The organism is Geobacillus sp. G4 (assembly GCF_040327975.1).
GTDB lineage: Bacteria > Bacillota > Bacilli > Bacillales > Anoxybacillaceae > Geobacillus > Geobacillus thermoleovorans.
The window spans coordinates 170,420-226,582 of the sequence record NZ_JBEPJY010000006.1; the positions used below are offsets into that span (position 1 = coordinate 170,420).

Below are 56,163 nucleotides of genomic sequence, written 5' to 3' on the forward strand. Positions count from 1 at the left end.
TTAGCGACGCTCGTTTTGCTTCTTGCCATTTATATGGCCCTTGGCGCGGCGACGTTTTTGCAAAACTATTGGATGATCGATGTCGGCCAGCGGACGGTGCATGCGATCAGAGAGCGGTTGTTTCGCCATTTTCATGAGCTGCCGATTTCGTTTTTTGACCGCCGCCAGCAAGGGGAGCTGATGAGCCGGATTACAAACGACATCGACAATATGAGCCAGACATTTAACAGTACTGTTGTTCAGGTCGTCTCGAGCACGTTGACTTTGATGGGCGCTATCGTGGTCATGCTTTCACAGAGCGTTGTGTTGACGATCGTAACGCTTGTTGTCGTGCCGCTGATGTATGTGGGCATGCGCTGGATCACCAACCGGACGCGGGTGCGTTTCCGTGAGCAGCAACGGGCGCTCGGTGAGATGAACGGCTTTATCGAAGAGGTCATTTCCGGACAGAAAGTCGTGAAGCTGTTTTCCCAAGAAGAGCGGATGGAGTCTGAATTGGCGCGCAAAAACGCCGAGCTGAAACAAGCCGGGTTTTGGGCGCAAACGTATTCCGGCTTCATCCCGAAGCTGATGAACTTTTTAAACAACGTAAGCTTCGCCCTCATCGCTGGCGTCGGCGGATGGCTGGCGGCCAAAGGAGCGATATCGGTCGGGACGATCGTCGTGTTTGTCGAATACGCCCGCCAGTTTACCCGACCGCTCAACGATTTGGCCAACCAATGGAACACGTTGCTGTCGGCGTTGGCTGGCGCTGAACGGGTGTTGGAAATTTTGGATTTGCCGAAAGAAGAGGAAGACGAGCGGGAAGCGGCGGCCTTGGACCGGCTTGATGGACGCATTGAGTTTCGTCAAGTCGTCTTTTCTTACGACAAACAGCGCCCGGCGCTCGACGGCGTCACCTTTTCCATCGCCCCAGGAGAGACGGTCGCGCTTGTCGGCCCAACTGGAGCCGGCAAAACGACCGTATTGCAGCTGTTGACCCGCTTTTACGATCCAGATCGAGGAGTGATTTTGATCGACGGGCGCGACAGCCGAACGATCAAGCGGGCGAGCTTGCGCCGGCATATGGCATTTGTGCTTCAAGATACGTTTTTGTTCGCCGGAACGATCCGCGACAACATTCGTTACGGCCGGCTTGAGGCGACCGATGAAGAAGTCGAGGAGGCGGCGCGCCAGGCGAACGCCCACTCCTTTATTATGAAGCTGCCGGACGGCTATGACACCGTTTTGGCCCCAGGAGGCGGCGGAATCAGCCAAGGGCAGCGGCAGCTGTTGGCCATCGCTCGGGCGATGATCGCCGACCCGGCCATTTTGATTTTGGACGAAGCGACGAGCAACATCGATACGGTGACCGAAGTGCGCATTCAAGACGCGCTCGCGCGGCTCATGAACGGCCGGACGTGCTTGGTCATCGCCCATCGGTTGAACACGATTCAACATGCCGACCGCATCCTTGTGCTCAACGACGGCAAAGTGATCGAGCAAGGGACGCATGAAGAGCTGTTGGCTGCAAAAGGATTTTATTTCCAGTTGTATTGCCGCTATTGGAAACGCAGTGTGCATGCGGCCCGATGAGGAATGCGCCTGCCCGGCGACGCCGCTCTCCCGCTGAACCGAAAACGAGCGCCCCGATCGTTGAACAAAGCCATGTGTCGCGAGGGTCGACGATCAGGGCGCCTTTCTATCGCTATGTGAAACGCCGGCTTGTGTCGGGCGTGTCTTGCCAGCATAGGCTTAAGGACGCGTTCGCTCGGAGAGGCGCTTTTGAAACGCTTCGCGCCAGCTTGCGGATAAGGCTGGATGGCTGGCGATTTGCTTCATGGCAGCGGCATTGTCCCGCTCATGATAGTAAATGTGATTGATATACGCGATGGATAGCGCCCCCGCGCCCCGCTCGATGAGAACGAGCGGCGCGCCTGGAGCGACGACGCCCTCTTTGAGAACGCGAAAGTAAAACCCGCTTTTTCCTGTCTGGCAGACGGCTTTCGGCAAATCGGGCAGCTGATGTTTGAACGCCAATTTGGAGCACGGCTGGCGCGGCTGTGACACTTGTACGAGCGCCGTGCCGGCAGCATAAATGTCGCCAAGACACACATCGTCTTCCGTCAAACCGAGAAGCGTCCAGTTTTCTCCAAACGCCCCCGCCGTAAACGGGCGGCCGTATCGCTCTTCCCAATAGACGAAATGCTCGGACGGATAGGCGCAAATCGCTTTATCTTCTCCTCCGTGATGGACGAGGTCGGCTTGTCCATCTCCAGCCAAGTTTTGTTTGCCGACTGCAACGGGATGAGCGACCGGCGTTTTGTCAATGCCGGTTGTGATCCGCTGGCCGCCGATGTGGAGCGTTTTCGGCTTCCCGACATTAATGGAGAGAATCTGCATCGCATTCACCCCCATACAGCGTCGGCGATGAGCCGGAAACTCGCGAGTTTATCCTCGAAGTCGTATGTAATCGTCACGAGCATGATTTCCTCTGTTTCATACTTTTCGCTCAGCCGATACAGCTCGTCTTTGACGCGCGCCGGACTGCCGACGATCATCCGCTTCCGATTGTCTGCGATCCGTTTGCGTTCATACGGGCTGTATGGGTAGGCGGCTGCTTTTTCCGGACTCGGCGTGCCGTTGACGGCCATCCCTTGTTCGATCATGAGGAGCGTCAAGTCAAGGCTTCCCGCGATCCATTCCGCTTTTTCATCCGTTTCGGCGCAAATCGCAAATACAGCCACGAGTGTACGCGGCTCGTCCAAATGCGGCGATGGGGTAAACCGGTCGCGATACAGTTGCATGTACTCTTGGCCGCCTTCGCCGTTAATAAATTGCGCGAAGGCGTACGGCAGCCCTTTTTCCGCCGCCAGCTTCGCTGTTTCCGAACTGGATCCGAGCAGCCAAACGTCTGGAGGCGATTGCACAATCGGCGTCGCCTTGACGCCATAAAGCGGGTGGACGGGCGGAAGCGCATCGTGCAAATACCCAAGCAAGTCATCGATTTGCTCCCGATAGCGGTCCGCTGAACGCGGCCGGCCGTCTTGGAGCGCCATCGTCGCCCGCGGCATGCCGCCAGGCGCGCGGCCGATGCCGAGATCGACGCGGCCGGGGGCTAGACCCGCCAACACGCGGAAGTTTTCTGCCACTTTATAGGCGCTGTAGTGCGGCAGCATCACTCCGCCTGAGCCGATGCGAATGCGCGACGTTTTCGCCCCGATGTGTCCAAGCAGCACTTCTGGAGACGAGCCGGCGAGGCTGTTCGCGTCGTGGTGTTCGGACACCCAAAAACGCTTGTAGCCGAGCTCTTCGACAAACTGGGCGAGCCGGACCGTGTTTTCAAGCGCTTCTTCCGCGGTCATGCCTTCGGCGATGGGCGATTGATCAAGAACGCTGAGCTTTAGCGGCATGATCATTTCTCCTCCCTCTCGAAATGTTGATGTATCAAGGCTTTCTTTTCCTTGCGGTTGAACGCTCTCCCACCTACGCTAACGCGTAGAAGTGGGGGTCTTCTCGGCGCGAGATGATAAAAATGGTTAGTTCTTATTATGGGATGTTTCGTTTCTTGTTGTCCATTGATTTGCTTTTGCCATCCGACGGCAGCCAGCCAAAAAAACAGTCCGCCGTTTCAGCCGGCGGATGGCGGCAGACGCCGAAAGAGGATGACATTCTACAAGCGGATCGGGTTTTTTGGTTCAGCGGCTTGGCGGTCGATTTTTTGGCTGCGCCCCCTCCCGGAAAAGAACGAGGAAAACAGTTGTTTGACGCTGTCAACGATAAAGGAGCATCGTTCATACAGCGCTTCTTTTAAGCTGTCGAGCTGGCGGGTCACTTTGTATTGCGCCGCCTCTTGCGCTTCAAGCCGCTCGATGACGGTCTGGTGAAAGACGTGCTGCAACTCGAGCTGTTCCACTAATTTTTGGTACAGTTTGTCTTGTCCTTCCAGGCGGGCGGCCATTCTTTCGGTTGTTTGTTCCCGCTCAGTCGATTGCCGCTCAAGCCGGTGCATCGCTTCACTTTGCACCATCAACGCTTCGATGACCGCTTGGCGCGCTGTTTCTTCTTTTGTAAACTGCTCCTCCCATGCGCGCCGCTGTTCGTGCTCCATCTGCTCGTGAGCGTTGATCGATCGTTCAAGGCGGGCCAGCGTTTCGGCGAGCTCCGCTTGTTCTCGTTGTCCGGCAGCGAGCAATTGCTCAAGCCGGTCGAACGCTGCCGCCCATTGCTTGCTTTGCTCCGCCTGCAGGTTTTGCCCGGCATTAGAGGCATCAATGAAGCGCGAAACGGTTTCAGTTAGTTCGCGATACAGTTCCGTTTGCTCGGTTTGGCTTGCCGCCACCATCCCCTTGAGGCCGTCCAGCGCCTTGACGAGACGCCCGCTATGCTCGGCTTGTTCCGTTTGCCCGGCGGCAAGCGAACGCTCAAGCCGAGTCAAGGCATCGGCGATTTTCTCACGATCATCGGCTTGCTGCTTTCGTCCTTCCTCCACCGCCAGCTTGAGGCGAAGGAACGCCTCGGTCAATTGTTCAAGCAGCTGGGTTTGCTCTTCAATCATTTGTTCCGTTTTGGCGCGTCGGTAATAAAACACCGAATGCGAGGAGGGAGGCGGAGTTGCACCGTACACGCGCGGGGTCATCTGTTTGTTCATGTAAATCAATGGGAAAAGCCTCCTTTCCGTTCGTCTATGTGGCATCATATGCCGCTGCCGCTCGGTCGGTTTGGGCGGTTTATTTGTGGCGTTCCGCTCTCTTTTGGTATAATAGAAAGAGAAAAAATGGAAGAAAGGGTGTTAGGTATGCCAGCTGTCGAATCGAATATGTTTCCGCTTGGCAAACAAGCGCCCCCGTTTGCCCTCACGAATGTCATCGATGGCAACGTCGTTCGTCTTGAGGATGTGAAATCGGACGCAGCGACTGTCATTATGTTCATTTGCAATCATTGCCCGTTTGTAAAGCATGTACAGCACGAGCTTGTTCGCCTAGCAAACGATTATATGCCCAAAGGGGTGTCGTTTGTCGCCATCAACTCCAACGATGCTGAACAATATCCGGAAGATTCGCCCGAAAACATGAAAAAAGTGGCTAAAGAGCTTGGCTACCCGTTCCCATACTTGTATGACGAAACGCAAGAAGTGGCGAAGGCGTACGACGCCGCCTGCACCCCGGATTTTTATATTTTCGACCGTGAGCTGAAATGCGTTTACCGCGGCCAGCTTGATGATTCGCGGCCGAACAACGGCATCCCGGTGACCGGTGAATCGATCCGCGCCGCGCTGGACGCCTTGTTGGAGGGCCGTCCGGTGCCGGAAAAGCAAAAACCGAGCATCGGCTGCAGCATTAAATGGAAGCCATCTGCATAAACTTTTGCTTGACTTCCCGTTGTCGAACGGATATGATGGAGAAAGCGTCATTCGTTTGCTGCGGGATCATCGCAAGCCGTGCCGTTGCCGCTCATGAAGCTGGCGCGGCTTTTTCGTTGCCCGCTGTCCGCTTGACAAATTCACACTGGCGCCGCCGCGGAGCGGCAAGGATGGATGAGAGGCAGGGCTTCCATTGTTTTTGTTTTTTCTTCGAGTTTTCATAAATAAATGTTATGTAAATAAAAGGAGAAAAGCGAGATGGCGGAAAGACGATATCGAGTGTTTGTGTATGGCACGTTGCTGACTGGCGAGGACAACCATGATGTCGTAGCTCCCTATGTTTGCGCCGTATCCCCAGGGAAGGTGAACGGTCGTTTGTACAGTGTTGGCCCGTACCCTGCGCTTGTGCTCGGTGAAGAAGGAGAAGTGGAAGGGGAATGGCTGACGGTGATGGAGGAAGGGCTCAAAGCGATGGATGAGCTTGAAGACTACGCCGAAGGACGGGACGATAACGAATATGAGCGGATATGGGTCCACGACGCCCGCCAACCAATCGAAGGGTACGTCTACGTGTACTTGCCGGAAAAAGCCGCCGGCCTGCCGATCATTTCGTCCGGCTCGTGGCGTCGGCGTGAGGAGAAAACGTAACATCAATAGTGGATAGAAAAAGTCGGCCGAGGAGACGATTATCTCCTCGGCTGGCTTTTTTTGTATAAATATTCGTCTAATTTGAAACCGTTTGCAAAAAAATTCATTATAAAAATACAGAAAAATTGATAAAAAAGTGTTGCCAAACGGCTTCTCTTTTTCTATAATAAAAGCATGTTAGAAAAATAAACGCACGAATGTGAGGTAATGTAACATGTCAAAGCCGTTCGTTTCCTCTACACAAACGGAGTTGTTGGAACAAATCAAAGAGAAGATCAAAGAAAAAAACGTTGAGCTTCTTCATTTGCAGTTTGTCGACATTGAAGGGATCTTAAAGCACGTGACCGTGACGGCTGAACAGCTTGATGATGTCGTCGAAGGGAAAATCATGTTTGATGGTTCGTCGATCAAAGGATTTTCGCCGATCAACCGCTCCGACTTATACCTTCTGCCGGATTTGAATACGTTTGCCGTGCTGCCGTGGACGGTCGAGGAAGGGTATGCGGAAGCGCGCTTCCTCTGCTCGGTGGCCAACCCGGACGGCACGCTGTTTGAGGGCGATCCGCGCAACGTGTTGAAAAAAACGGTCGAGCGGGCGGCGGAAAAAGGGTATACGATCTCGGTCGGCCCGGAGCTGGAGTTTTTCTTGTTCAAAGCCGACGAAAACGGCAACCCGACGCTCGAGCTCCACGATAACGGCGGCTATTTCGAACCGTCTCCGAAAGACTTGGGCGAACGCGTTCGCCTTGAAATTTACCGCGCCTTAAAAGCGATGGGCTTTACGATTGAAGCGTCGCACCATGAAGTGGCGGAAGGCCAGCATGAGATCAACTTCAAATATGCCGATGCACTCGGTGCGGCGGACAATGCAACGACATACAAATGGGTTGTCAAAACGATCGCCAGCAAGTTCGGCCTCCATGCGACGTTTATGCCAAAACCGGTGTTTGGCATCAACGGTTCAGGGATGCATGTCAACATTTCCCTCTTCAAAGATGGGGAAAATGCGTTCTTTGATCCGAACGATGCGAACCAGTTGTCAGAAACAGCGTACCAATTCATCGCGGGCTTGCTGAAAAATGTGAAGCACTTTGCGGCGGTTACGAACCCGCTTGTCAACTCGTACAAACGGCTTGTGCCAGGGTATGAAGCGCCTTGCTACATCGCTTGGTCCGCTTCCAACCGTTCGGCGCTCATCCGCATTCCGGCCAAACGCGGCGTCGCGACGCGCGTTGAGCTCCGTTGCCCGGATCCGTCGGCCAATCCGTATTTGGCGTATGCCATCATCGCTGCCGCTGGCCTTGACGGTGTCGAAAAAGGTTTAACCGCTCCGGCGCCGATTGATGAAGACATCTTCCATATGTCGGAAGAACGACGTGCGGAGCTTGGCATTGACAACTTGCCGGAAAACTTGGGCGAGGCCATCGCTGCGTTCGAAAGCGGAGAAATCGGCCGCGCGACGCTTGGCGAGCACGTATTCAACGAATACGTCGCGATGAAAAAAGACGAATGGAACAGCTACCGCACGGCGGTCCACGCTTGGGAAGTCGAGCGGTATCAAGGGAAGTTCTGATCGAAAGCCAGCATTCAAAAGGTGTCCCGTCGCCATATTCGGGGCGCCTTTTTTCTGCAGGCGGCTGTTTGTCTTTATGGACGGCCGCGCGGCGCCTTCCGTCCGTCGGCCGCCAAGCCGTCGGTGTTCGCAACGTCATCTTGCGAGCAGGGACTAAAATAAATGATCGCATTTTTTATTTTTTAAAAATTCATAGTTGACATCTATGAATAATGAGATTTAAATTATAAGTAACGCGCTCAACCATTGCAAACGGAGGGAAACCAATGAAAAAACTGATCGTTTTTGTGTTTGTAGGATTTATCGCCCAGCTGATTGACGGCTCGCTTGGAATGGCGTATGGTGTCACGTCGTCGACGTTGTTATTGACGTTCGGCATTGCTCCGGCCGTCGCCTCGGCGTCCGTTCATTTGGCGGAAGTGGTGACGACGGCGGCATCTGGCGCTTCCCATTGGAAGTTCGGCAACGTCGACCGCCGCATGGCCTTTAGGCTCATCATTCCCGGGTCGGTCGGCGCGTTTGTCGGAGCATGCTTTTTAAGCAATTTGCCGGGAGATTTGATTAAACCATATGTATCCTTGTTTTTGTTGGCGCTTGGCTTTTACATTATTTATCGATTTTTAGTGTTGAACGGCCGCGCGCCGTCGACGCCCGGAAAACAGTGGTCCAATAAGCAGCTCGTCCCTCTCGGATTGGTGGCTGGCTTCCTTGATGCGACCGGCGGTGGAGGATGGGGGCCGATTGCGACGCCGGTGTTGTTGGCCAATAAAAGCATGGAAGCGCGCAAGGTGGTCGGCACAGTCGATACATCCGAATTTGCCGTCGCGCTGTCGGCGACGCTAGGATTCGTCATTTCGCTTGGTTGGGAGCAAGTGAACTGGCACTGGGTGCTGACGCTTATGGCCGGCGGCGTTGTCGCTGCGCCGATCGCCGCATGGCTTGTGCGCAAACTGCCGTCCCATTTGCTTGGAGTGTTGGTCGGCGGGTTGATTATTTTGACGAACGTCCGCACGCTCCTGCACGCTTGGGAGGCGCCTGCGCCGGTGTATCCGACCGTTTATGGCCTCATCGTCATCGGTTGGGCCGCGGCGGTATGGCTGGCGATCCGAAACGGGCGGAAAGGAAAGGCGACTGGCAGGGAGTTGGTGTCGTAAGCATTAGGGGGGTGCTTGGCAAACGACGGTGTCTTTCCGTTGGCGGCAGCGTTGGATGCGATCGGGTTGAGCATCAGGGAGCTTGTTCGTGCTGCGGAGGGCAACGGTCGACAGCGCCTGCCCTCAAAAATAGCGCGCGGAGCAGTTGTTGCCCCGTTGACGACAGTTGAAACGAGAAGGCGGCTCTTGCCCTCTGGGCAGGGGCTGCTTTTTTATCATCCCCTGTAGCGGGAAGCCGGTTTCTATGTTAAAATATTCTGCATCATCAACCAAAGGGGGAGAGGGAATATGGCACAGCCGCTTGATCTCGGCCGCCGCATTTCACTCATCGATTTGTATGATTTGCGCATGCCGCAGCGCACCGGTACATACGTGCTTCACGAAGAGAACTTGGCGATCGTGGAAACAGGGCCAAGCCCGTCGGTGCCGCATTTGCTTGCTGGGTTGAAAGCGCTTCATATTGATCCGTCTGATATTCGCTATATCATCGTCACCCATATTCATTTGGACCATGCGGGCGGCGTGGGGTTGCTTCTTCAGCATTGCCCGAATGCAACGGTCGTCGTCCATCCAAAAGGAAAGCGGCATTTGGCCGATCCGTCGCGGCTCATTGCCGGGGCGAAGGCGGTGTACGGCGCGCAGTTTGAGTCGCTCTTTGATCCGATTCTTCCGGTGCCAGAAGAGCGATTGATCGTGAAAGAGGACGGGGAAACGTTGGAGTTGAGTGCGGAGCGGACGCTTGTGTTTTATGATACGCCGGGGCATGCGAACCATCACGTTTCGATTTATGATTCGTACAGCCGCGGCGTGTTCACCGGCGATACGATCGGCGTTTTTTATCCGCAGCTGCAAGAAGCGGGGCTTACGTTTTGCCTGCCTTCAACATCTCCGAACCAATTTGATCCCGAGGCAATGGAGCAGTCGGCGGCAAGACTTGAGAAGCTGAGACCGGAACGCATTTATTTTGGCCATTTTGGCATGCTGGATGACCCGCAGGAGGCGTTCCGCCAGCTTCGCGTTTGGCTGCCGAAGTTCGTGGCGGCGGGAAAAGAAGCGGTCGACCGTCATCCGGAAGCGCCGGCTGCCGAGCAGGCGAAAATGGCAGCGCACCGGTTGCGCGGCGAAGTGATGGCGTTTCTTGATGATCATGGCGCTCCATCTTCGTCGTCGGCGCATGCGGCGATCGAGCTTGATTTGCAAGTGTGCGCGATGGGGTTGATCGATTATTGGCAGAAACAACGGTGATCATTCGATTGGCCTGGCCGATTCGGCTGGGTTTCTTTTTTTGACGGGAAAGCGAAAATTGGAAAAACGGGAAAAACTGTTTTTGTGTGTGTTCGGTTTTTTAGGCGGATCATTTCGTGAAATCGCGGTGTATATGTTAGAGTGGAAATAAGCGATCCTGATTCCTGTTGGAAAGAGCGTCCATGAGCAAGGGGGAACGGAAGAGTGAAACAGAGGCGGTCCGTCATGCATCACATTGGCGTCGGGTTCATCATCGCATCGTTCGTCGTTTGGGTCATTCCGCCCATCGCGCCATTTTTACCGTTTTCGACTGCGGCCAAAGCGTCGATCGTTGCGGTTGCCATTGTGGCGGCGGAAATCATGTTTTGGATCGGGGCGCTGTTGGTTGGAAAGGAAGCGGCGTCGAAGCTGAAGAAGTATTGGGATCTGAAACATTGGCGAATAAAACGGCGGTTGTCGGATCAAACCAATGATGGCGAACAATGCCAAGACGGATCGCGAGAGATGACAACGATGAAGAAATGAGGTGGTTGCATGCGACGGAGCACAGTTGCGCTTCTCATAGCCGTTGCCGCCCTGTCCGGAGTGCTTTGGCTTGGCGGCCTGGCATTGGCGGTGCAAGACCAGTTTTTTTCGGCCGCCAAGCCGCCGACGAAAGAACAACGGCCGCCGACGGCTGAAACAAGGCAACATGACGAGAAAATGGATATTGTTGCTCTTGGCGATTCGTTGACGAGAGGAACGGGCGATGAAAGCGGAAAAGGGTATGTCGGCTATATGGTCGATGAGCTTCGCCGGCAAACGGACAAACCGATCCGTGTGACGAACTTGGCCATCCGCGGCCTTCGCTCTGACGGACTGCTTCGCCAACTCGGCCAGCCTGAGATTCAGCGGCAAGTCGCCATGGCGGATCTTATTGTGATGACCATCGGCGGCAACGACTTGTTTCAAGGCGGGGAAGCGTTGAAACTGGATCGAAAGCAGCTGAATGAGGCGAAACGGCGATATGTAGCCAACCTAGACCGCATTTTCGCCGCGCTGCGCCGCTTCAACAGCGAAGCGGTCATTTTTGCGATCGGTTTGTACAACCCGTTTGGCGATTTAGACGATGCTAAATGGACGTCGGCGGTTGTGCGCGATTGGAATTTTGCATCAGCGGAAGTGGCGGCCCGCTATCCGAACATCGTCGCGGTGCCGACGTTTGATTTGTTTGCCCTCCATGTCAACGACTATTTGTACAGCGACCATTTTCATCCAAACGCGGCAGGCTACAAGCGGATTGGAGAGCGCGTCGCCTCGCTCATCACGTTGACGGAGGAGGGTGAGCAATGACCAAACAGGTGACGTTAGCGGTCAAAGAGCTGCGGAAAACGATTCGCGGCAAGGAAATTATTAAAGGCATTTCGTTTGAGTTGCATGAGGGGGAAGTATTCGGTTTTTTAGGGCCGAACGGCGCGGGAAAAACGACGACGATCCGCATGCTCGTCGGGCTCATTCGGCCGACGTCGGGGACGGTGGCGATTTGCGGGTATGATCTTCACCGCCAGTTTACCGACGCGATCCGCCAGATCGGCTGCATCGTCGAAAACCCAGAAATGTATCCGTATTTAACAGGCTGGGAAAACCTTGAACATTTCGCCCGCATGATGCCGGGAATTGGTGCAGATCGGATCATGGAAGTGGCGAAGCTCGTCGGCCTTGAACAGCGCATCCATGACCGAGTGGGCACGTATTCGCTCGGCATGCGGCAGCGGCTCGGCATCGCTCAGGCGCTGCTTGGAAAGCCGAAGGTGCTCATTTTGGACGAGCCGACCAACGGCCTTGACCCGGCCGGCATTCGCGAAATGCGCGCCTTCATCCGCTTTTTGGCGGAAATGGAAGGGTTGAGCGTCCTTGTTTCATCGCATTTGTTAAGTGAAATTCAATTAATGTGTGACCGCGTCGCCATTATGGCGAAAGGACGGCTCTTGGCCGTGGACACGGTTGAGCGGCTGTTAAACCAACAGGCGCGCGTCGTCTGGAAAGCCGCTCCAACGGATCGGGCGCGGGCGCTGTTAGCGGCGGAAACCGAGGTGTTGCGCGCCGATGAAGAGACGATCGTCACGCCATATGAGCCGTCGAGACTAGCCGCTTGGAACGCCAAGCTTGTCCAAGCCGGCGTCTCGGTTTCGGAAATTGAACCGCGGCTGCCGACGCTCGAGGACTTGTTTATCGAGCTGACAGGGGGCGAAACGATTGAGTAAGCTCGTGTATAATGAAATGTTGAAAATCGTCCGCAAAAAGCGGCTATGGGTGATCGCCGCCATCATTGCGGTGCTCGTCGCCTTGTTTACATACGCCCAATACCGCGAGACGGAAGAGTTGAGAAAACGGCTTGGCACGACCGACTGGCGGACGCAGCTGCAGCAGCAAATCGTCGATTTGCAAAACCGCTTGCAGTCGCCGAGCATGTCTGAGGAATGGCGGAAATACTTGCAAATCCGCCTCAAGCAGCAGCAGTACTACTTAGAGCACAACATTAATCCGTCCGCCCCTGGAGCGCCGACGTTTATGCGCACGTTTATCGAAAACGCCATCGACTTGTTTTTGCCGCTTTTAGTGATGGTGGTTGCGGCCGATTTAGTGTCGTCCGAGGCAAGCGCTGGAACGATCAAGCTGCTTCTCGTTCGGCCGGTGAAGCGGTGGAAAATTTTGTTGAGCAAATATATCGCGTTGCTCCTGTCGGTGTCGCTCATTATGCTGATGGCGGCGGTGCTGTCGTATGCCATCTCCGGGCTCGTGTTTGGATATGGCGGCTTCCGTCTGCCGCTATTGACCGGATTTGTCCAGCAAGGAGAGGATCTCAATACAGCGAATGTCCACATGATTCCGCAATGGAAATACATTTTGATCGAGCTCGGGCTGGCAGCGTTTGTGAGCGTTGTCGTCGGCACACTGACGTTTATGTTTTCCGTGCTGCTTAGGAGCACGGCGGCGGTGATGGGCATCATGCTGGCAGCATTGATTTCTGGCGCGATTTTGTCGAACATGGTGTCGTCGTGGCATTCGGCAAAATATTTGTTTATGGTCAATTTGCGGCTGACGGATTACATAAAAGGAGCGGCTCCGCCGATTGAGGGGATGACGCTTGGCTTTTCGATGGCCGTGCTGGCTGTCTGGGGGCTTGCAGGGCTTCTTGTCGCTTTTTTTGTCTTTATGCGGCGAGATGTCTATTGAAAACGGCAGAGCGGCGAAAACCCGAGGGGGTGTTCCCTCGGGTTTTTCAGTGAAAGGGGATGAAATGCCTATCTATTCGGCTGCTTGTCGTGAACGCCGGCGAGTCCAAGCGCGTGATGGCCCCGCAGCAACTGCTCCACGGCCGGCCATTGCTGTTCATCGCAACGGATGAGAAGCACGATATCAGCGCCTGTGCGGCTTTGACGGTGCGTGGATTTTCGGTTTACCCACCATTTGAGCAAAATGCCGATTCCGATGCCTGAAACCGCCCCGATAATCCCCCAAATGATCGGACCCCATGCCAACACATAGCCGTAAATCGCCCCTAGCAGCATCAAGCACGTTCCTAAAATCGCCGCCAAGTCAAGGAAGCTGAACCCGTTGGCGTGATGGAGCGTATCAAGCAGGCGCGGCGGTTCGGCAGAGCGGTTGAGCGGGACTGCAAAAATCTGATGTTCAGCAATCCCTTTTTCTTGAAGCGCTGAAATCGCCAGTTCAACGAATAGGTGGCTCTCGAAAGTGGCAATGACAATCATGAAACGCCTCCCATCAAATCGGCCATGCGAACCGTTTCGGCTGAAAGCGGCGCCGCAAATAGTGGGCTAGTTCTTTTTCAAACAACTTGTTGTATTCGACCGCTGATACGTAAGCATCGTAAAAGATGAACGAATAAATCGATGGCAGATAAAGCGCCCACTGCATATCGATGATCTTCGTTGCACAATCGAATCGGCCCGTCAGCGTGTACGTAATCGCTTCGGGCAAGTGGGCGAAATACGATACCAAAATGGTAAAGGTGAAGATAAACAGGCCGGTGATCACTTTATGGACATACAAATGGCCAAGGCCCGGGGCGAGCACCGACCAGACCAGCGCCAGCCAAGGCTCGCGCTTGTCCAAATAATTAATATCCCATATTCCCATTCGGATGGAAGAGATCGGCGCATCTTCGCGGTCGGCGAGCAAATACAGCTTGTTCATGTCGACTGAGCCGCGGTAGCTGTCCCAAATGCTGTACATGTAGATGGCCACATAAAACATGAGCCATCGTTCGTCAAGAACGGCTTTTGCCTTTTCAAAATCGCCAAGCAGCGAGTATAATATACCTGTATTGATATGGGCTTTTGTGTTGATAAACAGCTCCCAGAGGATTAACATAAAGGCCGTGGCGTAGCGTTGCTGCATCAAATTGCCGAAACCCGGAAACGAAAAGGAAAAAAAGGCGACGACAAGCGGATGACGCAAATGGAAATGGGTGGTTGTCAATTGCGACAAATGCGCCCGTTTGCGCCGCGCCGGCGGAATGAGTTTCACAAAGCGCCCCCTTTCCTTTACACGGTTGCTGTGTTTTTAGTATAGGAAAAAAGGAGCGGCAGCTATGCAGGTCGTTTCAGAAAAAAGATAAATTTTCATCCGTTATGGCGAAAAAAAGATAAAAAAACTATTGACTTTCCTTTGAGGTTCATATAAAATGTAAATTGTCGCAAGGTAAACCAGCCTATGTCGGGAAGTAGCTCAGCTTGGTAGAGCACACGGTTCGGGTCCGTGAGGTCGCAGGTTCAAATCCTGTCTTCCCGACCATTATAGACATGGGGCCTTAGCTCAGCTGGGAGAGCGCCTGCCCCGCACGCAGGAGGTCATCGGTTCGAATCCGATAGGCTCCATTTTCATACGGAGGAATACCCAAGTCTGGCTGAAGGGGGCGGTTTCGAAAACCGCTAGGGGTGTCACAGCCCGCGGGGGTTCGAATCCCTCTTCCTCCATTTCTAATATCCGATCCTGTCAAATTGTAAATCATGAAACCCTTGATACGACTGCGTTGGCAGTCGTTTTTCATTTTTTGGGAATCCTTTTGACTTTTCTTCAAATCTTTATGTTCAGCGTCTTATCATCAATCGTAATCGTTCGTTTCGAATCGAAAACACCGTCTCGATGGCATCTTTTTTTGAATTTATGTATATACTATGTATATACGAAATGAAAGGAGAGAGGTATAATGGAATTAAACAAACAGAAAGGAGTGTCAATCATGACAATAACAGTTCAAAAATGGGGAAACAGCCTTGCGGTTCGTATCCCAAGCGTGATTGCTGAACGTTTAGCGCTTCATCAAGGATCAGAAGTGGAGATGATCGTTGAGAACCAAGCGATCAAGTTGATCCCGAAAAAGAAAAAGCCGACATTGGAGGAACTTTTGGCTAAAATCACGCCGGAAAATCGCCATGCTGAAATTGATTTTGGAACAGAAGGGAATGAATTGTTCTGATGCAAGCGCCGGATTGTGGGGATCTTGTTTACGTCAATTTCAATCCACAAGCAGGGCATGAGCAGGCAGGAAAAAGGCCCGGCATCGTTCTATCACCAAAGCGGTTCAATCAATTGACAGGGTTTGCGGTGCTTTGCCCGATCACCCGGCAACAAAAAGGATATCCATTTGAAGTGGAATTGCCATCAGGCTTGGCCGTTGAAGGCGTGATTTTAACCGATCAGGTCAAAAGTTTAGATTGGCGCGCCCGACAGCTTCAAATAGTAGGACGGGCGCCCAATGAAGTTGTTTCGGATTGCTTGGATCTGATTCATACTTTTCTTTCGTGAAAGGCCATTTATATTGGCCTTTTGTTCACTTTTAGCATACTTTTTGCGTACATTTTTGCCCTTCACGCTCCTTGAGGCGGGAGACTTCCTTCGGATATTTTGTTAAAAAGGCAGAATCGAGCAACGAAAAGAAGGCGGATTGTCCCGCCTTTTTGCATGGATTGACACACTGGAGATTATTTTGCACAAATTTTGCACGTGATGAACGAGCATGTCCATTCATCCTTGTATCAATAGTTTTATGGTGGGATTGGAATCCCTCTTCCAACGTCCACCTGCCGAGTGCCGGCAGGTTTTTTGTTTTTTGCGAGCGGTATGGCCGCCATTTTTCAGGCAGATGACTTGCCTGTTTTTCGTTGAATCCGGTACGATGAAGGAGGAAACGGTTTGCCGATTGAGCTGCACTCCTTTCGGCAACGGCCGGGATTGCGCAACATAAGGGAGGAGAGGTTATGGCGATTCAACGCCGCATTCGTCGCGTGAAAACCGTGCAAATGACCACCAACAGTCCGATTCATCGCAGCGGTTCGGTGCTTGAGCCCGGGAACTGGCAAGAGTATGATCCGTTTTTGCTGCTGATGGAAGATATTTTTGAGCGAGGAACGTTTGACGTCCATCCGCACCGCGGCATTGAGACGGTCACGTATGTGATCAGCGGCGAGCTTGAACATTTCGACAGCAAAGCCGGCCACAGCACGCTCGGGCCTGGAGATGTGCAATGGATGACGGCCGGCCGCGGCGTCGTCCATAAGGAAGACCCGGCGTCCGGTTCAACCGTGCACAGCCTTCAGCTATGGGTCAACTTGCCGAGCGCGTACAAAATGACCGAGCCGCGCTACCAAAACTTGCGCTCCAAAGACATGCCCGTGCGCAAGGAAGAGGGAGCGACGATCCGGGTCTTTTCCGGGTCATCGAAAGGCGTCAAAGCGCCGACGAAAAACATCGTTCCCGTCACGATGGTGGAAATGATTGTCGAACCGGGAACAACGGTCGTGCAAGATTTGCCGGGGCATTACAATGGGTTTTTGTACATTCTTGAGGGGAGTGGCGTGTTCGGTGCCGACAACATCGAAGGAAAAGCCGGGCAAGCGCTGTTTTTCAGCCGCCACAACCGCGGCGAGGAAACGGAGCTAAACGTGACCGCCCGCGAAAAACTCCGCCTTCTTCTTTATGCCGGCGAGCCGGTGAACGAACCGGTCGTCGCCTACGGGCCGTTCGTCATGAACACGCCGGAACAAATCCGCGAGGCGATTCGCGATTACCAGGAAGGGCGGTTTGGGCGATAATGGAAGGGAAAGAGCCGATTCGTTGTATGGCTCTTTCTTTTTTGTTATCATGTTCACAAAAAGAAGCCGTTGGGCTGTTCAAGGAGGACATAGTCATGAACCAAGTCATCGAAACGATTCTCCAGCACCGTTCGATCCGCCGGTTTGAAGACAGGCCGCTCACGGATGAACAAATCCGCACGATCGTCGAATGCGCCCAGGCGGCATCGACTTCAAGCTATGTTCAAGCGTACTCGATCATCGGGGTGAAAGATCCGGAGAAAAAACGGAAGCTCGCCGAGCTGGCGGGAAATCAATCCTATGTCGAGCATAACGGCCATTTCTTTGTCTTTTGCGCTGATTTTCACCGCCATGAGCTCATTGGCGAGCTAGAAGGAAAAGACGTGCTTCCATCGCTTGAGAGTACGGAAAAGTTTATGGTTGCGCTGATTGACACGGCGCTTGCGGCGCAAAACGCCGCCATTGCCGCGGAGTCGATGGGGCTTGGCATCTGCTACATTGGCGGGCTGCGCAACAACCTGCCGGAAGTATGCCAACTGCTTAACATACCGAAACGGGTCATTCCGCTGTTCGGGCTTGCCGTCGGCTATCCTGCGCAAACGCCGGATCCAAAGCCGCGGCTGCCGTTTGAACACGTTTATCATGAGGACGAATACAACCAAGACCGCGCCCGATTCCTCGAACAATTGCAACGCTACAACGAAACGGTTTCGGCGTATTATGAGCAGCGGACAAATGGCCGCCGCCGCGACACATGGACCGGGCAGATGGCCGATACGCTCAGCCGCCAAGTCCGGATGTACATGAAGGAGTTTGTGGAAGGGAAAGGGTTCAATTTACGGTAGCCTCTCTTCGTTGGGAAGAGGGGTTTTTCTTGCAGGTGATTTCATTTGTAGGAAAATTATGACAGCCCGTTGGACATTCGTTTTGGTGATTGATTTTGTCTGGAGTTTCAGCTATACGTTATGGCCTCGAAAAGAACCGAAGGCGAGACTGGCAAAACCAAGAGGTTCGTAGGAAAGGAGAGAACGAGAATGGACCAAATCCGGCAACTGGCGCAATGGATCAAAGAGGCGAATACGATCGCCGTCCTGACCGGGGCGGGGATGAGCACGGAATCCGGCATTCCTGATTTTCGCAGCGAAAACGGCCTTTACGCCCAAGAGGACAATGTCGAATATTATTTGTCAGAGTATTATTACAAAAAAGATCCGGTTGATTTTTGGCGTCGATTCAAGCGGATGTTTTCATTAAAAATGATGGGCGGCTTTGCCCCGAATGACGGGCATCGGTTTCTCCGCTGGCTTGAGGAGATGGGCAAGACGGTGACGATTTTGACGCAAAATATTGACGGGCTGCATACGAAAGCAGGAAGCACGAATGTCATTGAGCTGCACGGCACGCTGCAGACGGCGACATGCCCGTCATGCGGCAACAAGTATGATCTGTCGTTTATCAACCGTCACGAGGTGCCGCGCTGTGAAAAGTGCCAGACGATTGTCAAACCGGATGTCGTTTTGTTTGGCGGGCTCGTGCCGCGCATGGAAGAAGCGTTTGCTGCGGCGGCCGCCAGCGACTTGCTTCTGGCGATGGGAACAAGTTTGGAAGTGGCGCCCGTGAATCAAATCCCGTTTTATGTCGCCGCCGAATCGCCGGCAACAAGGAAAGTATTGATCAACAAAACAGCGACAAGAATGGACGGGATGTTTGACCTTGTCATTTATGGCGGAATCGGGGAAACGGTCGCTAGCGTGCGCAAGCAAATGCAGGCGGAATAGATCGATAGATTCCATGCCAACGGGAGAACGCATATAGCGTTTTCCCGTTGGACGAAAATCAAAAAAGGTATTGTACTTTTCAGAACATTCGAATATAATAAAGATAACATACCAACCGGTTGGTATTTTGATGAGTGGAGTCGAGCATAAAGGCGTAACGGAAAAGGGAGGGGACCATCATGTATTTGCGCTTAACGGACGAGCAGCGCATGGTGCAAAAAGCGATCCGCAAGTTTGTCGAAAAAGAATTGATGCCGCTCGAAAATGAAGTATTGCGCAATGAGCGCGAAGGGAAGCCTGGGCTTTCGCCCGAAAAGTTAAAAGAGCTGCAGCTCAAAGCGAAAGAAGCGGGTTTTTGGGGGATCAACACGCCGGAAGAATATGGTGGAGCCAATTTAGGACATGTCATGCAGGCTATTGTGTTGATGGAAGTCTCGAAAACGCTCGTTCCGTTCCAGTTCGGCGGGTCGGCGGACAACATTTTGTATTACGCCAACGAGGAGCAAAAGAAAAAATATTTGATCCCGACGATCAACGGCGAGAAAAAATCGTGCTTTGCCATGACTGAGCCAGGCGCGGGGTCTGATACGCGCAACATTAAAATGACGGCGGTGAAAGATGGAAATGAGTGGGTGTTAAACGGGGAGAAAACGTTTATCACTGGAGGCAATGACGCTGATTTTGTCATGGTCATTGCCGTTACCGATAAAGAACGGCATCAGGCGACAAATGGACGCGAAGGAGTGACATGTTTTATTGTCGACCGCGAGATGGGCTGGCGTTCGGAGCCGATACATACGATGGGGCCATCAACACCGGCCAGCTTGATTTTCGAAAATGTGCGCGTGCCGGAAGAAAACATTTTAGGCGAGTTGCACCACGGCTATCAACTTGGGCTTGAGTGGATCGGCTATGCCCGTTGGGTTGTCGGCGCCCGGGCGGTCGGAGCGGCGGAACGGTTGCTGCAAATGGCGATCGACTACGCGAAAGAGCGCGTTACGTTCGGCAAGCCGATCGCCGAGCGGCAAGCGATCCAATGGATGATCGCCGATTCGGCGGTGGAAATTGAAGCGGCGAAATGGCTTGTTTTGAACGCGGCGTTTACGCTTGACCAAGGGGAAGACAACCGCCATTTGGCATCGATGGCGAAGCTGTTTGGCGCGAACATGGGCAACCGCGTCGTTGACCGCGTCATGCAAATCCACGGCGGCATGGGCTACACGAAAGAAATGCCGATCGAACGCTGGTACCGTGAAGCGAGATTGTGGCGCATTTACGACGGCACCGATGAAATTCAGCGCCTCATTATCGCCCGCAACTTAATTAAAGGACACGTCAAGCTTGGACAGTTTCTCTAAAAAATGAAAGCGTTATCGAAAGGGAGGAGAAAACCGATGAGTCAACGGTTTGCAGGAAGAGTGGCGTTTGTGACCGGAGGAAGCCGCGGCATCGGCAAGGCGATTGTCACCCGTTTTGCCGAAGAAGGAGCGAAAGTAGCGTTCATTGATGTAAACGAAGAAGCGCTTGAAGCGACGGCTGCCGAGCTGCGGGAAAAAGGGTATGACGTTTACGCCAAGGTGGCGAGCGTCACCGACCGCGAACAAGTGGAAACGACGATCCGAGAAGTGGTCGATCGGTTCGGCTCGCTCGATATTCTCGTCAACAACGCCGGCGTCATCCGCGACAACCTGCTGTTTAAAATGACGGACGACGACTGGCAAACGGTGATGGACATCCATTTGAAAGGGGCGTTTTACTGCGCCCGCGCCGCGCAAAAATATATGGTCGAAAGAGGATACGGCCGCATCATCAACATTTCGTCAACGTCCGCGCTCGGCAACCGCGGCCAGGCGAACTATTCGGCGGCGAAAGCCGGAATTCAAGGATTTACGAAAACACTGGCGATTGAGCTTGGCAAATTCGGCATCACGACGAATGCCGTCGCCCCTGGGTTTATTGAAACCGATATGACGAAAGCGACGGCCGAGCGGCTTGGCATTTCGTTTGAGCAGCTCATCCAAGCGAGCGTCGCCAACATCCCGGTCGGGCGCAGCGGCCGTCCGGAAGACATCGCTCATGCGGTCGCCTTTTTCGCCGATGAGCGGTCGTCGTTTGTCAACGGCCAAGTGCTGTATGTCGCCGGCGGTCCGAAATGCTGAAAACGAGGAGGACGGGGCATGTACCAACATGACATCGGGAAACGGTCAGCGAAAGTGAAAAATGTCGTTGAGCGCGGAGCGGTGAAAAAGTTTGCGGAGGCGATCGGCGATCCAAACCCGATTTATTGGGACGAAGAGACGGGGAAACGGTCGCGCTACGGGCGCAACATTGCGCCGCCGACGTTTCCGCGCGTGTTTGACTACGGCGTCATTGAAGGGCTGAAATTGCCGTCCAAAGGGCTCATCCATGGCGAACAGCACTTCCATTATGAGCGCCCGCTGTTTGTCGGCGAAGAGCTGTATTGCTATGCGGAAGTGAAAGATTATTACGAAAAACAAAGCAGCATGGGCCTGCTCGGCTTTTTGGTCATCGCCAACAACGGCGAGGACGCTGACGGAAATCTCATTTTCACTTCCACCTCGACGATCATGATCAACGAGGCGGTTAGAAAGGCGATGAGCGTATGACGAGCATCCGCAAATGGCAAGTCGGAGAGTCGCTTCCCGAAGTAACGCTCGCACCGGTGTCCCGGCTCGATTTAATCAAATACGCCGGCGCATCAGGCGACTACAACCCGATCCATACGATCGATGAAGAGGCGAAAAAAGCCGGCCTGCCGGGCATTATCGCCCACGGCATGTGGACGATGGGCAATCTCGCGAAGCTGTTTACGCCGTACTACGAAGAAGGGTTTGTCCAAGACTATTTCGTCCGCTTCCAGTCGATGGTGTTTTTAAACGATGTCATCACCTTAAAAGCAACGGTGAAGGAAAAAGACGAGAAAGCGATCCGTTTTGCCGTCGCTGCCGTCAACCAGCAAGGAAAAGAAGTCATTAAGGGCGAAGCCGTGTTTTCTCTGTATGAGTGAAACAAGGCAGCGAGCCCGGTAACATCGAGAACGCCCAGTTGCCGGGTTTCGTACTACAAAGGGGATGAGGAGGAGTCAGGATGAGACGAGATGCCGTCATTGTGTCTGCTGTACGAACGGCCATCGCCCGCCAAGGGGGCGCTTTGGCGACGATGCCGGCGCATATTTACGGCGCGGAAGTGATCAAAGAAGCGATGCGGCGGGCGAATATTGGTCCGGAGCATGTCGATGATGTCATTATGGGCAACGTCCTAAGCGGCGGCGGCAATATCGCCCGGCTGACCGCGCTGCAAACCGGATTGTCGCTTGAACTAACGGGGCTGACGGTCGACCGCCAGTGCGGTTCGGGCATTAACGCCGTCAATTTAGCGGCGCAAGCCATTTGGGCCGGCGACGGAGATGTGTATATTGCCGGCGGCGTGGAAAGCATGAGCCGCGCGCCGTATTTGATGGACCGCCCGGAAAAACCGTACAGCTCGACGCCGCCAAGCTTCCGCAAATCGCAGCTATCGCCGAAAGAAATCGGCGATCCGCCGATGGGGATTACGGCGGAAAACTTGGCCAAAAAGTACGGCATCAGCCGCGAAGAGCAAGACGCGTTCGCTTTGCGCAGCCAGCAGCGCATGGCGCGTGCTATGCAAGAAGGGCGGTTTGAGGAGCAAATCGTACCGATCACCGTTCCGGTGAAAAAAGGAGAGCCGTTCGTCTTCGATACGGACGAACATCCACGCCCGAACACGACGATGGAAGCACTTGCGAAGCTGCCGCCGGCGTTTTTGGAAGGAGGAACGGTGACAGCGGGGAACAGCTCGGGGCTGAACGATGCCGCTTCCGCGCTCGTCATCATGTCTCGTGAAAAAGCAGAGGAGCTTGGCGCAAAGCCGCTTGCCGTCATCCGCGCTCATGCCGTCGCCGGAGTGGATCCGAACATCATGGGCATCGGCCCGGTGCCGGCGACAAGAAAAGTGCTTGAAAAGGCGGGGCTGACGCTTGATGAGATGGACATCATTGAAATCAATGAAGCGTTTGCCGCGCAAGTGATCGCTTGTGACCGCGAGCTTGAGATGGATCCGGAAAAAGTGAACGTCAACGGCGGCGCCATTGCCCACGGCCATCCGCTCGGCGCGACGGGGGCGATTTTGATCACGAAAGCGGTGTATGAACTGAAGCGCCGCGGCGGAAAATATGCGCTCATTACCGCATGCATCGGCGGCGGCCAAGGGATCGCCACGATTATCGAACGGGAATAATGAACTGGAGCCAGTTGACGATGAAAGAAAAATTGAGGGAAGCGGCCATTGAACTGTTTGAGCGCAAAGGATTCAAAGAAACGTCGGTGCAGGAAATCGTCGAAGCGGTCGGGGCAACGAAAGGAGCATTCTATTACTATTACAAAAGCAAAGAAGAGCTGCTCTGCGATATTTGTGTTTCCTATTTGGATGATTTGTTGCGGCAGCAAGAGCACATTATCCAAGATGTAGGAGCAAGTTGCACGGATAAACTGCGCGCCATCGTCTATATGGTCATCAGCAACATTCGCACGCGGAAGAAAAGCGCCCGCATTTTCTTCCGCGAAATGCGGCATTTGGCTGATGATCATTTGGCGGAAATTCGCGCAAAGCGGCGGGTGTTCCGCAAACGGTATGAACAGCTCATTGAAGACGGCATCGCTCGCGGCGAGTTCAAGCCGTCCCTAAATGCGGAAATGATCACGTTCGGCCTGCTTGGCATCACGAACTGGAGCTATTACTGGTTTCAGCCGGATGGGGGCGTTTCTGAAGAAGAGCTGACCGATATTTATGTCGATTTCATTTTAAACGGTATTCGGGCGCAGAGCGAGAAAACGGGAGCGGGTGTAGGAGGATCGCCTATTTCACTGAAATGATGGATCGGCTGTTTAGCTTATATAAGGCTGAGCGGCAGACAAGGGGGGATCGGGATGGAGTTGTTCATTCAGCAACTGTTAAACGGGCTGACTGTTGGAAGCGTTTACAGCCTCGTCGCGTTAGGCTTGACGCTCGTTTACGGCATTTTGCACATTCCAAACTTTGCTCACGGCGCGCTGTATATGATGGGCGGTTATGTCACGCTTACGGCCATGACGAAGCTTGGGATGCCGTATGGGTTGGCCATTATTGTATCGATGGCGGCGGTCGGGCTGCTTGGCGTCTTGATGGAGCGGTTGGTGTTTTATCCCCTCCGCGACGCGCCGCCGCTTCATGACAAAATCGCGGCGATCGGCATTTTGCTGTTTTTGGAAGCGTTCGCCCAGTTCGTCTGGGGGGCGGACTATCAGACGATGCCGACACCATATGGAGACGTCGTCAATATTTTCGGTTTCACACTGACCATTCAACGCATCCTCATCATTGCATCCGCTGTGGTCATCATGGTGCTGTTGTACATCTTCTTGAAAAAGACGTTCATCGGCGCTTCGATCATCGCGATGGCGCAAAACCGCGAAGGAGCGAATTTAGTCGGCATCAACACGAATAAAGTCGCCATGTTGACGTTTCTTCTTTCCGGCAGTTTGGCCGCGCTCGCCGCGTCGCTCGCTTCTCCGATCAACCTCGTGTTTCCCGGCATGGGCCATCTCGTCATCTTGAAAGCGTTTGTCATCATCATTCTCGGCGGCATGGGAAGCATCCCCGGCGCCATTGTCGGCGGCTATATTTTAGGATTTAGTGAAAGTTTAGGAGCGACGTATGTGTCGAACGACTACAAAGACATTATCGCCTTCGTGATTCTTGTCATCATTTTAACAGTCAAACCAAACGGACTGTTTGCCAAGGAGGGACGTTGATGGCCATTTTCGAAAAACGACGCCTATGGCTCGCGGTCCTCGCGGCGCTGGCACTCGCTTTTCCGCTGCTTGTCACCAACGGCTATTACTTGCACATGATGACGATCTCCTTTATCTGGATGATCGCGGTTTACGGATTGAACTTGTTTGCCGGCTATACTGGCTATTTATCGCTTGCCCACGCTGGATTTTTTGCGATCGGGGCCTATACGCTCGGTATTTTGACGGTGAAAGTCGGCGTGCCGTTTTGGCTCGCTTTCGTGTCGGCCTGTTTGTTGACAACGTTGATTGGCGCTTTGGTCGGCCTTGTCGCGTTGCGGACGAAAGAGCACTTTTTCGCCATTTATACGCTTTGTGTCGGCTACATTATTTATTTGGTCATTGACAAATGGGATGGCTTAACCGGCGGGGTGCGCGGCTTTATCGGCATTCCGGCGCCGGCTGACATCGGTCCGCTCTCGTTTCAAACGCCGGTCGCCCAATATTATTTGTTGTTGTTTTTCTTGGCTGCCGTCGTCTTCATCATGTATCGGCTTGTCTATTCGTTGACTGGGCGGACGTATATCGCCATTCGCAACAGCGAGGAGCTCGCCTTGACGCTTGGCATCTCTACGATGAAAAACAAACTGGCCTCGTTTGTTCTGTCGGTCTTTTTCACGTCGCTCGCCGGGGCGTTGTATGCGTCGTTCATCCGCTTTCTTGGCCCGGATATCGCGTACGTCAGTGTGATGTTTGACTTTTTAACCTATTTGCTTGTCGGCGGAATCGGCACGCTTGCCGGTCCAGTCGTCGGAACGCTGCTCGTCACGTTTTTATCCCAGCAGTTGCAATTTTTGCAAGATTACCGGATGCTCATTTTCGGTCCGGTGCTGACGCTTTTGATCATCTTTTACCCGCATGGCATTACGGGCGGCTTTATCCGTTTTAAAGCAAAGCGTGAAGAAGCGCGCTGCCTCAAGCTGGAAGCAAACCGGACCGTCGCTGAGCTGGCTGCCTCGCGCCAAGGGCGGAGCGAACGGCATGTAAAGGAGGGATAACAATGTTTTTGCACGTCGAACGGTTGACGAAGCGGTTTGGCGGATTGTTGGCGGTCAACGATGTCACGTTTTCCGTTGAACAAGGGAAAATCAATGCCATCATCGGCCCCAATGGAGCCGGCAAGTCGACGTTTTTCAATTTGATTAGCGGCTTGTACCGGCCGACGTCCGGGACGATTACATTCAAAGGGCGCGATATTACCCGCCTGCCGGCGAACGAACGGGCAAAGCTCGGCATTGCCCGCACGTTTCAGACAACCCACTTGTTTGAACAGGCGACGGTGATCGATAACGTCATCATCGGCCATCGGCTTCGCACTTCATCCAACTTGTTTGATGCCATTTTGCGCACGAAACGGCATCGCCGCGAGGAACAGGCGTGCAAAGAAAAGGCGATGGAAGTGCTCGAGTTTGTCGGGTTGACCGGCGTGGCGGATCGGATTGTGGCCAACTTGTCGCAGGAGCAGAAAAAGCGGGTGGCGTTTGCGCTCGCCTTAGCAACCGATCCCGAACTCGTTTTGCTTGACGAGCCGGCGGCCGGCATCAACCCGGATGAAACGGAAGGGCTTGAGGAATTGATCGTCAAAATGGTCAAGGGCGGCCTGACCGTTTGCCTCATTGAGCACAAAATGTCAATGATCATGAAAATCGCCGACCGCATTATGGTGTTAAACTACGGGGAAAAAATCGCGGAAGGAACGCCCGAGGAAGTGCGAAACAACGAGGCGGTCATTCAAGCGTATTTAGGAGGGAGCGCCATTGCTTGAGGTTGCGAACGTATCCGTCCGCTACGGGAGTTTTACGGCCATTCGCGATGTGACGTTTTCCGTCAAGCGAGGGGAGATCGCCGTGTTGCTGGGCGCCAACGGAGCGGGGAAAAGCACATTGTTTCGCACGATCAGCGGGTTGCATAAACCAGCACAAGGGGAAATCCGCCTTGATGGCGAGCGCATCGATTCGCTGCCGCCTGACCGCATCGTCGGGCGCGGTGTTGTGCAATGCGCGGAAGGACGCAAACTGTTTCCGCGCATGAGTGTATACGAAAACTTGTTGATGGGCGCTTACGTCCATCGAAAGGACAAAGAAGGCATCCGACGCTTGATCGAACATGTATATGAGCTGTTTCCGATTTTGCGCGACAAGCGGAACGCGCCAGCCGGATCGTTAAGCGGCGGCCAGCAGCAAATGCTCGCCATCGGCCGCGCCTTAATGTCACGCCCTGCGGTGCTCTTGCTTGATGAGCCGTCAATCGGACTCGCTCCGTTGATTGTCGAGCAGATGTTTGCGACGATTAAGCAAATCAATGAGGGAGGAACAACGATTTTGTTGGCGGAACAAAACGCTCATGCGGCGCTGTCGATCGCCCATCGAGGCTATGTGTTTGAAAACGGAACGATCGTTGCCTCAGGGACAGCGGACGAGCTGCTCGCCAACGACGATGTCCGCAAGGCGTACATTGGTGCATGATAGGCCTCATCCTTGTCCATCAGCGAAAGCAAGGAGAGGAGATGGCACTGAAAGGGGGTGAATAACGGGTGTGCCAAATATTATATAAATATTCAAAATAATAAATAATCAATAGGGGGGAGTAGAATGAAAAAAAGAAAATGGTCAATCGCCGCTATGATCGCGGCCATCATGATGTTGATGCTTGCGGCGTGCAACAATTCGCCAAGCAGCAATAACGCCAACGGCGGAAACAATAGCGGAGGAGGCGGCGGTGAAACGGGCACGGTCAACATCGGCTACAGCGGCCCGCTGAGCGGCCCGGCCGCCTATTATGGCCAACGGACGTTAAACGGCTTGAAAATGGCGGCCGAGGAAATCAACAACAGCGGCGGCTTTGAGGTGAAAGGAAAGAAATACAAAATTAACCTCGTCCCATTAGATGACAAATATTTGCCAAACGAAACGGCAGCGAACGCCAAACGCCTTGTGCAAGAGCATCATACGCCGATCATTTTCACGCCGCACAGCGGTGGCGTCATGGCGCTGCAAGTGTTCAACCAAACGGACAATTTCATCATCGCGGCGTATACGAGTGAGCCGAAAATTACACAAACGGGCAATAAGCTGACCGTGCGCATTCCGCCGCGCTATGACGGCTACATCCCGACGTTTACCGATTATGCCATGAAGCATTTCGGCAGGAAACTGGCCGCCTTGCCGACGGCGACGCAATACGGGAAAGACTGGACAGAAAAACTGTTGCCGTATTGGGAAAAACAAGGCGGAAAAGTTGTCTACAAATCATCGATTGATTTTACGAAAGACACCGACTTCTTTACGATCGTGACGAATGCATTGAAAGAAAAGCCGGATGTCTTGTTTATCGGTGGACCGTCGGAACCGACGGCAAAAGTGGCGAAACAAGCACGCGAACTTGGTTTTAAAGGCGGCTTTATCATTATGGATCAGGCGAAACTCGATGAGATGAAACGGGTGACGGGCTCTTATGACATGCTTGAAGGTTCGATCGGCGTCATGCCGCTTGTCGAGTCGGATCAACCCGCGGTTCCAGAGTTTGTGAAAAACTATCGGGCAAAGTTCAATGAAGATCCGGGATCGGAAGCCGCTTACAACTATTTGGCGCTTTACGCTTTCGTCGAGGCGATGAAAGCCGCAGGCACCGTCGATGACCCGCAAGCGATCCGCGAACATATGAACGACGGCTTGAAAAACATTCCAGACGAAAAGAAAGTGTATAACGTCCCAAGCATCGGCGACGATGGCGGATTTGAATCGGAAATCGTCGTGGCTGCGGTGGAAAATGGAAAAATTGTGCCCATTGAGTTAATAAAACAATAATACACCATGCAGACTGACAAGCAGAGGCACCTTATCATCGGGCTTTCAATGGGAATGCTCTTTGCATGAGCCCTGAAGTATGCATCTTCTCAAGGATCCGTAGATGGAGCGGTATATGGATGGAGCAATAGAGAGGCTGTCTGAAAAGGTCATCGCACGACTTTTTCCAGACAGCCTTTTCCGTTTTCGCATTATGACGTTTTTTGATTCGTTAATGATAGGATTGCCGCCTGGCAGAACTGTTTCGGGTTGATCAATTCTTATTGTGCATTTCTTATCATAGAAAACTATGTTCTAAATAATCAAAAAAACAAATAGAAAAATTTTCAATAATGCGATAAAATAAAACTGCTCTGCCACATGATGAATCTAATCACAGGAGGGGAGAGACCGACCATGCGGGAAATGGCCCTCGGCCTTGCCGCCTCGTTCTTTTTTGCCGTTACGTTCATATTGAACCGGTCTATGGAGCTAGCTGGCGGGAGTTGGACGTGGAGCTCGTCACTTCGTTTTTTCTTTATGGTTCCGCTGTTGTTTGTCATTCTTCTTGCCCACCGCAATCTCGGTCCGGTTTGGCGCGACATGAAGCGCCATCCATGGACATGGATCGTCTGGGGGACGGTCGGTTTCGGCCTGTTTTACGCGCCGCTCACGTACGCCGCTGCGTACGGGCCAGGGTGGCTTGTAGCCGGCACATGGCAGTGCACGATCGTCGCCGGCGTCCTGCTTAGCCCGCTGTTTACAGAACAAATCGAAACGCAAAACGGAACTGTGTCCGTGCGCCGCCCGATTGAAAAACAGGCGCTTTTCATTTCATTTTTTATTTTGCTCGGCGTCGTGCTCGTTCAGTTCCAGCAAGCAGGCCATCTCACATGGGAAGAAATCGCGTTGGGGATCTTTCCTGTGCTCATCGCCGCCTTTGCTTACCCGCTGGGCAACCGAAAAATGATCGAGCATTGTGCCGGACGGCTTGACGCGTTTCAACGCGTATTCGGGATGACGATCGCCAGCTTGCCGTTTTGGTTCGTCGTGGCGCTGATTGGATGGGCGACAGCCGGAGTTCCTTCGGCTGGGCAAACGGCGCAGTCGCTCATTGTCGCTATCAGCTCGGGCGTTATCGCGACGACGCTTTTTTTCATCGCCACTGACCGGGCGAAAGGAAATGAGCGGAAGCTGGCTGCTGTTGAAGCGACGCAATCCGGAGAAGTGATTTTTGCCGTTATCGGCGAAGTGCTGTTATTATCGGCTCCGTTTCCGAACGGCTGGGCGTTTGTCGGCTTAGCGGTCATTGTGGCGGGGATTTGCTGGCATAGTTTTGAGTCTGCAAAGACGGTGAACCGGCCGGCCCCACCCGGTTTCAGCAGCCTGGCGTTCCTATCGCGTGGGGGAAGAGCAGTGAGGATGATCCTATATGCGCTGCTGGCCTGCCATGCGGCTGTGATTTATTTCTGGATTAGCGACTGGGACGTGCTTATGACGCCCGTGGGTCTTGTCGTATGGGTCGGAGGGGTTGCTGTCAGTCTCGCCATCCTTCACTTTCGCCCCAATATTCATCCCAAGCTGCGGTCTATGCTAACAACCATGACGGCGGCTTCGGTGCTCGCCGCTGTCTGTTCATTGATCATCGAATGGGCGGTGCGCTCGATGCCGTAGGAACACTTGGTCAGTCGTTGCGGCCGTCAGCGGCCCGGAAGGCTTCTGGAGCAATCCGGCGGCCGACGGCATACATGATCGGCGCGCCGATGGCCATGACGACCAACTCGCTGATGGCCGTCGTCAGCCATGTGAGCCAAAACGGAAAGCCGAGCGCCAGTTTCAATTCGAAGGCGATAATGGCCATAGTCACAGTAAATGACAGCGTATTGACGGCCATGCGCGCCCAAACGTTTCGGACATACCGCATAGAGACGATCGTGATGAGCAGCGCCAACACCGACTGGCCAACGCCGAATACAAGATCATACGCGACAATCGGCGAGAAAAACAAATTGGCAAAAAAGACGCCAAGCACGATGCCAACAGCGTATGTTTTGCGGAACACGACCAAGTGATTCAATATTTCTGACACGCGAAACTGAATATTCGTAAAGCCAAACGGCTGAATGAGCGTCGTCACCGCGATATACACGGCGGCGATCAAGCCATTTGCCGCTATGATCCGAATGTTCATAACGTCCTCTCCTCGCATTGATGATAATATGATTGTAGCACGACAAACGAATGAACGAAAGGAAGTGAATCTCGTTGGCCTTGATGGATCAACAAGCAACAAGCCGGCGGCGATCGGTTTGGGAAGTCGGAAAAACAGCGCTTCTCCTCGGTTTAACGTCATTTGGTGGTCCGGTCGCTCATCTCGGCTATTTTTACGAAGAGTACGTCAAACGAAAAAAATGGATTGACGAGAAAACGTATGTCGATTTGGTCGCTTTATGCCAATTCCTCCCTGGTCCAGCGAGCAGCCAAGTCGGCATCGGCATCGGATTCATGCGCGCCGGCGTTTGGGGGGCGTTGGCAGCTTGGCTTGGTTTTACGCTGCCGTCAGCGGTCGCCCTCAGCCTGGTTGCTGTTTGGCTGCAACACCATTCTTGGGGTGACGCCGGCTGGATGCACGGCTTGCTGTTGGCGGCCGTGGCGGTCGTGGCGCAAGCTGTATGGGAGATGGCGCGCAAATTCGCCTCTAGCCGCTTCGAGGCAACGGTCGCCATCACAGCGGCGGCCGCTGTGCTTCTTGCGCCGGGCGCGTGGAGCCAAGTAGCCGTCATCGCCGCAGCGGGGGGCATTGGCGCTGTTGGAGTGCGAAAAAATGTCGCACCTTCTTCGTCTGCGGCAGGCATCCCGCCTTCCATTCGTCGTTCCACCGGTTTGACGTTGCTTTCCTTGTTTGCCGTGTTGCTTGTTGCGCTGCCGCTCATTCGCACTTGGATCCATTCACCGCTTTTGGCGCTGTTTGACAGCTTTTACCGCGCTGGGGCGCTCGTGTTTGGCGGCGGTCATGTGGTGTTGCCGCTCTTGGAGGCGGAAGTGGTGCCGCAAGGGTGGGTCACCGCCAATCAGTTTTTAGCCGGCTACAGCGCCGCCCAAGCCGTCCCTGGGCCGCTGTTTACGTTTGCCGCGTATATTGGAATGGCGGCGTTGGGCTGGAAGGGAGCGCTAGTGGCTACCACAGCCATTTTTCTTCCATCCTTTTTGCTCGTTCTTGGCGCGTTTCCGTTTTGGCACTGGCTTCGCCGCCATCCGCGCTTCCAAGCGGCGCTTGCCGGCATTAACGCCGCTGTGGTTGGGATTTTGCTTGCGGCGCTGTACGATCCGATTTGGACGAAAGCCGTGAAAGAACCGGCTGATCTAGCGTTTGTCCTCGGCACCTTCCTTCTCCTTGCCGTTTGGAAGTGGCCGGCCTGGGCGGTTGTTCTCGTTTCGTTCGCCGGGGGGCTTTGGCATTCTTTTGTTCAATGAATCCGATGGCCGACTACGGCAGAAAAGCTAGGAATAGAGCCTTCTCATCTGGTTTTTATTGGTTAATCAACATGCCTGGGTTTTTCGGCTGCTATGGCCAATATTTTGACAAGTTTTTTTTGAACTGAATCATGATCAAGAGGAATGTTGGCGCCTTAGGGGGGAATGGGACGTGAAATGGTTATGGATGCTGCTGGCCTTGGCTGCCGGAATGGCTGTTTCCGTACAGGCCGGAGTCAACGGCGGCCTCGGCAGGCGGATCGGTGTGTTTGAAGGAGCGTTCGTTTCGTTTTTGATCGGGACGGTTGTCCTCTTTTTAGTGCAATTGTTTTTGGGCAAAGGAGAATTGCTTGCCATGTTTTCCGTGCCGAAATGGCAGTTGATAGGAGGTATTCTCGGAGCTTTTTACGTTTTTGTTATGGTGCTCATCGTCCCGAAAATCGGTGTTGCCAATTCATTGATGGCGGTGATTGCTGGTCAGCTTGTCATGAGTTCAATTGTTGACCATTTTGGCCTGTTCGGCGGGCAGCGCATTCCGTTTGACATGACGCGCCTGGCTGCGATCGCCTTCCTATTTGTGGCGCTTTGGCTCTTTTTTCGCAAATGAACAGGACTGGCCGAGTTGGTTTAGTTTTCCGTGATCCGCTCATACTAACAACAGCATGATCGACTTGAAAGGAAGCGGATCAAAGTGAAACAGGCATGGCGCATTTATGTGAACGATTTGAAACATCTCACGACCAACTGGGCCGCAGCCATATTGGCTCTCGGTCTGATCGTTCTTCCATCGCTTTACGCTTGGATCAATGTAGAGGCTTCGATTGACCCTTATGCCCATACAGATGATTTACCGATTGGGGTGGTGAACGAAGACCGCGGGGCGGAGTTGGCTGGGCGTTCGTTTCAGGCCGGTGACGAGATTGTGAGAGCGTTGCAACACAACCATCGGTTGGGCTGGCGATTTGTTTCGAAAGAAAAGGGAATGACAGGTGTGCGAAAAGGGGACTACTTCGCCACCATCGTCATCCCAGCAGATTTTTCGGCGCGATTGGCTACTGTCGTTCAAGATCGTCCGAAAAGGGCGACCATTTACTACTATGAAAACGACAAACGAAACGCCATCGCTCCCAAAATCACGGAGCGCGGAGCAAGTACGTTGTCAGCTCAAGTCAGCGATGAGTTTGTGAGGGTGGTCAATACCGCGTTGTTTTCCTTGTTCCACCAAGCGGGAGTGACGCTCGAACAGCAGCTTCCCACCATTCGCCGCGTTGAGGCGTTCGTGTTTCGTCTAGAAAACGAATTGCCAACGATTCAACGACAATTGGAAGCCCTAGATCGCGATGTAGGAGAGGCAAGATCGTTGGTTCGTATAGGCCGCGAGCTTCTGCCGGCTGTCAAAACAACGGTGCGGCGTGGTTTAGAATGGACAGGCCGCGTTGAGAAGTTGTTCATGCAAGTGAATGCTTCATCGCACTTATGGGAAAAGCCGGTGGAAATGGCGGTTCATGCGCTCCATTCCTTTCCCTTCTCCTTTGCAGGGCAGACGCCAGAGTCTCTTGATACACCGGAAAAGCAAGCGCGTTGGGCGACTCTCATCCAACAAGCTGCAACAGACGCGAGCCCATTGGTTCAGCAATTGCGCCGAACATTGAGAACATGGGAGGGGACGATTGATTCCTCTTCGTTTCAACCTGTGCAGCGCACAGTCAGCCGTATCGAGCAGACGCTAGCGTCTATTCAAGAAACAGCGGCGCTAGTGAAACAACATCCAACAGGCGTCGAAGAGAAGATCACTCACCTGCGTGAACAAATGGCCTTATTGGACGCGCAGGCGCAACAACTTGATCAAGCATATCGCCAACGGTTGTTGCCTCTGTTGCGTGCGAAATGGAATCAAACGGGGAAACAGGTACGCCAAGCGAAACAAACGCTTCTTCGCATGGATCAAGCGTTAAATGAGGTAGAGCAATGGTTGTCAAACACAGATCGTGATTTAGCGGCCGCGCAACAAGCGCTAAAGACCGCACAGGCTCAATATCCATTTCTTTCCCGCTATGTTCGCGAGCTGGCCGCCTTCCTATCGAAAATCAAAAGAGAAACCAACATCGATGAACTTATTGGCTTGTTGAAACAAGATCCACAGGCGAAAGGTGCATTTTTGGCCCACCCGGTTGACGTGCAAACGTTCCGCCTTTTCCCGTTGCCGAACTATGGTTCGGGCATGAATCCATTTTACACGGTGCTGGCCATATGGGTAGGATGTTTGTTGCTTGTTTCCCTCTTGTCGACGGATCCTTCTTCGTTTTCGGAAGCGAATGAGCGGGAAAAATATGCCGGACGGCTGTTGACCTTTTGGACGCTGAATGCTTTGCAGGCGGTGGTCGTGACAGCTGGAGCGGCTTTCATCTTGCCGAATATTTTCGTCCGTGAACCGGGATGGTTCATGACGTTCGGCCTTTTGTGCGGCTTTGTCTTTATGGCGGTGGTTTTTTCGCTTGTTTCCTTGTTCGGCAATGTGGGAAAAGCGATGGCGATTGTGTTGCTCGTCTTGCAAATTGCCGGAGCGGGGGGAACGTATCCCGTTGAGCTGATTCCTCCGTTCTTTCAGCAATTAAACCCTTGGCTGCCGTTTACCTATGCCATTGATGTCATGCGCGAGGCGGTCGGCGGGATTGTATGGGAAAATGTTGAGCATGATGTCAAGCGGCTTCTCTTGTTTGCCGTTGCCGCCCTTTTGGCCGGACTTTTGTTGAAAGGCCCACTAAACCCATGGATGCGCGCTCTGAAAGAGAAAGCCGTCCAAAGCGGGTTGTTTCATTGAAACATTTTCTCTATTTTCTTTTGGAAGCATCTGCTACAATAGGGATGAGAGCATTGCTTCATTCGCCATCGCCCCGTCGAATACGCCGTTTTCATACAAGGAAAGAGCGTTTTCTCACGGGGAAGAAAGGGAGAGAATCATGTCGATCCGTCGACTGCTTGGTTTTGCGCTCATTTTTTTGGCGATTTCGATGTTTATCGAGCAAATGTGGTGGGTCGGGGGAATTTGTTTCTTGATTGGAATTGGAATGACTGCGAAGAGTCCAATCGATCGAAAGTGGAGGAAAAAGAAGCATATATGGTAAACATCGAGAGTGATATGAATCAAACAAGGGTCAGACAGCATGATGTGCAGTTGATGAAAAAAGCAGAACAGTTTATCACGGTGAGCTATCGGGAGCTTGGAAAAAGTGAGCAAGAAATGAAGCGGCGGTTGAACGAAATCCGTTGGGAAGTGGAACAAACCGGCACATACAGCCATACGTACGAAGAGTTAAGCTATGGGGCTAAGATGGCTTGGCGTCATAGCAACCGTTGCATCGGCCGCTTGTTTTGGCAATCGCTCCATGTCATCGATGCGAGAGAGGCGGTTACCGTAGATGAGGTTTTTTCTTATCTATTCCATCATATTGAGTTTGCGACCAATGGCGGGAAAATCCGGCCGACGATCACGATCTTCCGTCCAAATGGGGAAGTGCGCATTTGGAATCATCAACTGATTCGTTATGCCGGTTATGAAACCGAAGAAGGGATCATCGGCGACTCATCCTCCCTCACTTTCACCCGCGCCTGTGAACAGCTTGGGTGGAAGGGGGAAAAAACGCCTTTTGACGTGTTGCCCTTGGTGATCCAGGTAGGCGGCCAGAAGCCTGTTTGGACACCGATCCCTAAAGAATTGGTGCTTGAGGTGCCAATTGAACATCCGGAGTTTCCGTGGTTTCGCGATCTGCAGTTAAAATGGTACGCGGTCCCGATTATTTCAGATATGTGTCTAGAAATTGGCGGCATTCGCTATATGGCAGCACCGTTTAACGGGTGGTACATGGGTACGGAGATTGGAGCCCGCAATTTTGCCGATGATTATCGCTACAACATGCTTCCGAAAGTGGCCTCTTGCATGGGGCTTGACACCAACTCCAACGCATCATTATGGAAAGACAAGGCGTTGGTCGAATTGAATATCGCTGTTTTGTATTCCTACAAAAAGGCGGGCGTCAGCATCGTTGACCATCATACCGCCGCGCGCCAATTTCAGTTGTTTGAACAGCAAGAGAAAGCAGCCGGCCGCCATGTCACCGGCGATTGGACATGGCTGATTCCGCCTCTTTCTCCGGCGACAACGCACATTTTTCACCGAACGTATGACAACACGACCATGTTGCCCAACTTTTTCTATCAGGACCGTCCATACGAACAACAAAGGGGAGAGGAACAATGACCGTCATCATCCGCACGCGCGATGTGTCATGGGCAAGAGGAGGGCGCATGATTTTGCGTGATATCAACTGGGAGGTGAAAGAAGGCGAGCAATGGGCGATTCTTGGCCTAAACGGCTCCGGGAAAACATCGCTTCTCAATATCGTCACCGGCTATCAGTACCCGACGCGCGGGGATGTTGAAGTATTGGGCTATCGGTTTGGACAGGCGAGCTTGTGGGAATTGCGCCGGCATATCGGGTTTGTGAGCAGCTCGCTTGATCAGTTTTATGATACCTTGCAAGCCGAAACAGTCGAAGATATTGTCATCAGCGGCAAGTTTGCAACGATTGGCCTGTACGATGCCGTCACTGAGGACGATCGGTCCAAAGCGCAATCGTTAATCGAGTCTTTCCGCCTCGAAGCTGTCCAAGAAAAGCGGTACGCAACGTTGTCGCAAGGAGAAAAGCGAAAAACATTGATCGCCCGAGCGTTGATGGCGAATCCGAAGCTGCTCATTTTGGACGAGCCGACGGTCGGCCTTGACTTATTGGCCCGCGAAGAAATTTTAGCATTGATCGGACAGATCGTCACTCAGCCGTGCCATCTCTTATACGTCACCCATTATATCGAAGAAATCGTCGACTCCATTACCCATGTCTTGCTTTTGCAAGACGGGCGCATCCTTGCGGCTGGCCAAAAAGAGGAAGTGTTAACCGACGAGCGGCTTTCAGAAGCGTTTCGCCTTCCGATCCGCGTTCATTGGGAAGACGGCCGGCCGTGGGTGTCCGTCCATCGGTAGGGCGGCCGTTGGCAGCCGTTCCTAGGCCGACTGCCTCAACATACCGTGCACCCAAGAAGGTCAACCGCTATTTTTTGATAGACCGCATTGGTCCAGCCGAACCCTTTTTGCGAAGGGTAGCGGCCGATGGTGCGGATGCTCATGTCGACCACATTATATTTTTCGTACATGTTGCCAGTTTCCAAATACACTTTGGTGCAAAGCCGAATCCATCGCCGGGCGATCTCTTGCGCTTCAAGGTCATAGCCGTAGTTTTGCAACCCTTTGATGACAATCCAGTGAAGCGGGGCCCAGCCGTTCGGAAAATCCCATTGAAATCCGGTTTGGACATTGGAGGCAGCCAATCCGCCGGGTTGAAGGAACAAAGGTAAATGCCGGACGACTTTTGCTGCTTGCTGTTTAGAGGCCGCCCGAGCCCATAACGGATAAAAAGCAGCCAACGAATAATAGCAGTGCTGCCGCCCGTTGAGGAAATGAAAATCAAAATACATGCCAAACGACTCGTTCCATAAATATTGATTCATCAAGTCTTTTCGCCGCTTAGCCGCCTGCTCCCATTGTTCCGCTTCGCCGTTTAAAGCTAAAAGGCGGGCAAACGCCGCTAAATCGGTTTCGTACTTATAAAGCAAAGCGTTGAGATCCACCGGAATGAAATAGCCGCATTGCCGGTGAAAACGGCCTGTATAGTCCCAACCGGACTCCGCCTCGACCCTTTCATGCCAAAACGCAGGCGGGATATACATTTCGTCAAAATGGAGATACGCCTCCCCCTTTACCCGCAGCATCGACTCAAGCCGATCGTAATATTTATTGAGGCCGATCTGGGGATGATAGTGAGTGGTTTCGTCCATCCAGACTTCTTTGTATTCGATTTTGGCCCATTCGTAAGCGGAGCGGAGCCACTCTTTGTCTCCGCGCCATACCTCCTCGATCATCGACGTCAATAACGGAGGCTGGGAACGGCTTAAGTGGGCCAGTTCGGAACTGTTTGGAATGATTCCAAACGTTTTCAACTCGTAAAAGAAGTTGTTGACGATGTTGCGGGCGAGTTCGTGCAGCCTTGAAATGTTCAGTCCCAATATAATGAAATAGCTGTCCCAGTAAAAGAGCTGCTGGTACACCCCGCCGGGAACGACGTATGGAAACGGAAGGGAAAACAGTTCTCCTTTGGAGTAAGGCGAGCTTGTTTTGACCAATTGTTCCCACCGTTGGTGAATGGAAGAAAACACATGCTCTACGGCTGGATCCGGGCAAATGACCGTGATGTCCGGAAGCTCAATCGGCAACGGCTGTCCCTCCATGGGAATGGTCTATATGGCTATGTATATGGCCAAAACGACCCGGTCATGCCGCCAATCGAGTGCACGGCGATCGCAGAGGAAGAAAACGGAAGCCGAGCAACAAGGGCCACCGAACAAGGACGCCCTTGTTGCCACTTTTTCAAAACGCGCGGTCAACCGGCGGAAAATCAATATCATCCGCCGTTTGGCGGCTGTCAGCTGGCGTGACTTCCATGACCGGCGGCCGACCGTTTTCAAAACCGCGGGCGATGTCGCGAATCGGGCTCATTTCATCGGGAACGCCAATTCCCGGGGTATAGCGCGGCAGGCTGGAAGTGGCGCCGCGTTCTTCCCAAGGCTCTCTCATGAATCAACACCTCCATATTCTCAGTATGGCCATTGATGGAGGCCGTATAAATGGAAATCAAATCCTTTCCCGCCAATTTCTTTTGTGGAGCCCTGTCATCTGTTGTAGGCATACTATGGATGACAATATGGGCAACAGGAGGGAAGGAACTCAATGCAGTTCGGGAAAGATGCGATCGAAGCGATTTGGCGCCGCCAGTGCGGAGCGTGGGAGCGGAGCGATGCGGCATGTGTCCAATCATTTTTGGTGGAATGTTTACAACATGACCTTGATCCGCAAGACGGGCTCAATTGGATCATTGAGCACCGCACCCAGCTTTCTGACGCCGATGCAGTGGTGGACGCGGCACTCCGTTGGGTGAATGAACATACGTCCACTGGCTCCCCGGTGTCAGGAATCGGAGCGGAACAACAAGAGTGAGGCGGCGAACAGGAAAGGGCGGAACGAAGGATGGTATGGGTCATCAAAACAAAACACGAAAATGACCAAGGGGAGACGGTGGGGCTGGAGCTTGAGAGCGAAGATGGCTGGCTTGACGCCAACGTCCGCTGGGACGGATGCATGGAAATTCACTTGTACTTGGTGACGGAGGAAGGCCGCGAACTGAGCGATACGCTCCATACGTGCGATTTGCAGGGGCTGATCGAGCGGTTGCAGTCATTGGATTCCGTGTGTCGATCGTTCTTTTTCCAAATTTCAGGACAGGGGAGCTGATGAAGGCCGAACCGCCGGCAGCGCCGCTGACCTCATCGATGAATGAACGAGGAGCCAAAACCGAGGCTCCTCTTTTTTCCTGAACGGCATGGTGTTCATTGAAGGAAGGAGACGCGTTAGGAGGGGAAGCAGGCTCGATTGCCGTTGGCTTCGTCTTTGTTTGGAAGTGCAGGCTTTTCCGATTAGGGGTATAAAAATGTTTAAAATATTCTAAATGTGATGTATAATAAAAGAAACAACATACTAACCGGTTGGTATATCGTCTGTTGAAAACGGATTCAGAAGCGGATCGAAAGGTGGGAAGATCATGAGGCTAAAAGGAAAAGCGGCGATTGTCACCGGCGGCGCGAGCGGCATCGGCCGGGCGACGGCGATTCGCTTTGCGGAAGAAGGCGCCAAAGTGGCGGTGAGCGACATCAATGAGGAAGGAGGGGAAGAAACGGTCCGCCTGATTCGGGAAAAAGGAGGGGAGGCGATTTTTGTCCAAACGGACGTAGCCGATTCCAAGCAAGTGAGCCGCCTTGTCCAAACGGCGGTTGATGCCTTTGGCGGCCTACATATTCTCTTTAACAATGCCGGCATCGGCCATTCGGAAGTGCGGAGCACCGACTTGTCTGAAGAAGAGTGGGACCGGGTCATCAACGTTAATTTGAAAGGAGTGTTCCTTGGCATCAAATACGCGGTGCCCGTGATGAAGCAATGCGGTGGCGGGGCCATTGTCAACACATCGAGCCTGCTTGGAATCAAAGGGAAAAAGTACGAATCGGCCTACAACGCCTCGAAGGCCGGGGTGATTTTGTTGACGAAAAATGCGGCATTGGAATATGGGAAGTTTAACATTCGCGTCAATGCCATTGCACCGGGGGTCATTGATACGAACATCATCACGCCGTGGAAACAAGATGAGCGCAAATGGCCGATCATTTCGAAAGCGAACGCCCTCGGCCGCATCGGGACGCCAGAGGAAGTGGCGAACGCGGTGTTGTTTTTGGCGTCCGATGAAGCGTCGTTTATCACCGGCGCGACATTGTCGGTCGACGGCGGCGGGCTGACGTTTTAGACGTCGGACGGCTGATACGGGGCAACGGATGAAAACAAAGGTCGCACAAACGAGAGGGGAGAGGAAACGATGCGTTTTGCCAATACCGTCGCTGTGATTACTGGAGGGGGAAGCGGCATTGGCCGGGCGACGGCCGTCCGCCTGGCTCAGGAAGGGGCGACTGTCGTGCTTGTCGGCCGCACAGCCGTCAAACTGGAAGAAACGGTGCAAGACATCACGCGTCTTGGGGTGCCAGGGGTGGCCGATCGGTTTGCGGCCGATGTCACGGACCGCGAACAAGTGCGCGCCTTGGCCGCATACGTCCAAAATCGGTACGGCGACTTGCATGTGCTCGTCAACAATGCCGGCATTTCGACCCATACGAAATGGCTCGAGCTCACCGAACAAGAGTGGGATGATGTGCAGCGCGTCAATATGAAAAGCGTCTTTCTTGTCTCGCAAACGCTCGCTCCGCTGATGATCGAAGGGGCAAAACGCGAGCGCGCCAATCGGGCGATTGTGAACGTAGCGTCATTGTCCGGCCATCAGGCCGGGGCGGAAATTCCGCACTACAGCGCGGCGAAAGCAGGGGTCATCAACTTGACCAAATCGCTCGCTTTGGAGCTGGCGCCGTATGGCATCCGCGTCAATTCCGTCTCGCCCGGTTTTGTCGAGACGCCGCTTACCGAGCGCGGACTGCAAAACGAGCGGTTTGTGAAAGCCATCGAGCGCAACACCGCCTTAGGCCGGGTGGGAGCGCCGGAAGAGATCGCCAACGTCATTGCGTTTCTTGCCTCTTCGGAAGCGTCGTACATGACCGGCTCTGATGTGTTGGTCGATGGCGGATGGCTCATCAAATGAAACTGAAAAGTCCAAAATGGAAAAGGAGAGGAAAGGAATATGGAAACCTCGCATTTGCTTGTGGAACAATCCGGTTCTGTATTATGGTTGACGCTGAATCGCCCGGAGCGGCTCAATGCCTTCAGCCCGGAGATGATTGCCGGACTGACGGATGAAATCGAACGCGCCGCGGCGGATGATGCCGTCCGCGTCATCGTCTTATCCGGCGCTGGGCGGGCGTTTTGCGCCGGCGGGGATGTGAAAACGATGGGTCAGTCGAGCGCCCCGCAGGCGTATGAGCATATCGGCCGACTCAACCGGCTCATTTTGGCGATGAAATCATGCGAGAAACCGATCATGGCCGCCGTGCACGGCGTGGCGGCCGGAGCTGGGTTCAATTTGGCGCTGGCTTGCGATGTGATCCTCGCGGCCGAAGACAGTCAATTCATTTTGAGCTTTGCGAAAGTTGGCCTTGTCTCGGACGGCGGCGGGTCGTATTGGCTGCCGCGGCTTGTCGGTCCGCATTTGGCGAAACAGTTTTTCTTCACCGCCGATCCGATTTCAGCCCGTCGCCTGTATGAATTGGGCGTCCTAAGCGAGGTCGTCCCAGCTGAGAAACTGCGCGAGGCGACAGAATCGCTCGCCTCGAAGCTGGCGGGTGGGCCCACGAAAGCCATCGGAAAACAAAAACGGCTGATTGAACACGCGCTGACCGCGACACTCGAGGAGATTCTCGAAGAAGAGCGTCTCGTTCAAGGGTTGATGGTGGAAACCGAAGACCATCGCGAAGGGGTGACGGCGTTTAAAGAGAAACGGAGCCCGGTGTTCCAAGGAAAATAAGCGAGTGGCAGTGCCGAAAGAGCGTTGCGCCCTGTTTCTCCATCAGCGGGAGACAGGGCGTATTTTGTTTTCACTTCGCCTCAAATGAAACAGCCCCCCCTTTCCAAATGGGGAAAAGGGGTGGTTGGTCGGGGAGCGGTGCGATCAAACGTCAAAGCGCCCCTGCTTGATTCCGGATGGGTTCTGCGAGCAACTGATCCACGTCGTCGATCAACTCGTCAACATGGTCATACGGCGCATCCAGCTGCAGCATTTTCCGCAAGATCCTGCGGGCGTTCGAGGATAAGTCAAGTTCTTCTTCCCAGCTTTTTTCCTCGTCACTTATCGGTTCATAGGCAGAATACAATAAAAACAAGGTGAAGTGTCCAAGGGCATAGAAATCGCTTCGTGGATGCGGTTTGCGCCGCAGCCGCTTTTCCAGCGGGTCGTCATCGCGGAAATCCACCGGTTCGCCGATGCGGCAGGCCAAGCCGAAATCGATGATCGCCACCGTTCCATCGCGCCAAATGATGTTCGGGATGCGCAAATCGCGATGGACGATGCCGAAAGCATGGACGTGCCGGACGACCTCAAGCACCTCCTTTAACAATCGAAACGCCTCTTGTTCCGTGTACTTGGCTTCCAGCTTGAAAATCCGGTCTTCCACCGTTTCTCCGTCGATATACTCCATCACGAGATGCGGCTGTCCGCGCTCCACAAACCGATCATACAGCCTCGGAATTTGCGGGTGGCGCAGGCGGGCGAGCACGTCAGCTTCGCGCCGAAGCAAGCGGCGGCCGTCTTCTCCTTTTGTCCGCCGCGCTTGTTTGATGACGACAAGACGGCCTGTCAGGTGATCGCACCCTTTGTAGGCGATGCCGTAGCTTCCCATCCCGAGCTCTTCGATGACTTCATAGCGGCCATGAAGTATAGTTCCGTTCCGATGCGGCCGGTCAAACCAGCGGGCGATGAGCGGATGGCGTTCGAACAAACGTTTCATCAGCTGCCGAAGAAGCTCGAGAAGAAACTGCCGCTGTGATGTTTCTTTTTGTAGTGATGGTGTCCGTACTGGGACGGGTGATGGTGCGAGTGATACGTCGGGTTGTAATAATGGTGGTCGCTGCTGCTGTAATGTTTATGGTAGTGCGACGGATGATGGGGATGGTCGAAAAGTGCTTTTAGCCATTTTTTCAACATCGCGATCGCTCCTTTGCGATAGATTTACCTATATATACGAGGCAATGAGAAGGAAGTTTCAGACTTCAAAGATGAAAAAGAAACCGCCAGGGGCATTAGCCCCTAGCGCGGTGCGGCAACCTCATTCCTTTTTTTCGTTCAACGCCTGCTTGAGCAGCTCTCCTAAACTGACCCCAAACGATTCGTTCGACGCGCTGTATTTTTTGAGAAGCGCCCGTTCGCTGCCTTTGGCGGCGATGCGTTTGGTCTCGTCCGCTTTTTCGACAATATTGCACGGGCGGCATTGGAAATAAAGTCCTGCCTTTCCTTCATGCATTTCCATGCGTCGGTGGCATTGCGGACAACGGCGGTTCGACAGTTTCGGGTCGCGCCGGCGGCGGTAGCGGCATTGTAAGTTCGAGCAGACAAGCATCCGTCCGTCTTTCGTTTTCCGCTCTTTTAAAAGCGCGCCGCATTCTGGACACGTCAGATTCGTGAGGTTTGGCGCTTTGTATACCTGCTCGCTTTGCTTAATTTCGGCAACGAGCTGCTGCGTTTGCCGGCGGATGTTGGCCAAAAATTGTTGTGGATTTCCTTTCCCGCGGGCGATCGCCTCCAGCTCCCGCTCCCAGCGGGCGGTCAATTCCGGCGATTTCAGCTCTTCATTGACGAGCTCAATCAGCTGTTTCCCTTTTTTTGTCGGATAAAACCGTCCGTCTTTTCGCTCGACCACTTCGGTTTCAACCAGCCGTTCGATGATGTCCGCTCTTGTCGCCGGCGTGCCGAGCCCGTATTTCTCCATTTGCGCGAGCAAGTCAGCTTCCGAATAACGGGCAGGCGGTTCCGTGAACGATTGTTCCAGCTCAAGTTGCACTGATGGGAGCGTCTGGCCTTCCGCGAGATGCAACAACGTTGGTTGGGCCTTGTTGTCTTCTTTGCTGAGAACGGCTTGAAATCCGGCGTTGACAACCGCCGTCTCCTTGGCGACAAACGTTTCGCCGCCGATGTCAAAGACGGCTGTCGTCGTTTCGGATTCATGCGGCGGGTAGAAAAGCGCCAAAAAACGGCGGGCGATGAGATCATACAGCTTGCGCTCATCAGTGGACAGCCTGCTAAGGTTGAGCCGCTCATCCGTTGGAACGATGGCGTGATGATCGGTCACTTTGTCATCGTTAAATACCCGCTTGGCTGCTTTGGCTTTGCCTTTGGCAAGGAGCGGAGCGATGACGTCCTCATAACCGGATTTCATCGCCAACAACCGCTCGGTCATCGTCGCTTCCATATCGCTTGGCAAATAACGCGAATCGGTGCGCGGGTACGTGACGAGTTTGTGTTGTTCATACAGCCGCTGCAACACCGAGAGCGTCTTTTTCGCCGAAAAGCCAAACCGCTTGTTCGCATCCCGCTGCAGCTCGGTTAAATCATACGGCAGCGGGGCGGGCTCGCTTTTTCGTTTCCGCTTGACTGACACGACGCGCGCCGGCTGACCGTCAAGGCGGGCGATCAGCTGCTTCGCTTCGTCTTGGTCAAACAGACGATGTCCTCCATGCCGCTCCCATACGGCCGTGATGGAACCAATCTTCGCCCGAATCGTCCAATATGGCACGGGAACGAACGATTGGATCTCGCGTTCGCGCTCGATGATCATCGCGAGCGTTGGCGTTTGCACGCGCCCGGCCGAAAGCGGATCGTTGTATTTTGTCGTCAAGGCGCGCGAGACGTTTAACCCAATCAGCCAGTCGGCTTCGGCGCGGCAGACGGCCGATTGATACAGCCGGTCAAACTGCGCCCCGGGCTTTAACTGGCGAAACCCGTCGCGGATGGCGCGGTCGGTTTGCGACGAAATCCATAGCCGCCAAATCGGCTTCGTCCAACCGATCATCTCTAAAATCCAGCGCGCCACCAGTTCCCCCTCGCGGCCCGCGTCGGTCGCGATGATGACATCTTTCACATCCGGTCGTTTCGCCAACCGTTCAATGGCGCGAAACTGGTGGCTTGTTTGCCGAATGACTTTCAAGCCCATTTTCTTTGGGATGATCGGCAAGTCCTCCAGCCGCCATGTTTCGTATTTTCGGTCGTAGTCTTCCGGCATCTTCAGCTCCACTAAATGGCCGAGCGCCCAGGTGACAATGTGCTGCTTTCCTTCAAAATAATGTTTATGTGCTTGCTTGCAGCCGAGCACGCGGGCGATGTCGCGAGCGACGCTCGGCTTTTCCGCTAACACGAGCGATTTCATCGATAAACCCCTTTCTGTCGTCTCCACATGAGCACAGTCTGCTTCTTAGTATAAAGGAAGAAGGAAAAAGACGCATCCGCCAAGGTTTGTCTCCTTGGCAGGACAAGACGCCTTGGCGCGGCGCAAAGCCGCATCTCCACACTTTCTGCACATTTGCCAAATAAAATAGTAAAATTGAAATGACACTCGGGCTTGATGGATGAGGAGAGGAATCCGTGCGAAAACTGTCATGGAAACTCGGAATGCTGTTTTTTGCCTTTGTCTTGGCCATTGAAATGGTGCTGTTCGTTTCCCTCTACGCTACGCTCGTCCATGCGCGCATCGAGGAAGAATTCGCGCAGCTTCTGGCGCGGGGAAACAGCCATCGCAATGTATTGGAAAAAAATTACGATCGAACGACGTTGGCGCATGTCGTGATGATGGAATCAGAGGCGGAAACCGATGTCGCCATTACGGACGCCCGGCGCCGGATTGTATCGGCGTCTAGCGGCATTGTTCCGTTTGCCAAGCGCCTCATTCCTTTAACGAACGGCCGCCATATTCCCCGCCGGGGAATGATGGTTGAAACCGACTGGAAGCGGGCGTCACATATTGCTGCCGTCAGCCCGATTCAAATCAGGGGTGGAACAAGGGGATATGTGTATATGTTTCAAGACACCCGCTCGATCCGGACGATGGTGTATAAATTGAAACATCATTTTGTTGTCGTCGGTATGTTGTCCGTGGCGATTACGATGATGACGATCGCCTTTTTCTCCCGCGCCATTACGATGCCGCTTCTTCGCATGAAGCGAGCGACCGAAGCGCTCAGCCAAGGCGATTTTTCCGTGCGCGTCGAAGTGAAAGGAGACGATGAGCTGGCGCAGTTAGGCAACGCCATTCAAACGCTGGCCAACGATTTGGCGTATTTGAAACAAGAGCGGAGCGAATTTTTAGCGAGCATCTCTCACGAATTGCGCACGCCGCTGACGTATGTGAAAGGATACGCCGACATTGCCCGACGTCCGCATCTGTCTGAGGAACAACGGGCGAACTATATGGCGATCATTTACGAAGAAGCGGAAAAGATCGAAAAGATGGTCAAAGATTTGTTTGAATTAGCCAAACTGGAGCAACACTCGTTCCAGATTGAAAAGCAACCGACAAATCTTTGTTCGTTTTTGACAAAATTGTGTGAAAAACTGCGCCCCGCGTTTCAGGAAAAATCGTTGTCGCTTGTGTGCCAGTGCCCCGGTTCGGTCATGGCTGCGATTGATCGGCAGCGGTTCGAGCAAGTGATGATCAATGTGCTTGACAATGCACGAAAGTACGCGTTTTCTGGCACGACGGTGGCCGTCGCCGTTCACCTTCAAAAGCAAGGAATCGTCATTGCCGTATCCGATGAAGGAACCGGCATTCCGCCGGAAGATGTGCCCCGGATTTTCGAGCGGTTTTATCGGGTTGACAAATCGCGGTCGCGGACAAGCGGCGGGACCGGACTCGGTTTGGCGATTGCCAAAGAAATCGTCGAGGCGCACGGGGGAACGATCGCTGCTCGAAGCGAACAAGGAAAAGGAACGACCATCCTCATTACGCTGCCGGAGGGATAATGATGTATACCTTGCTGTTGGTTGATGATGAAGAGCGGATGCTCGATTTATTGGAATTGTATTTAGCGCCGAACGGCTACCGTTGCGTGAAACGGCGTTCAGGGGCGGAAGCCATTGACTATTTGCGGCGCCATCACGCCGATTTGGTGCTGCTTGATGTCATGATGCCAGAACTCGACGGATGGGAAACGTGCCGCCGCATTCGATCGTTTTCGAATGTGCCGATCATGATGGTCACCGCTCGCGATGAGACGGCGGATATTGTCCAAGGATTGAAAATCGGAGCGGACGATTATGTGACGAAACCGTTTGACGAGGCGGAACTGCTTGCTCGCATTGAAGCGGTGCTGCGCCGTACAGCCGGCGGTCGTTCCGCCATTCGCGCGGCCGGGCTTGTATGGGACGAAGAGGAACATACGGTCCGCTACGAAGATAAGCCGATTGCGTTGACGCCGAAAGAATTTGCCATTTTGGGACTGCTGTTAAAGCACCCGAATCAGGTGTTCAGCCGAGGGCAAATCATCGCATCGCTATGGGGCTATCTCGCTGATACGGAAGAGAGGACCGTTGACTCCCACATGAAAAACATCCGCGAAAAATTGCGTAAAGCGGGGTTCCCAGCGGACGAATATTTGCAGACGGTCTGGGGCGTCGGCTACAAATGGGAAGGACGCAAGTCATAACCATTTTCGTAAAGAGAGGCGTTTGGGTCAAATGGAAGAACGGATGATTGAGTTCCTTCAAGCATACGGCGGAGCGGCGTACTTCTTGAGTCTAGCCTGCAATGTGGTGATCAGCGTGCTCGGAGTCGTCCCAAGCGCCTTTTTAACTGCCGCCAATTTGACCGTTTTCGGATTTTGGCCCGGCTTTTGGGTGTCGTTTGCCGGCGAGGCGATCGGAGCGGTCGTCTCGTTTGTCTTGTATCGAAAAGGACTTCGCCGATGGAGCGAGACGACATGGCTTTCCCATCCCAAGGTGAAGCCGTTGCTTCATGCAAGTGGCAAGGAGGCGTTTGGGCTTATTTTCGCGCTTCGACTGTTGCCGTTTGTGCCATCCGGGGCGGTGACGTTCGTTGCTGCCATCGGCCGCACGTCTCTTCTCGTGTTTGCAACGGCTAGCTCGCTCGGCAAGCTCCCGGCTTTATGGATGGAAGCGTATGCCGTCCATCAATTCCTCGAGGCCGCCTGGGCGGGCAAACTGATGCTCGCTGTTGCATCGATCGTTCTTTTGTGGTTCGTCTGGCGAAAGATAGGGCAAAAAGCAGCGGGGTGAAACAGCCCCCGCCCAAAAGGACAGTCAGCCTAGGCGCCATACGGCCTTTAGCGGCAAGTCCAAGGCCATCTCCACAAAATCTGCACAAATGTCCGGTATGCTAACAAGGCAAGGAGGGTGAAAACGATGAAAAACTGGAAAATGTTATTGGGAACAACTTCAGTTATGGCAGCGCTCTTGTTATCGGCCTGCACCGGTGCCAACGACAACAAAGCGCCAAAGGAACATACAGCTTCTCACACCGGGCATGAAGGAATGAATCACTCGGGCTCCAAAGAGGTGCCGGCCGGATTGAAGGAGGCGAAACAACCAAAGTATCCGGTTGGAAGCCAAGTCATCATCCATGCCGACCATATGCCGGGAATGGATGGAGCCAAGGCGACTGTCACCGGTGCCTTTGACACGATCGTCTATACGGTCACATACACCCCAACTACAGGCGGGGACCCAGTGAAAAACCATAAATGGGTCATTCACGAAGAAATCGAAAACGCCGGAGACAAACCGTTCCAGCCGGGCGATGAAGTCGTCTTGAATGCCGATCACATGGAAGGGATGAAAGGGGCCAAAGCAGTCATTGATTCGGCGAAACAAACGACGGTGTATATGGTCGATTACATCGATACGGAAACTGGTCAAAAAGTGACCAACCACAAATGGGTGACCGAAGACGAGCTGTCGCCGGCCAACTAACCAATCATCATCGGTGTTTCCGCAAAACGCGCAGCCATTTCCCTTGGAGCATAGGGGAATGGCTTGTTTTTTTTTCGGCTCATTTGTGAAAATTGTGGTATAATTATACGAAAATCCCCCATTTTTTCAAAAAATATACAATATAGGCGGCTTCGCCTGAGTCTTACGGAGCGATCGGGAAAACGGGAGAAAGAAAGGGAGAAACGATGCGGAGATTTTGGTTGGGAGTTATGTGGTTTTCAGTGGTTTGGGTGCTTTACGGCATCGGAGCGGCAGGGCATCACTTATGGACGGAACACCGGATGGACGGACAGGCGCTGATTCTCGCGCTCGGCATGGCGACCATGGCCTGGCGGGCATGGGACGAATATCGTGGGAACGGTTGGACACGAAAAAAGGAAGACGGGCGCCGTCTATGATGAAAGGACGCCCGTCTCTAGCTGTCGCCCGAGCGAAAAGAGGCGGTTTGGTTACGCCGTTCGCCCGGGCGCTTTTGTTGCTTGATGCTGCTTTTCTTTGACAGTGGAATAGATGAATAAGAGAACCAAGACGGCCACGCAGAGAAGCGAACCGATTCGATGCTCTCTTTGAAGCAAAAAGCCAAGCCAAATCGCCCCGAGCGCCCCGACCGCCGCCATCGTTGTGTACGGAAACCCTTTCGTTCGGAAAAACGGCTTCGTTTTGTAGTGCGGCCGCAGCTTCAGCTGAGCGGCGCCGATCATCATCCAAACGATGAGCACGGTAAACCCAGGAATCGTCATCAATTCCCCGATGATCCGCCCGGGCGCCAAGTAGGCGCCAACGACCCCTAGAGCGATGCAGACGGCGACCATTCCCATCCCGTAAAGCGGAACCCCGTGTCGCGTCGTCCGCAACAAGCGGCGGCTCGCTTCTCCTTGCTCAGCCATGGAAAAGAGCAAGCGAGACGTGGCGTACACCCCGGTGTTGACCGCCGATAAGACGGCCACAAGCAAAACAGCGTTCATCACATGGGCGGCGCCCGGAATGCCAGTGGCCTCGAGCACTTGGACGAATGGGCTGTTTTCCGCCGATACGGCGCTCCAGGGCATGATGCCGCAAATGATGGCGATCGGCAACACATAAAAGCCGATGACCCGCCATATCGTCGTTTGGATCACCCGCGGCAGCACCCGGTCGGCGTCTTTCATCTCCGTCACCGCTACACCGATCAGCTCCGCTCCGCCGTATGAAAACATGACGACAAGCAGGGCGCTGATCATGCCGCCGATCCCATGCGGAAACCAGGCGTCGTACGTCGCATAACGGCTCCATGGGTTTCCGTCCGCTCCTTCGATCACTCCCAACCACATGCCGACCCCAAGCAAGATGAACAGCCCCAGCGCCGCCACTTTCAACCCAGCGAGCCAAAATTCTGTTTCCCCATAGTAGCGAACAGGAAACAAGTTCAGCACGATGATAAACAGCGCGCAGCTAAGAGCGAGCAGCCAAAGCGGCACCGCCGGCATCCAATAGCGCAAAAAACTGCCTGCCGCCAGCAGCTCGACGACCGTGACCAACGTCCAGTTCGCCCAATACAGCCACCCGACGAGAAACGACCAGCGAAATCCAAACGCCCGGCGGATCAAATGTTGAACGTTCGAACCCGGATACGCGATCGCCATCTCGGCCAGTGCAGCCATAATCCAAAACAACAGCACGCCGCCGATCAAGTACGTGAGCACGACGCTTGGTCCGGCGATATGAATGGCCTCGGCGCTTCCTTTAAAAATGCCGGTGCCGATCATCCCTCCTAACGCGATCAGCTGAACGTGGCGGGGCAATAGTCCTTTTTGCAGCTGAGGACGGGATTGTTCCATGTTGACAACAACCTTTCTGCTCTAATGTTGATTCATAGATGTGCTTTTTTGCTTTTATGCGGTTAAGCAAAAAAGATAATTTCAGAATATAATAGTTCAGTTGTTCTGTCAACGATTGTCGAAAAAAGGCATCGCCAACATGGAAATGTTTTGTTATACTGGAAACAGAAATGATGTGCAAAAAGGAGATTAAGAGAATGCTTCCTCATAGAGGCAAACCCATTTCATCAAAAGCGGTCACCGTGTGGCGTCTCACGGGGGCGCTTGTGGCATTGGCTTCCGGTGTGGCGATCGGGGGAATCATATGGCTGCTCTCGCAGTTCCATGCTCCTCCTTGGCTATTGATAGTGTTGGCCGGCGTTTGGATGGTGCAAGCCATTGTATGGGTCGTCTGGCTCCCGCCGTTGCGCCAAAGACGTTGGCGCTATGACATTCGTGAAGAAGAGATTGACATTCAGCGAGGAGTCTGGTCTACGAGACGGACTTTGATCCCGATGGCTCGCGTTCAGTACGTCGATGTGCGGCAAGGTCCGCTTCTCAAGCGGTACGGGTTGGCTTCCATTGCGGTGTTCACAGCGGCGGCCGCTCATGAAATTCCCGCTCTTCCGATGGAAGAAGCAGAACGGCTTTGCCGCTTGATTGCCGAGTGGGCGAAGGTGGTGGATGAAGATGACGCCTAGACGCCGCCTTCATCCCGTTGCGATTATGGCGGGAGTCGGAAAAGAACTGAAAAACATGGTCGTTCCGCTCCTTGTGATCATGGTGGCGGGCAGTCTGAACCGCTTCTCTTGGCGGGATTTCATCGTGCCGCTGGCGGCTGTCGTATACACGGTGGTGATGGGGGTTCTGTCTTGGCTCCGCTTTACCTACGCTTGGGATGAAGACCGCTTGCTCGTGGAGGAAGGCGTGTTTGTCCGCAAAAGACGTTCGATTCCGTTCGAGCGCATCCATGGGATTTCAGTGACAGAGGGGATATGGCAACGGATGGCGGGAGTGGTTCAAGTACATGTTGAGGCGGCGGGTGATGCCCTCGGTGAAGCAGAAGTGACGCTTCGGGCCATATCAAAGGAAGAAGCCCGCTGCCTGCAACGATGCGTGGAACAGGCGAAACACAAGGTGGGAGCCGCCGCCCATCCAGAACCATCCGCGAACCGTCCACATCGTGCTCTGTTTGCCTTATCGGCAAAAGAAATAGGGGTGGCTTCGTTGACAAGCGGTGGAGCGCTTGGCGTGGTTGCCGCTTTATGTGGGTTTTTGTCGCAATTAGGCGACTTCATTCCATATGAGGCGCTGATCCGCGATCTTCAGTCGACATGGAACGGACATGGACGATTGCTTATTGCCCTATTCATCCTGTCGCTTCTCTTGGCCGCTTATGGAGTAGCTATCGTACAAAACATGATCCGGTACGCTTCGTTTGTCGTGCGGAAACAAGAAGACACGATTGTCATTGCCCGCGGATGGCTGGAACGAAAAGCGGTGTCCGTCCCAGTTGCCCGCGTCCAAGGCATCGTGATTCATGAGAATTGGCTGCGCCGTTTGTTTGGCTACGCCTCTGTGTCTTTGATTCATGCTGGGGGGAGGCTCGATGGCGGCGGAGCAGGGGATGTTGTTCTTTGTCCGCTTGTGGAAAAGAGGAGAGTGGCGTCGATCATGCAAGCTTGTTTGCCCGAGTACGACCTCGGCGTTTCCTTTTCTCCATTGCCCAAGCGCGCGAAACGCCGTTACATGCTTCGTCCGCTTGTTTGGCTCGTGATTCCCGCCATCTTGGCGGCATATATAGAACGCCCATGGGGGGCGGCTGTGTTGGTGGTGTTGCCGCTCGGGGCATGGATCGGCATCCGTCGCTTTCAAATCGCGGGATGGTCGCTTTCGTCGAAGCAGCTGGCGCTTCGAAGCGGATGGTTTCGGCAAACGACGACGTATATCTTGAAACGTCACGTTCAATCGCTTGAAACATCAGCGACGTGGTGGCAAAAGCGAAAACGGCTGGCGACCATTTCCGTTGCCGTCATGCCGCTTGGCACCCGCGTCCGCGTCGTGGATGTGGATGAAGCGGATGCGGCCACCATTTATCGCTGGCTGCAAGGGGATGGAAAGAACCAAACATGATGAAAGTCTTTTTCCACAGGCTCATCCTTGCATTTGGGCTCATGTTGCCGCTGGGGGGGCAAAACGTGTTCGACAGATGAAATGTGCGAACATTCCTTGATGCCGCAGTATTCTCGTTAAAAATCTCTAAACCGACCCTGTGAGACAGCAAAAGACTTTCTGCATGTAGGAAAATGGGTTGTTTTTCACGAACAAATGATCTGGTACAATGAAGAAGAAAATAGAGAAAAGAAAGGGAAAGAGCATGTCAACAGGGGGTAAATCCCGCGGACGGATCATTTTTCATTCCGTGCGGGAAAACAGTGATGTCTGAATCCAAAGCGAAGAGGCGGTAGTGTTCCCGCCTCTTCGCTATTGAGATGTTTTCGTCTTTTTGAATAGAGACCATAATCCCCATTTTGACGGTTTCCCTTCCCCCATAAAAGAGTCTTCTCCATGAATGATGGCGTCATCTTGGATCAAAACGGAGGCGGAAGGAAGGAATGCCGTCGCTTCATAGGTTCCGGAATCTGATTGCTGCCCGTCGGCTGAAATGTCGGATGCCGATGTTGGATCTTGCGTCACCGCCTCTTGGCTGCCGGGAGAAACTAGAGATTCCTGCTTCTCTTTGATTTCCATGTTTGGGTCTGTTTTGTTAGGTCGTTCATCCTCGTTTTTTAACGGGTCCGCTGCTTTATGAGTGCTTTCAAACCTTACTTCATCTGTCTGTGTAAACAATTGGTGGTCCTTTTTCTGTTCCAGCCTTGAAGCGTCTGAGCGTTTTCCTGGATTTGGATCAGTATGATCGTTCTGAACGCTGATATTCAATCGATTGTCCTCATCCTCTGCAGGTGGTGATGAATGCTGAAATGGGAGGCGTTGATGGGAAGACGGATGTTCCATTCGGACGCGTTTGATTGGGATCGATTTTTGTGAATATAGATGGGATGCATGAGTTTCTTTGCGTTTCACAGGTGAGACAACAATGGGTTGGTTGGTTCCATCCATAAACTCCTGTAATTTTAAAAAACTGTTAGGGGGTGGCGGCGCCTTTTCCGTTTGCATGTTTGTTGAAAAGGGATTAGCTGATTGGATCGGTGATGTTGCCGGTTCTTTCGATTTCTCATCAGAGGATGCCGTTAACCGCTCCATGAGTCGGGACAGCATCTCCTTCAATTCCATTGTATCGTCATTTGGCGAATCCTTGGGTGGGTCATTCCGCGATCGGGTTAAATCGGCGATTTGGTTCGAGAGATGCTTGATTTCACTGGCAAGACTTGTGACCTTTTCCATCATCAACTCCAACTCCATTTGTTGGGTGAACATATGTTTTTGCAGCATCAATGAGTCTTTTTGTCTTTCTAAATCCATTTTTGACAGTTTTTCTTCTGTTCCTTGAATTTTCTTGGTTAAAACGTCTACATCTTTTTCTAGTTCGTGTGTTTTGGCACTGTTGCTTAAAGCGTTTTGCAGTTTTGGAAACTCCTTTGCGATTTTCTCTATTTGTTCCTTCATCACCTTATAATCGTTTTCCATTCTCTCTGACCAAGATGTCCATGAGTCGATTGATTCGTTCATAAAAGAAAGAGTCCCGTCCTTTCGTAGTCGATTTTTTTCTTTTGTTTTTGTTCGTTCTTCATTCCATTCCATTTCCTTTTGTTGAAACGCCTTCAGTGTCGCTTCTAAAGACTGGATGTGTTTTTGATTGGCTTCCGCTTGTTCTTGCCAGTAGGCGCATGTTGTTTTCCATTGCTCCATCTCCTGCCGCAGCCATTCTTTTTCTTCCTCCATTGTTTTCAATGCTTCCGATAAGCGCTCGATCTCATTCTTTTGCTCGGACAGCAGCTCTTCATAACGGCGGCATTGTCCGATGAGTTCATCATGCTTCGCCTGGAGTTCATCCTTTTCCATGTGAAGACGCTCCCATTCTTCTTGAGAGCCTAATGAAGCGAGCAGTGTTTTGTATTTGTCCAATTCTGATTTCAGATGGATGATTTTTTGCTGCAATTGGGTGGTTTTTTGCTCCTTGCTCATGTCCATCACCTTTTTCCGCATGTCATGGTAGCCATTATATGCAGATATCGAAAAACGGGTGCCCTGCTTGCTCATGCATGAACCATATCATTTTTGTTTTCAAAAATGAATAAAAATAGTTGTTTTTACTATAACTTGTATTTCTCCCCATCATACTATAGAGTAGCCTGACAAAAATTCATGAAAGAAAGGATTGGTTCTATGCCTATCAATTTAGAGCAATTTGCTCAACAATTTGATCCAGAGTGCATTCAAGTGTGCAAAGTCTATGACTGGACGACACACGTTGTACAGCTGGCGCAAGACATCACATTCACATTCCCAAGCGGTTCGTTGGATGGAGTCACGGTTTCCCAAGTCAGCTGTTCGGTCACATTGTTGGAGTGTGGGGAAGACGCCCCTCGCCGGGATATTGAGTGCACGGTCGGCAATCAAATTGTGACGCTGCAAGCCGTCACCTTAAGCAAAACGATTCAAGTCGTGTTGGAGGTAACGGGAACGAACGCAACGGGCGCTCAAGTGACCGTCGTCAGCAACCCCGCGTTAATCACAACCAGCGAGGAAGTCATCCTTTGCGCTCCAGAAGGCACAACGGTGTGCTGCAACGCTGTGCAAAACACCTTTAATACTTGTCGCGTCGGGGCGTTTACACAAAGCGGAAACAGCATTACCGCCAATATTTCCATCCGTATTTGCCAAAGCATCGTTGTGACGTTTGAAGTCATTTTGGAAGTCGCCGCAAGGTTCTGCCAACCGCGCCCGGAAATCATCTGCGAAGAAGAATGCCCGGTGGATGTCTTTCCGCCGCAATGCCCCGCTGTGTTTCCTGCTATGTAGAAACGAGGTTTCCATTTTATGCGAAAAAAAGAGGAGATGTTCTCCTCTTTTTTTCATACCTATAGAATGCATAGAACACAGGAGGGGGAAGGATGATGGATCGGATTCCAGAGTTGGAACAGAAAATCCAAGCGATTGAGAAAGAGCTTCGCATGGTGAAGCAAGCTGTTGCGGAAATCAAGCGTTTGCCTCAACAGGTGTTGTCTGATGAAATTTGTGTCGTTTGCTATTTCACGTATTCCTTATTGCTTCCAAAGGCAGAGGGGCAGAACGGGATGGTTGCGGGGAACTTCGTGATTCGCAATCTGGGATCTTCTCCTTTAGAGCATCCTTACA

Annotated in this window: 59 protein-coding genes, 3 tRNA genes and 1 pseudogene (2 of these 63 only partly in view); 50 read left to right on the forward strand and 13 right to left on the reverse strand. The window is 53.1% G+C overall.

Annotation, left to right across the window (positions count from 1 at the left end):
* A protein-coding gene (locus ABS784_RS09635) for an ABC transporter ATP-binding protein (RefSeq protein ID WP_352512293.1) crosses the window boundary here: on the forward strand, positions 1–1,575 show its 3' portion. The gene continues 231 nt to the left of window position 1, outside the view; only the last 1,575 of its 1,806 coding nucleotides appear in the window; its start codon lies beyond the left edge, outside the window; the stop codon is at positions 1,573–1,575.
* Between the two features lie 159 nt (positions 1,576–1,734).
* On the opposite strand, the gene ABS784_RS09640 is transcribed toward ABS784_RS09635, so the two are convergent.
* From ABS784_RS09640 to ABS784_RS09650, 3 genes are all read right to left on the reverse strand, one after another.
* On the reverse strand, positions 1,735–2,382 hold the full coding sequence (locus ABS784_RS09640) for an MOSC domain-containing protein (RefSeq protein ID WP_352512295.1): 648 nt from the start codon (positions 2,380–2,382) through the stop codon (positions 1,735–1,737).
* A gap of 5 nt (positions 2,383–2,387) precedes the next feature.
* Positions 2,388–3,392, reverse strand: coding sequence for an LLM class flavin-dependent oxidoreductase (locus tag ABS784_RS09645; protein ID WP_013523714.1), 1,005 nt, complete (start codon positions 3,390–3,392; stop codon positions 2,388–2,390).
* Between the two features lie 260 nt (positions 3,393–3,652).
* The gene (locus tag ABS784_RS09650) at positions 3,653–4,639 is read right to left on the reverse strand and encodes a coiled-coil domain-containing protein (RefSeq protein WP_066233671.1); all 987 of its coding nucleotides are present in this window, start codon (positions 4,637–4,639) and stop codon (positions 3,653–3,655) included.
* 138 nt (positions 4,640–4,777) lie between these two features.
* On the opposite strand from ABS784_RS09650, the gene ABS784_RS09655 reads away from it, so the two are divergent.
* From ABS784_RS09655 to ABS784_RS09695, 9 genes are all read left to right on the forward strand, one after another.
* The gene (locus tag ABS784_RS09655; protein ID WP_021322406.1) at positions 4,778–5,341 is read left to right on the forward strand and encodes a thioredoxin family protein; all 564 of its coding nucleotides are present in this window, start codon (positions 4,778–4,780) and stop codon (positions 5,339–5,341) included.
* Positions 5,342–5,599: 258 nt separating this feature from the next.
* Positions 5,600–5,989: a gamma-glutamylcyclotransferase family protein gene (locus ABS784_RS09660; protein ID WP_352512298.1), complete on the forward strand. Its 390-nt coding sequence runs from the start codon at positions 5,600–5,602 to the stop codon at positions 5,987–5,989.
* Between the two features lie 214 nt (positions 5,990–6,203).
* On the forward strand, positions 6,204–7,562 hold the full coding sequence (gene glnA / locus ABS784_RS09665) for a type I glutamate--ammonia ligase (RefSeq protein ID WP_352512300.1): 1,359 nt from the start codon (positions 6,204–6,206) through the stop codon (positions 7,560–7,562).
* Positions 7,563–7,828: 266 nt separating this feature from the next.
* Positions 7,829–8,716, forward strand: coding sequence for a sulfite exporter TauE/SafE family protein (locus ABS784_RS09670; protein ID WP_352512302.1), 888 nt, complete (start codon positions 7,829–7,831; stop codon positions 8,714–8,716).
* Between the two features lie 288 nt (positions 8,717–9,004).
* Complete coding sequence (locus ABS784_RS09675; protein WP_352512304.1) at positions 9,005–9,961, forward strand: MBL fold metallo-hydrolase; 957 nt, start codon at positions 9,005–9,007, stop codon at positions 9,959–9,961.
* Between the two features lie 225 nt (positions 9,962–10,186).
* Positions 10,187–10,486 carry a transporter suffix domain-containing protein gene (locus ABS784_RS09680; protein WP_014195759.1) on the forward strand — a complete coding sequence of 100 codons (300 nt, stop codon included), beginning with the start codon at positions 10,187–10,189 and terminating at the stop codon, positions 10,484–10,486.
* A gap of 9 nt (positions 10,487–10,495) precedes the next feature.
* Complete coding sequence (locus ABS784_RS09685) at positions 10,496–11,293, forward strand: SGNH/GDSL hydrolase family protein (protein ID WP_011231137.1); 798 nt, start codon at positions 10,496–10,498, stop codon at positions 11,291–11,293.
* Positions 11,290–12,204, forward strand: coding sequence for an ABC transporter ATP-binding protein (locus ABS784_RS09690; RefSeq protein ID WP_352512306.1), 915 nt, complete (start codon positions 11,290–11,292; stop codon positions 12,202–12,204). Before ABS784_RS09685 ends, ABS784_RS09690 begins: the two co-directional genes overlap by 4 nt.
* Positions 12,197–13,177 (forward strand): ABC transporter permease, encoded by a 981-nt coding sequence (locus ABS784_RS09695; protein ID WP_011231139.1) that lies wholly within the window; start codon positions 12,197–12,199, stop codon positions 13,175–13,177. The genes ABS784_RS09690 and ABS784_RS09695 overlap by 8 nt, the downstream gene beginning before the upstream one ends.
* A gap of 68 nt (positions 13,178–13,245) precedes the next feature.
* On the opposite strand, the gene ABS784_RS09700 is transcribed toward ABS784_RS09695, so the two are convergent.
* Together ABS784_RS09700 and ABS784_RS09705 are read right to left on the reverse strand one after the other, a co-directional pair.
* Entirely contained in the window at positions 13,246–13,713 is a 468-nt protein-coding gene (locus ABS784_RS09700) for a hypothetical protein (RefSeq protein WP_021321939.1), read from the reverse strand.
* Positions 13,714–13,726: 13 nt separating this feature from the next.
* Positions 13,727–14,491 (reverse strand): hypothetical protein, encoded by a 765-nt coding sequence (locus tag ABS784_RS09705; protein WP_011231140.1) that lies wholly within the window; start codon positions 14,489–14,491, stop codon positions 13,727–13,729.
* 190 nt (positions 14,492–14,681) lie between these two features.
* Here ABS784_RS09705 and ABS784_RS09710 point away from each other — a divergent pair.
* The 21 genes and pseudogenes from ABS784_RS09710 (at position 14,682) to ABS784_RS17355 (ending at position 30,165) form a co-directional block, all read left to right on the forward strand.
* A tRNA-Pro gene (locus ABS784_RS09710) sits at positions 14,682–14,758 on the forward strand.
* A 10-nt stretch (positions 14,759–14,768) separates the two neighbouring features.
* Positions 14,769–14,841: transfer RNA gene (locus ABS784_RS09715), tRNA-Ala, on the forward strand.
* 9 nt (positions 14,842–14,850) lie between these two features.
* A tRNA-Ser gene (locus ABS784_RS09720) sits at positions 14,851–14,940 on the forward strand.
* A gap of 233 nt (positions 14,941–15,173) precedes the next feature.
* Positions 15,174–15,443: an AbrB/MazE/SpoVT family DNA-binding domain-containing protein gene (locus tag ABS784_RS09725; RefSeq protein ID WP_011231142.1), complete on the forward strand. Its 270-nt coding sequence runs from the start codon at positions 15,174–15,176 to the stop codon at positions 15,441–15,443.
* The gene (locus ABS784_RS09730) at positions 15,443–15,772 is read left to right on the forward strand and encodes a type II toxin-antitoxin system PemK/MazF family toxin (RefSeq protein ID WP_352512310.1); all 330 of its coding nucleotides are present in this window, start codon (positions 15,443–15,445) and stop codon (positions 15,770–15,772) included. Before ABS784_RS09725 ends, ABS784_RS09730 begins: the two co-directional genes overlap by 1 nt.
* A 452-nt stretch (positions 15,773–16,224) precedes the next feature.
* A complete protein-coding gene (locus ABS784_RS09735; RefSeq protein WP_011231146.1) occupies positions 16,225–17,058 on the forward strand; it encodes a pirin family protein in 834 nt (277 codons plus the stop codon).
* 95 nt (positions 17,059–17,153) lie between these two features.
* Positions 17,154–17,903 carry an oxygen-insensitive NADPH nitroreductase gene (gene nfsA / locus ABS784_RS09740; protein WP_021321363.1) on the forward strand — a complete coding sequence of 250 codons (750 nt, stop codon included), beginning with the start codon at positions 17,154–17,156 and terminating at the stop codon, positions 17,901–17,903.
* Positions 17,904–18,092: 189 nt separating this feature from the next.
* Positions 18,093–18,836, forward strand: a complete 744-nt coding sequence (locus tag ABS784_RS09745; protein ID WP_352512312.1) for an NAD-dependent protein deacylase — start codon at positions 18,093–18,095, stop codon at positions 18,834–18,836.
* A gap of 179 nt (positions 18,837–19,015) precedes the next feature.
* A complete protein-coding gene (locus tag ABS784_RS09750) occupies positions 19,016–20,194 on the forward strand; it encodes an acyl-CoA dehydrogenase family protein (RefSeq protein ID WP_066231890.1) in 1,179 nt (392 codons plus the stop codon).
* A gap of 36 nt (positions 20,195–20,230) precedes the next feature.
* On the forward strand, positions 20,231–20,995 hold the full coding sequence (gene fabG, locus ABS784_RS09755) for a 3-oxoacyl-ACP reductase FabG (RefSeq protein ID WP_044731320.1): 765 nt from the start codon (positions 20,231–20,233) through the stop codon (positions 20,993–20,995).
* A gap of 18 nt (positions 20,996–21,013) precedes the next feature.
* Positions 21,014–21,463: a MaoC family dehydratase N-terminal domain-containing protein gene (locus ABS784_RS09760; protein ID WP_021321365.1), complete on the forward strand. Its 450-nt coding sequence runs from the start codon at positions 21,014–21,016 to the stop codon at positions 21,461–21,463.
* Positions 21,460–21,864 carry a MaoC family dehydratase gene (locus ABS784_RS09765; protein WP_021321366.1) on the forward strand — a complete coding sequence of 135 codons (405 nt, stop codon included), beginning with the start codon at positions 21,460–21,462 and terminating at the stop codon, positions 21,862–21,864. The genes ABS784_RS09760 and ABS784_RS09765 overlap by 4 nt, the downstream gene beginning before the upstream one ends.
* 80 nt (positions 21,865–21,944) lie before the next feature.
* Entirely contained in the window at positions 21,945–23,114 is a 1,170-nt protein-coding gene (locus tag ABS784_RS09770) for a thiolase family protein (protein ID WP_352512315.1), read from the forward strand.
* Between the two features lie 20 nt (positions 23,115–23,134).
* Positions 23,135–23,749: a TetR/AcrR family transcriptional regulator gene (locus ABS784_RS09775; protein WP_066231910.1), complete on the forward strand. Its 615-nt coding sequence runs from the start codon at positions 23,135–23,137 to the stop codon at positions 23,747–23,749.
* A 54-nt stretch (positions 23,750–23,803) separates the two neighbouring features.
* Positions 23,804–24,667 (forward strand): branched-chain amino acid ABC transporter permease, encoded by an 864-nt coding sequence (locus tag ABS784_RS09780; RefSeq protein ID WP_352512317.1) that lies wholly within the window; start codon positions 23,804–23,806, stop codon positions 24,665–24,667.
* Complete coding sequence (locus ABS784_RS09785; protein WP_352512319.1) at positions 24,667–25,704, forward strand: branched-chain amino acid ABC transporter permease; 1,038 nt, start codon at positions 24,667–24,669, stop codon at positions 25,702–25,704. The genes ABS784_RS09780 and ABS784_RS09785 overlap by 1 nt, the downstream gene beginning before the upstream one ends.
* Before the next feature lie 2 nt (positions 25,705–25,706).
* Entirely contained in the window at positions 25,707–26,471 is a 765-nt protein-coding gene (locus ABS784_RS09790) for an ABC transporter ATP-binding protein (RefSeq protein ID WP_066231873.1), read from the forward strand.
* Positions 26,464–27,171 carry an ABC transporter ATP-binding protein gene (locus ABS784_RS09795; RefSeq protein ID WP_352512322.1) on the forward strand — a complete coding sequence of 236 codons (708 nt, stop codon included), beginning with the start codon at positions 26,464–26,466 and terminating at the stop codon, positions 27,169–27,171. The genes ABS784_RS09790 and ABS784_RS09795 overlap by 8 nt, the downstream gene beginning before the upstream one ends.
* Before the next feature lie 126 nt (positions 27,172–27,297).
* Positions 27,298–28,512, forward strand: coding sequence for an ABC transporter substrate-binding protein (locus ABS784_RS09800; protein ID WP_042382561.1), 1,215 nt, complete (start codon positions 27,298–27,300; stop codon positions 28,510–28,512).
* 396 nt (positions 28,513–28,908) lie between these two features.
* Positions 28,909–29,911 (forward strand): annotated as a pseudogene (locus ABS784_RS09805) (DMT family transporter).
* Complete coding sequence (locus tag ABS784_RS17355; RefSeq protein WP_047757860.1) at positions 29,908–30,165, forward strand: hypothetical protein; 258 nt, start codon at positions 29,908–29,910, stop codon at positions 30,163–30,165. Before ABS784_RS09805 ends, ABS784_RS17355 begins: the two are co-directional and overlap by 4 nt.
* Positions 30,166–30,175: 10 nt before the next feature.
* Here the strand turns inward: ABS784_RS17355 and ABS784_RS09810 are convergent, their stop codons facing one another.
* On the reverse strand, positions 30,176–30,682 hold the full coding sequence (locus ABS784_RS09810; protein ID WP_011231162.1) for a QueT transporter family protein: 507 nt from the start codon (positions 30,680–30,682) through the stop codon (positions 30,176–30,178).
* 83 nt (positions 30,683–30,765) lie between these two features.
* Here ABS784_RS09810 and chrA point away from each other — a divergent pair, with 83 nt between their 5' ends.
* The 5 genes from chrA (at position 30,766) to ABS784_RS09835 (ending at position 37,002) form a co-directional block, all read left to right on the forward strand.
* Positions 30,766–31,965 carry a chromate efflux transporter gene (chrA, locus tag ABS784_RS09815; RefSeq protein ID WP_352512359.1) on the forward strand — a complete coding sequence of 400 codons (1,200 nt, stop codon included), beginning with the start codon at positions 30,766–30,768 and terminating at the stop codon, positions 31,963–31,965.
* A gap of 172 nt (positions 31,966–32,137) precedes the next feature.
* Positions 32,138–32,572, forward strand: coding sequence for a DMT family transporter (locus ABS784_RS09820; protein ID WP_352512325.1), 435 nt, complete (start codon positions 32,138–32,140; stop codon positions 32,570–32,572).
* 84 nt (positions 32,573–32,656) lie between these two features.
* Positions 32,657–34,786, forward strand: coding sequence for a YhgE/Pip family protein (locus ABS784_RS09825; RefSeq protein ID WP_352512327.1), 2,130 nt, complete (start codon positions 32,657–32,659; stop codon positions 34,784–34,786).
* Between the two features lie 357 nt (positions 34,787–35,143).
* Positions 35,144–36,223 carry a nitric oxide synthase oxygenase gene (locus ABS784_RS09830; protein WP_352512329.1) on the forward strand — a complete coding sequence of 360 codons (1,080 nt, stop codon included), beginning with the start codon at positions 35,144–35,146 and terminating at the stop codon, positions 36,221–36,223.
* Positions 36,220–37,002: an ABC transporter ATP-binding protein gene (locus ABS784_RS09835; RefSeq protein WP_352512331.1), complete on the forward strand. Its 783-nt coding sequence runs from the start codon at positions 36,220–36,222 to the stop codon at positions 37,000–37,002. Before ABS784_RS09830 ends, ABS784_RS09835 begins: the two co-directional genes overlap by 4 nt.
* A gap of 35 nt (positions 37,003–37,037) precedes the next feature.
* Here ABS784_RS09835 and ABS784_RS09840 read toward each other — a convergent pair whose 3' ends face one another.
* Positions 37,038–38,288: a trehalase family glycosidase gene (locus tag ABS784_RS09840; RefSeq protein WP_011231173.1), complete on the reverse strand. Its 1,251-nt coding sequence runs from the start codon at positions 38,286–38,288 to the stop codon at positions 37,038–37,040.
* A 154-nt stretch (positions 38,289–38,442) separates the two neighbouring features.
* Entirely contained in the window at positions 38,443–38,649 is a 207-nt protein-coding gene (locus ABS784_RS09845; RefSeq protein WP_011231175.1) for a hypothetical protein, read from the reverse strand.
* Between the two features lie 153 nt (positions 38,650–38,802).
* Between ABS784_RS09845 and ABS784_RS09850 the strand changes: the two genes are divergently transcribed.
* The 5 genes from ABS784_RS09850 (at position 38,803) to ABS784_RS09870 (ending at position 42,082) form a co-directional block, all read left to right on the forward strand.
* Positions 38,803–39,069 (forward strand): hypothetical protein, encoded by a 267-nt coding sequence (locus ABS784_RS09850; RefSeq protein WP_011231176.1) that lies wholly within the window; start codon positions 38,803–38,805, stop codon positions 39,067–39,069.
* Positions 39,070–39,099: 30 nt separating this feature from the next.
* On the forward strand, positions 39,100–39,363 hold the full coding sequence (locus tag ABS784_RS09855; RefSeq protein ID WP_011231177.1) for a hypothetical protein: 264 nt from the start codon (positions 39,100–39,102) through the stop codon (positions 39,361–39,363).
* A gap of 307 nt (positions 39,364–39,670) precedes the next feature.
* Positions 39,671–40,423 (forward strand): SDR family NAD(P)-dependent oxidoreductase, encoded by a 753-nt coding sequence (locus tag ABS784_RS09860; RefSeq protein ID WP_011231178.1) that lies wholly within the window; start codon positions 39,671–39,673, stop codon positions 40,421–40,423.
* A 69-nt stretch (positions 40,424–40,492) separates the two neighbouring features.
* Positions 40,493–41,263: an SDR family NAD(P)-dependent oxidoreductase gene (locus ABS784_RS09865; RefSeq protein ID WP_014195784.1), complete on the forward strand. Its 771-nt coding sequence runs from the start codon at positions 40,493–40,495 to the stop codon at positions 41,261–41,263.
* 39 nt (positions 41,264–41,302) lie between these two features.
* Positions 41,303–42,082 (forward strand): enoyl-CoA hydratase/isomerase family protein, encoded by a 780-nt coding sequence (locus ABS784_RS09870; RefSeq protein WP_011231180.1) that lies wholly within the window; start codon positions 41,303–41,305, stop codon positions 42,080–42,082.
* Positions 42,083–42,233: 151 nt separating this feature from the next.
* Here the strand turns inward: ABS784_RS09870 and ABS784_RS09875 are convergent, their stop codons facing one another.
* The 3 genes from ABS784_RS09875 to ABS784_RS09885 form a co-directional block, all read right to left on the reverse strand.
* Positions 42,234–43,061, reverse strand: a complete 828-nt coding sequence (locus ABS784_RS09875) for a serine/threonine protein kinase (protein WP_014195786.1) — start codon at positions 43,059–43,061, stop codon at positions 42,234–42,236.
* Entirely contained in the window at positions 43,061–43,258 is a 198-nt protein-coding gene (locus ABS784_RS09880; RefSeq protein ID WP_014195787.1) for a hypothetical protein, read from the reverse strand. The genes ABS784_RS09875 and ABS784_RS09880 overlap by 1 nt, the downstream gene beginning before the upstream one ends.
* A gap of 121 nt (positions 43,259–43,379) precedes the next feature.
* On the reverse strand, positions 43,380–45,473 hold the full coding sequence (locus ABS784_RS09885; protein WP_352512336.1) for a DNA topoisomerase III: 2,094 nt from the start codon (positions 45,471–45,473) through the stop codon (positions 43,380–43,382).
* Between the two features lie 215 nt (positions 45,474–45,688).
* Between ABS784_RS09885 and ABS784_RS09890 the strand changes: the two genes are divergently transcribed.
* From ABS784_RS09890 to ABS784_RS09910, 5 genes are all read left to right on the forward strand, one after another.
* A complete protein-coding gene (locus tag ABS784_RS09890; protein ID WP_021321388.1) occupies positions 45,689–47,062 on the forward strand; it encodes a sensor histidine kinase in 1,374 nt (457 codons plus the stop codon).
* A 2-nt stretch (positions 47,063–47,064) separates the two neighbouring features.
* Positions 47,065–47,745, forward strand: coding sequence for a response regulator transcription factor (locus tag ABS784_RS09895; RefSeq protein ID WP_011231185.1), 681 nt, complete (start codon positions 47,065–47,067; stop codon positions 47,743–47,745).
* A 31-nt stretch (positions 47,746–47,776) separates the two neighbouring features.
* Positions 47,777–48,334, forward strand: coding sequence for a TVP38/TMEM64 family protein (locus ABS784_RS09900; RefSeq protein ID WP_352512339.1), 558 nt, complete (start codon positions 47,777–47,779; stop codon positions 48,332–48,334).
* 126 nt (positions 48,335–48,460) lie between these two features.
* On the forward strand, positions 48,461–49,027 hold the full coding sequence (locus tag ABS784_RS09905) for a YdhK family protein (protein ID WP_011231187.1): 567 nt from the start codon (positions 48,461–48,463) through the stop codon (positions 49,025–49,027).
* A gap of 230 nt (positions 49,028–49,257) precedes the next feature.
* Positions 49,258–49,446, forward strand: a complete 189-nt coding sequence (locus ABS784_RS09910; protein ID WP_231847818.1) for a hypothetical protein — start codon at positions 49,258–49,260, stop codon at positions 49,444–49,446.
* Positions 49,447–49,497: 51 nt separating this feature from the next.
* Here the strand turns inward: ABS784_RS09910 and ABS784_RS09915 are convergent, their stop codons facing one another.
* The gene (locus ABS784_RS09915; protein ID WP_352512341.1) at positions 49,498–50,865 is read right to left on the reverse strand and encodes an amino acid permease; all 1,368 of its coding nucleotides are present in this window, start codon (positions 50,863–50,865) and stop codon (positions 49,498–49,500) included.
* Positions 50,866–51,062: 197 nt separating this feature from the next.
* On the opposite strand from ABS784_RS09915, the gene ABS784_RS09920 reads away from it, so the two are divergent.
* Positions 51,063–51,545 carry a PH domain-containing protein gene (locus ABS784_RS09920; RefSeq protein WP_100664436.1) on the forward strand — a complete coding sequence of 161 codons (483 nt, stop codon included), beginning with the start codon at positions 51,063–51,065 and terminating at the stop codon, positions 51,543–51,545.
* Positions 51,535–52,977 carry a PH domain-containing protein gene (locus ABS784_RS09925; RefSeq protein ID WP_352512343.1) on the forward strand — a complete coding sequence of 481 codons (1,443 nt, stop codon included), beginning with the start codon at positions 51,535–51,537 and terminating at the stop codon, positions 52,975–52,977. The genes ABS784_RS09920 and ABS784_RS09925 overlap by 11 nt, the downstream gene beginning before the upstream one ends.
* A gap of 351 nt (positions 52,978–53,328) precedes the next feature.
* Here ABS784_RS09925 and ABS784_RS09930 read toward each other — a convergent pair whose 3' ends face one another.
* Positions 53,329–54,990 (reverse strand): coiled-coil domain-containing protein, encoded by a 1,662-nt coding sequence (locus ABS784_RS09930; RefSeq protein ID WP_033025378.1) that lies wholly within the window; start codon positions 54,988–54,990, stop codon positions 53,329–53,331.
* A gap of 201 nt (positions 54,991–55,191) precedes the next feature.
* On the opposite strand from ABS784_RS09930, the gene ABS784_RS09935 reads away from it, so the two are divergent.
* Positions 55,192–55,827: a BMQ_0737 family morphogenetic spore coat protein gene (locus ABS784_RS09935; RefSeq protein ID WP_011231194.1), complete on the forward strand. Its 636-nt coding sequence runs from the start codon at positions 55,192–55,194 to the stop codon at positions 55,825–55,827.
* Between the two features lie 95 nt (positions 55,828–55,922).
* Positions 55,923–56,163, forward strand: partial view of a hypothetical protein gene (locus ABS784_RS09940; protein WP_407067057.1) — the start only. Its footprint extends 335 nt past the window's final position; 241 of the gene's 576 nt are visible here — the first part of the coding sequence; the start codon lies at positions 55,923–55,925; the stop codon falls past the right edge of the window.

Excerpts from the sequence above, each read along its gene's own strand:
- ABS784_RS09860 (WP_011231178.1), top strand. The coding sequence starts at position 39,671 with ATGAGGCTAAAAGGAAAAGCGGCGATTGTCACCGGCGGCGCGAGCGGC.
- ABS784_RS09700 (WP_021321939.1), bottom strand. The coding sequence starts at position 13,713 with ATGATTGTCATTGCCACTTTCGAGAGCCACCTATTCGTTGAACTGGCG.
- ABS784_RS09910 (WP_231847818.1), top strand. The coding sequence starts at position 49,258 with ATGTGGTTTTCAGTGGTTTGGGTGCTTTACGGCATCGGAGCGGCAGGG.
- ABS784_RS09790 (WP_066231873.1), top strand. The coding sequence starts at position 25,707 with ATGTTTTTGCACGTCGAACGGTTGACGAAGCGGTTTGGCGGATTGTTG.
- glnA (WP_352512300.1), top strand. The coding sequence starts at position 6,204 with ATGTCAAAGCCGTTCGTTTCCTCTACACAAACGGAGTTGTTGGAACAA.
- ABS784_RS09735 (WP_011231146.1), top strand. The coding sequence starts at position 16,225 with ATGGCGATTCAACGCCGCATTCGTCGCGTGAAAACCGTGCAAATGACC.
- ABS784_RS09690 (WP_352512306.1), top strand. The coding sequence starts at position 11,290 with ATGACCAAACAGGTGACGTTAGCGGTCAAAGAGCTGCGGAAAACGATT.
- ABS784_RS09670 (WP_352512302.1), top strand. The coding sequence starts at position 7,829 with ATGAAAAAACTGATCGTTTTTGTGTTTGTAGGATTTATCGCCCAGCTG.
- ABS784_RS09750 (WP_066231890.1), top strand. The coding sequence starts at position 19,016 with ATGTATTTGCGCTTAACGGACGAGCAGCGCATGGTGCAAAAAGCGATC.
- chrA (WP_352512359.1), top strand. The coding sequence starts at position 30,766 with ATGGATCAACAAGCAACAAGCCGGCGGCGATCGGTTTGGGAAGTCGGA.
- ABS784_RS09765 (WP_021321366.1), top strand. The coding sequence starts at position 21,460 with ATGACGAGCATCCGCAAATGGCAAGTCGGAGAGTCGCTTCCCGAAGTA.
- ABS784_RS09640 (WP_352512295.1), bottom strand. The coding sequence starts at position 2,382 with ATGCAGATTCTCTCCATTAATGTCGGGAAGCCGAAAACGCTCCACATC.
- ABS784_RS09770 (WP_352512315.1), top strand. The coding sequence starts at position 21,945 with ATGAGACGAGATGCCGTCATTGTGTCTGCTGTACGAACGGCCATCGCC.
- nfsA (WP_021321363.1), top strand. The coding sequence starts at position 17,154 with ATGAACCAAGTCATCGAAACGATTCTCCAGCACCGTTCGATCCGCCGG.
- ABS784_RS09725 (WP_011231142.1), top strand. The coding sequence starts at position 15,174 with ATGGAATTAAACAAACAGAAAGGAGTGTCAATCATGACAATAACAGTT.
- ABS784_RS09730 (WP_352512310.1), top strand. The coding sequence starts at position 15,443 with ATGCAAGCGCCGGATTGTGGGGATCTTGTTTACGTCAATTTCAATCCA.
- ABS784_RS09935 (WP_011231194.1), top strand. The coding sequence starts at position 55,192 with ATGCCTATCAATTTAGAGCAATTTGCTCAACAATTTGATCCAGAGTGC.
- ABS784_RS09655 (WP_021322406.1), top strand. The coding sequence starts at position 4,778 with ATGCCAGCTGTCGAATCGAATATGTTTCCGCTTGGCAAACAAGCGCCC.
- ABS784_RS09685 (WP_011231137.1), top strand. The coding sequence starts at position 10,496 with ATGCGACGGAGCACAGTTGCGCTTCTCATAGCCGTTGCCGCCCTGTCC.
- ABS784_RS09915 (WP_352512341.1), bottom strand. The coding sequence starts at position 50,865 with ATGGAACAATCCCGTCCTCAGCTGCAAAAAGGACTATTGCCCCGCCAC.
- ABS784_RS09905 (WP_011231187.1), top strand. The coding sequence starts at position 48,461 with ATGAAAAACTGGAAAATGTTATTGGGAACAACTTCAGTTATGGCAGCG.
- fabG (WP_044731320.1), top strand. The coding sequence starts at position 20,231 with ATGAGTCAACGGTTTGCAGGAAGAGTGGCGTTTGTGACCGGAGGAAGC.
- ABS784_RS09775 (WP_066231910.1), top strand. The coding sequence starts at position 23,135 with ATGAAAGAAAAATTGAGGGAAGCGGCCATTGAACTGTTTGAGCGCAAA.
- ABS784_RS09845 (WP_011231175.1), bottom strand. The coding sequence starts at position 38,649 with ATGAGAGAGCCTTGGGAAGAACGCGGCGCCACTTCCAGCCTGCCGCGC.
- ABS784_RS09680 (WP_014195759.1), top strand. The coding sequence starts at position 10,187 with ATGCATCACATTGGCGTCGGGTTCATCATCGCATCGTTCGTCGTTTGG.
- ABS784_RS09830 (WP_352512329.1), top strand. The coding sequence starts at position 35,144 with ATGAAAAAAGCAGAACAGTTTATCACGGTGAGCTATCGGGAGCTTGGA.
- ABS784_RS09875 (WP_014195786.1), bottom strand. The coding sequence starts at position 43,061 with ATGAAACGTTTGTTCGAACGCCATCCGCTCATCGCCCGCTGGTTTGAC.
- ABS784_RS09645 (WP_013523714.1), bottom strand. The coding sequence starts at position 3,392 with ATGCCGCTAAAGCTCAGCGTTCTTGATCAATCGCCCATCGCCGAAGGC.
- ABS784_RS09870 (WP_011231180.1), top strand. The coding sequence starts at position 41,303 with ATGGAAACCTCGCATTTGCTTGTGGAACAATCCGGTTCTGTATTATGG.
- ABS784_RS09865 (WP_014195784.1), top strand. The coding sequence starts at position 40,493 with ATGCGTTTTGCCAATACCGTCGCTGTGATTACTGGAGGGGGAAGCGGC.
- ABS784_RS09785 (WP_352512319.1), top strand. The coding sequence starts at position 24,667 with ATGGCCATTTTCGAAAAACGACGCCTATGGCTCGCGGTCCTCGCGGCG.
- ABS784_RS09780 (WP_352512317.1), top strand. The coding sequence starts at position 23,804 with ATGGAGTTGTTCATTCAGCAACTGTTAAACGGGCTGACTGTTGGAAGC.
- ABS784_RS09850 (WP_011231176.1), top strand. The coding sequence starts at position 38,803 with ATGCAGTTCGGGAAAGATGCGATCGAAGCGATTTGGCGCCGCCAGTGC.
- ABS784_RS09810 (WP_011231162.1), bottom strand. The coding sequence starts at position 30,682 with ATGAACATTCGGATCATAGCGGCAAATGGCTTGATCGCCGCCGTGTAT.
- ABS784_RS09855 (WP_011231177.1), top strand. The coding sequence starts at position 39,100 with ATGGTATGGGTCATCAAAACAAAACACGAAAATGACCAAGGGGAGACG.
- ABS784_RS09660 (WP_352512298.1), top strand. The coding sequence starts at position 5,600 with ATGGCGGAAAGACGATATCGAGTGTTTGTGTATGGCACGTTGCTGACT.
- ABS784_RS09920 (WP_100664436.1), top strand. The coding sequence starts at position 51,063 with ATGCTTCCTCATAGAGGCAAACCCATTTCATCAAAAGCGGTCACCGTG.
- ABS784_RS09930 (WP_033025378.1), bottom strand. The coding sequence starts at position 54,990 with ATGAGCAAGGAGCAAAAAACCACCCAATTGCAGCAAAAAATCATCCAT.
- ABS784_RS09835 (WP_352512331.1), top strand. The coding sequence starts at position 36,220 with ATGACCGTCATCATCCGCACGCGCGATGTGTCATGGGCAAGAGGAGGG.
- ABS784_RS09675 (WP_352512304.1), top strand. The coding sequence starts at position 9,005 with ATGGCACAGCCGCTTGATCTCGGCCGCCGCATTTCACTCATCGATTTG.
- ABS784_RS09745 (WP_352512312.1), top strand. The coding sequence starts at position 18,093 with ATGGACCAAATCCGGCAACTGGCGCAATGGATCAAAGAGGCGAATACG.
- ABS784_RS09900 (WP_352512339.1), top strand. The coding sequence starts at position 47,777 with ATGGAAGAACGGATGATTGAGTTCCTTCAAGCATACGGCGGAGCGGCG.
- ABS784_RS09925 (WP_352512343.1), top strand. The coding sequence starts at position 51,535 with ATGACGCCTAGACGCCGCCTTCATCCCGTTGCGATTATGGCGGGAGTC.
- ABS784_RS09880 (WP_014195787.1), bottom strand. The coding sequence starts at position 43,258 with ATGTTGAAAAAATGGCTAAAAGCACTTTTCGACCATCCCCATCATCCG.
- ABS784_RS09895 (WP_011231185.1), top strand. The coding sequence starts at position 47,065 with ATGTATACCTTGCTGTTGGTTGATGATGAAGAGCGGATGCTCGATTTA.
- ABS784_RS09885 (WP_352512336.1), bottom strand. The coding sequence starts at position 45,473 with ATGAAATCGCTCGTGTTAGCGGAAAAGCCGAGCGTCGCTCGCGACATC.
- ABS784_RS09760 (WP_021321365.1), top strand. The coding sequence starts at position 21,014 with ATGTACCAACATGACATCGGGAAACGGTCAGCGAAAGTGAAAAATGTC.
- ABS784_RS09800 (WP_042382561.1), top strand. The coding sequence starts at position 27,298 with ATGAAAAAAAGAAAATGGTCAATCGCCGCTATGATCGCGGCCATCATG.